The organism is Pseudoalteromonas sp. H103, assembly GCF_001469205.1.
In the GTDB taxonomy this organism is placed as follows: domain Bacteria; phylum Pseudomonadota; class Gammaproteobacteria; order Enterobacterales; family Alteromonadaceae; genus Pseudoalteromonas; species Pseudoalteromonas carrageenovora.
Genome location: NZ_LOFG01000016.1, coordinates 1 through 57,671, shown reverse-complemented (window position 1 = coordinate 57,671; position 57,671 = coordinate 1). Strand labels below are relative to the sequence as shown.

At 40.4% G+C, this 57,671-nt stretch carries 55 protein-coding genes, 3 tRNA genes, 1 rRNA gene and 1 pseudogene (1 of these 60 running past the window's edge); 22 read left to right on the top strand and 38 right to left on the bottom strand.

Annotated features, from left to right (window positions below; genetic code table 11):
* Positions 1-551: the 3' portion of a CBM9 family sugar-binding protein gene (locus ATS74_RS12495; RefSeq protein ID WP_058549220.1), read on the top strand. 178 nt of this gene lie to the left of the window's left edge; the window shows 551 of its 729 coding nt (coding positions 179-729); its start codon lies off the left edge, out of view; it ends in the stop codon at positions 549-551.
* A 696-nt stretch (positions 552-1,247) separates the two neighbouring features.
* Here ATS74_RS12495 and typA read toward each other — a convergent pair.
* Complete coding sequence (gene typA, locus ATS74_RS12485; protein ID WP_058549219.1) at positions 1,248-3,071, bottom strand: translational GTPase TypA; 1,824 nt, start codon at positions 3,069-3,071, stop codon at positions 1,248-1,250.
* Positions 3,072-3,577: 506 nt separating this feature from the next.
* On the opposite strand from typA, the gene glnA reads away from it, so the two are divergent.
* The 5 genes from glnA (at position 3,578) to ATS74_RS12460 (ending at position 8,656) form a co-directional block, all read left to right on the top strand.
* A complete protein-coding gene (gene glnA / locus ATS74_RS12480) occupies positions 3,578-4,984 on the top strand; it encodes a glutamate--ammonia ligase (protein WP_058549218.1) in 1,407 nt (468 codons plus the stop codon).
* Between the two features lie 112 nt (positions 4,985-5,096).
* A complete protein-coding gene (locus ATS74_RS12475; protein WP_152996119.1) occupies positions 5,097-5,618 on the top strand; it encodes a DUF4124 domain-containing protein in 522 nt (173 codons plus the stop codon).
* 83 nt (positions 5,619-5,701) lie between these two features.
* Complete coding sequence (glnL, locus tag ATS74_RS12470; protein WP_058549216.1) at positions 5,702-6,772, top strand: nitrogen regulation protein NR(II); 1,071 nt, start codon at positions 5,702-5,704, stop codon at positions 6,770-6,772.
* 14 nt (positions 6,773-6,786) lie between these two features.
* Positions 6,787-8,172 (top strand): nitrogen regulation protein NR(I), encoded by a 1,386-nt coding sequence (gene ntrC, locus ATS74_RS12465; RefSeq protein ID WP_058549215.1) that lies wholly within the window; start codon positions 6,787-6,789, stop codon positions 8,170-8,172.
* Between the two features lie 25 nt (positions 8,173-8,197).
* Positions 8,198-8,656, top strand: a complete 459-nt coding sequence (locus ATS74_RS12460; RefSeq protein ID WP_058549214.1) for a cyclic nucleotide-binding domain-containing protein — start codon at positions 8,198-8,200, stop codon at positions 8,654-8,656.
* A 1-nt stretch (position 8,657) separates the two neighbouring features.
* Here ATS74_RS12460 and ATS74_RS12455 read toward each other — a convergent pair.
* From ATS74_RS12455 to ATS74_RS12445, 3 genes and pseudogenes are all read right to left on the bottom strand, one after another.
* A pseudogene (locus tag ATS74_RS12455) lies at positions 8,658-9,068 on the bottom strand (hypothetical protein); the annotation flags it as partial.
* Positions 9,069-9,259: 191 nt separating this feature from the next.
* Positions 9,260-9,589 carry a hypothetical protein gene (locus ATS74_RS12450; protein ID WP_442960108.1) on the bottom strand — a complete coding sequence of 110 codons (330 nt, stop codon included), beginning with the start codon at positions 9,587-9,589 and terminating at the stop codon, positions 9,260-9,262.
* Between the two features lie 85 nt (positions 9,590-9,674).
* Positions 9,675-9,974 carry a hypothetical protein gene (locus tag ATS74_RS12445; RefSeq protein ID WP_058549213.1) on the bottom strand — a complete coding sequence of 100 codons (300 nt, stop codon included), beginning with the start codon at positions 9,972-9,974 and terminating at the stop codon, positions 9,675-9,677.
* A gap of 256 nt (positions 9,975-10,230) precedes the next feature.
* Between ATS74_RS12445 and ATS74_RS12440 the strand changes: the two genes are divergently transcribed.
* The 3 genes from ATS74_RS12440 (at position 10,231) to acnA (ending at position 14,076) form a co-directional block, all read left to right on the top strand.
* Positions 10,231-10,614 carry an RNA-binding S4 domain-containing protein gene (locus tag ATS74_RS12440; RefSeq protein WP_058549212.1) on the top strand — a complete coding sequence of 128 codons (384 nt, stop codon included), beginning with the start codon at positions 10,231-10,233 and terminating at the stop codon, positions 10,612-10,614.
* 104 nt (positions 10,615-10,718) lie between these two features.
* Positions 10,719-11,138, top strand: a complete 420-nt coding sequence (locus tag ATS74_RS12435; RefSeq protein ID WP_058549211.1) for a hypothetical protein — start codon at positions 10,719-10,721, stop codon at positions 11,136-11,138.
* A gap of 196 nt (positions 11,139-11,334) precedes the next feature.
* Entirely contained in the window at positions 11,335-14,076 is a 2,742-nt protein-coding gene (acnA, locus tag ATS74_RS12430) for an aconitate hydratase AcnA (protein WP_058549210.1), read from the top strand.
* Positions 14,077-14,182: 106 nt separating this feature from the next.
* Here acnA and ATS74_RS12425 read toward each other — a convergent pair whose 3' ends face one another.
* The 4 genes from ATS74_RS12425 to ATS74_RS12410 all read right to left on the bottom strand — a co-directional run bounded on the left by ATS74_RS12425 (position 14,183) and on the right by ATS74_RS12410 (position 19,212).
* Positions 14,183-14,728, bottom strand: coding sequence for a DUF4124 domain-containing protein (locus tag ATS74_RS12425; RefSeq protein WP_058549209.1), 546 nt, complete (start codon positions 14,726-14,728; stop codon positions 14,183-14,185).
* A 127-nt stretch (positions 14,729-14,855) separates the two neighbouring features.
* Complete coding sequence (locus ATS74_RS12420; RefSeq protein WP_058549208.1) at positions 14,856-15,596, bottom strand: phosphoadenylyl-sulfate reductase; 741 nt, start codon at positions 15,594-15,596, stop codon at positions 14,856-14,858.
* 43 nt (positions 15,597-15,639) lie between these two features.
* On the bottom strand, positions 15,640-17,337 hold the full coding sequence (gene cysI / locus ATS74_RS12415) for an assimilatory sulfite reductase (NADPH) hemoprotein subunit (RefSeq protein ID WP_058549207.1): 1,698 nt from the start codon (positions 17,335-17,337) through the stop codon (positions 15,640-15,642).
* 60 nt (positions 17,338-17,397) lie between these two features.
* Complete coding sequence (locus ATS74_RS12410; RefSeq protein WP_058549206.1) at positions 17,398-19,212, bottom strand: assimilatory sulfite reductase (NADPH) flavoprotein subunit; 1,815 nt, start codon at positions 19,210-19,212, stop codon at positions 17,398-17,400.
* A 305-nt stretch (positions 19,213-19,517) separates the two neighbouring features.
* On the opposite strand from ATS74_RS12410, the gene ATS74_RS12405 reads away from it, so the two are divergent.
* Positions 19,518-21,131 (top strand): endonuclease, encoded by a 1,614-nt coding sequence (locus tag ATS74_RS12405; protein ID WP_058549205.1) that lies wholly within the window; start codon positions 19,518-19,520, stop codon positions 21,129-21,131.
* Positions 21,132-21,155: 24 nt separating this feature from the next.
* Here the strand turns inward: ATS74_RS12405 and ATS74_RS12400 are convergent, their stop codons facing one another.
* Positions 21,156-21,758, bottom strand: a complete 603-nt coding sequence (locus ATS74_RS12400) for a hypothetical protein (RefSeq protein WP_058549204.1) — start codon at positions 21,756-21,758, stop codon at positions 21,156-21,158.
* Between the two features lie 119 nt (positions 21,759-21,877).
* Positions 21,878-22,357 carry a hypothetical protein gene (locus tag ATS74_RS12395; protein ID WP_058549203.1) on the bottom strand — a complete coding sequence of 160 codons (480 nt, stop codon included), beginning with the start codon at positions 22,355-22,357 and terminating at the stop codon, positions 21,878-21,880.
* A gap of 180 nt (positions 22,358-22,537) precedes the next feature.
* Here ATS74_RS12395 and ATS74_RS12390 point away from each other — a divergent pair, with 180 nt between their 5' ends.
* Complete coding sequence (locus ATS74_RS12390; RefSeq protein WP_058549202.1) at positions 22,538-23,071, top strand: helix-turn-helix domain-containing protein; 534 nt, start codon at positions 22,538-22,540, stop codon at positions 23,069-23,071.
* Positions 23,072-23,564: 493 nt separating this feature from the next.
* Here ATS74_RS12390 and rpsQ read toward each other — a convergent pair whose 3' ends face one another.
* Genes rpsQ through rpsJ form a run of 11 tightly spaced genes read right to left on the bottom strand, consistent with a single transcriptional unit; the run spans position 23,565 to position 28,528 of the window.
* Positions 23,565-23,822: a 30S ribosomal protein S17 gene (rpsQ, locus tag ATS74_RS12385; RefSeq protein ID WP_006791355.1), complete on the bottom strand. Its 258-nt coding sequence runs from the start codon at positions 23,820-23,822 to the stop codon at positions 23,565-23,567.
* A complete protein-coding gene (rpmC, locus tag ATS74_RS12380) occupies positions 23,822-24,013 on the bottom strand; it encodes a 50S ribosomal protein L29 (RefSeq protein WP_054206130.1) in 192 nt (63 codons plus the stop codon). The genes rpsQ and rpmC overlap by 1 nt, the downstream gene beginning before the upstream one ends.
* Positions 24,013-24,426: a 50S ribosomal protein L16 gene (gene rplP / locus ATS74_RS12375; RefSeq protein ID WP_002957890.1), complete on the bottom strand. Its 414-nt coding sequence runs from the start codon at positions 24,424-24,426 to the stop codon at positions 24,013-24,015. Before rplP ends, rpmC begins: the two co-directional genes overlap by 1 nt.
* A 12-nt stretch (positions 24,427-24,438) precedes the next feature.
* Positions 24,439-25,140, bottom strand: a complete 702-nt coding sequence (rpsC, locus tag ATS74_RS12370; protein WP_058549201.1) for a 30S ribosomal protein S3 — start codon at positions 25,138-25,140, stop codon at positions 24,439-24,441.
* A gap of 11 nt (positions 25,141-25,151) precedes the next feature.
* On the bottom strand, positions 25,152-25,484 hold the full coding sequence (rplV, locus tag ATS74_RS12365) for a 50S ribosomal protein L22 (protein WP_004588690.1): 333 nt from the start codon (positions 25,482-25,484) through the stop codon (positions 25,152-25,154).
* 13 nt (positions 25,485-25,497) lie between these two features.
* The gene (gene rpsS / locus ATS74_RS12360; RefSeq protein ID WP_004588689.1) at positions 25,498-25,776 is read right to left on the bottom strand and encodes a 30S ribosomal protein S19; all 279 of its coding nucleotides are present in this window, start codon (positions 25,774-25,776) and stop codon (positions 25,498-25,500) included.
* Positions 25,777-25,791: 15 nt separating this feature from the next.
* Positions 25,792-26,616: a 50S ribosomal protein L2 gene (gene rplB, locus ATS74_RS12355; RefSeq protein ID WP_007376192.1), complete on the bottom strand. Its 825-nt coding sequence runs from the start codon at positions 26,614-26,616 to the stop codon at positions 25,792-25,794.
* Positions 26,617-26,631: 15 nt separating this feature from the next.
* Positions 26,632-26,934 (bottom strand): 50S ribosomal protein L23, encoded by a 303-nt coding sequence (gene rplW, locus ATS74_RS12350; protein WP_054206127.1) that lies wholly within the window; start codon positions 26,932-26,934, stop codon positions 26,632-26,634.
* Entirely contained in the window at positions 26,931-27,536 is a 606-nt protein-coding gene (gene rplD / locus ATS74_RS12345; RefSeq protein ID WP_004588686.1) for a 50S ribosomal protein L4, read from the bottom strand. The genes rplW and rplD overlap by 4 nt, the downstream gene beginning before the upstream one ends.
* Before the next feature lie 17 nt (positions 27,537-27,553).
* Positions 27,554-28,189 (bottom strand): 50S ribosomal protein L3, encoded by a 636-nt coding sequence (gene rplC, locus ATS74_RS12340; protein ID WP_016709048.1) that lies wholly within the window; start codon positions 28,187-28,189, stop codon positions 27,554-27,556.
* Positions 28,190-28,216: 27 nt separating this feature from the next.
* Positions 28,217-28,528 (bottom strand): 30S ribosomal protein S10, encoded by a 312-nt coding sequence (gene rpsJ, locus ATS74_RS12335; protein WP_002957900.1) that lies wholly within the window; start codon positions 28,526-28,528, stop codon positions 28,217-28,219.
* 426 nt (positions 28,529-28,954) lie between these two features.
* Here rpsJ and plsB point away from each other — a divergent pair, with 426 nt between their 5' ends.
* Positions 28,955-31,393, top strand: coding sequence for a glycerol-3-phosphate 1-O-acyltransferase PlsB (gene plsB / locus ATS74_RS12330; protein ID WP_058549200.1), 2,439 nt, complete (start codon positions 28,955-28,957; stop codon positions 31,391-31,393).
* 21 nt (positions 31,394-31,414) lie between these two features.
* Here plsB and tesB read toward each other — a convergent pair whose 3' ends face one another.
* Positions 31,415-32,272: an acyl-CoA thioesterase II gene (gene tesB / locus ATS74_RS12325; RefSeq protein WP_058549199.1), complete on the bottom strand. Its 858-nt coding sequence runs from the start codon at positions 32,270-32,272 to the stop codon at positions 31,415-31,417.
* Positions 32,273-32,349: 77 nt separating this feature from the next.
* Between tesB and ATS74_RS12320 the strand changes: the two genes are divergently transcribed.
* On the top strand, positions 32,350-32,808 hold the full coding sequence (locus tag ATS74_RS12320; protein ID WP_058549198.1) for an EVE domain-containing protein: 459 nt from the start codon (positions 32,350-32,352) through the stop codon (positions 32,806-32,808).
* Between the two features lie 89 nt (positions 32,809-32,897).
* Positions 32,898-33,929 carry a hypothetical protein gene (locus tag ATS74_RS12315; RefSeq protein WP_058549197.1) on the top strand — a complete coding sequence of 344 codons (1,032 nt, stop codon included), beginning with the start codon at positions 32,898-32,900 and terminating at the stop codon, positions 33,927-33,929.
* Positions 33,930-33,931: 2 nt separating this feature from the next.
* Here the strand turns inward: ATS74_RS12315 and ATS74_RS12310 are convergent, their stop codons facing one another.
* Together ATS74_RS12310 and ATS74_RS12305 are read right to left on the bottom strand one after the other, a co-directional pair.
* Complete coding sequence (locus ATS74_RS12310; protein WP_058549196.1) at positions 33,932-34,138, bottom strand: PLDc N-terminal domain-containing protein; 207 nt, start codon at positions 34,136-34,138, stop codon at positions 33,932-33,934.
* Positions 34,138-35,205 (bottom strand): potassium channel family protein, encoded by a 1,068-nt coding sequence (locus ATS74_RS12305; RefSeq protein WP_058549195.1) that lies wholly within the window; start codon positions 35,203-35,205, stop codon positions 34,138-34,140. Before ATS74_RS12305 ends, ATS74_RS12310 begins: the two co-directional genes overlap by 1 nt.
* Before the next feature lie 227 nt (positions 35,206-35,432).
* On the opposite strand from ATS74_RS12305, the gene ATS74_RS12300 reads away from it, so the two are divergent.
* Complete coding sequence (locus ATS74_RS12300; protein ID WP_058549194.1) at positions 35,433-36,743, top strand: short-chain fatty acid transporter; 1,311 nt, start codon at positions 35,433-35,435, stop codon at positions 36,741-36,743.
* Between the two features lie 43 nt (positions 36,744-36,786).
* Here ATS74_RS12300 and ATS74_RS12295 read toward each other — a convergent pair whose 3' ends face one another.
* The gene (locus ATS74_RS12295) at positions 36,787-37,803 is read right to left on the bottom strand and encodes a metalloprotease (protein WP_058549193.1); all 1,017 of its coding nucleotides are present in this window, start codon (positions 37,801-37,803) and stop codon (positions 36,787-36,789) included.
* A 449-nt stretch (positions 37,804-38,252) separates the two neighbouring features.
* Between ATS74_RS12295 and ATS74_RS12290 the strand changes: the two genes are divergently transcribed.
* A complete protein-coding gene (locus ATS74_RS12290) occupies positions 38,253-39,458 on the top strand; it encodes an EAL domain-containing response regulator (protein WP_058549192.1) in 1,206 nt (401 codons plus the stop codon).
* A gap of 26 nt (positions 39,459-39,484) precedes the next feature.
* On the opposite strand, the gene ATS74_RS12285 is transcribed toward ATS74_RS12290, so the two are convergent.
* Positions 39,485-40,561 (bottom strand): hemolysin family protein, encoded by a 1,077-nt coding sequence (locus ATS74_RS12285; protein WP_058549191.1) that lies wholly within the window; start codon positions 40,559-40,561, stop codon positions 39,485-39,487.
* Between the two features lie 85 nt (positions 40,562-40,646).
* On the opposite strand from ATS74_RS12285, the gene ATS74_RS12280 reads away from it, so the two are divergent.
* On the top strand, positions 40,647-43,142 hold the full coding sequence (locus ATS74_RS12280; RefSeq protein WP_058549190.1) for an alpha/beta hydrolase family protein: 2,496 nt from the start codon (positions 40,647-40,649) through the stop codon (positions 43,140-43,142).
* Positions 43,143-43,322: 180 nt separating this feature from the next.
* Positions 43,323-44,027, top strand: a complete 705-nt coding sequence (locus ATS74_RS12275) for a response regulator transcription factor (protein ID WP_058549189.1) — start codon at positions 43,323-43,325, stop codon at positions 44,025-44,027.
* 55 nt (positions 44,028-44,082) lie between these two features.
* Here the strand turns inward: ATS74_RS12275 and ATS74_RS12270 are convergent, their stop codons facing one another.
* From ATS74_RS12270 to nudE, 7 genes are all read right to left on the bottom strand, one after another.
* Positions 44,083-45,591 carry a YifB family Mg chelatase-like AAA ATPase gene (locus tag ATS74_RS12270; RefSeq protein WP_058549188.1) on the bottom strand — a complete coding sequence of 503 codons (1,509 nt, stop codon included), beginning with the start codon at positions 45,589-45,591 and terminating at the stop codon, positions 44,083-44,085.
* 34 nt (positions 45,592-45,625) lie between these two features.
* A complete protein-coding gene (locus tag ATS74_RS12265) occupies positions 45,626-46,240 on the bottom strand; it encodes a trimeric intracellular cation channel family protein (RefSeq protein WP_058549187.1) in 615 nt (204 codons plus the stop codon).
* Between the two features lie 653 nt (positions 46,241-46,893).
* A tRNA-Met gene (locus ATS74_RS12260) sits at positions 46,894-46,970 on the bottom strand.
* Between the two features lie 67 nt (positions 46,971-47,037).
* Positions 47,038-47,114: transfer RNA gene (locus ATS74_RS12255), tRNA-Met, on the bottom strand.
* An 83-nt stretch (positions 47,115-47,197) separates the two neighbouring features.
* Positions 47,198-47,274, bottom strand: a tRNA-Met gene (locus tag ATS74_RS12250).
* 136 nt (positions 47,275-47,410) lie between these two features.
* Positions 47,411-48,214: a 3'(2'),5'-bisphosphate nucleotidase CysQ gene (gene cysQ, locus ATS74_RS12245; protein ID WP_058549186.1), complete on the bottom strand. Its 804-nt coding sequence runs from the start codon at positions 48,212-48,214 to the stop codon at positions 47,411-47,413.
* Positions 48,207-48,779, bottom strand: a complete 573-nt coding sequence (gene nudE, locus ATS74_RS12240) for an ADP compounds hydrolase NudE (protein WP_058549551.1) — start codon at positions 48,777-48,779, stop codon at positions 48,207-48,209. Before nudE ends, cysQ begins: the two co-directional genes overlap by 8 nt.
* 62 nt (positions 48,780-48,841) lie before the next feature.
* On the opposite strand from nudE, the gene yrfG reads away from it, so the two are divergent.
* A complete protein-coding gene (gene yrfG / locus ATS74_RS12235; RefSeq protein WP_058549185.1) occupies positions 48,842-49,489 on the top strand; it encodes a GMP/IMP nucleotidase in 648 nt (215 codons plus the stop codon).
* 20 nt (positions 49,490-49,509) lie between these two features.
* Here the strand turns inward: yrfG and ATS74_RS12230 are convergent, their stop codons facing one another.
* The 3 genes from ATS74_RS12230 to ATS74_RS12220 all read right to left on the bottom strand — a co-directional run bounded on the left by ATS74_RS12230 (position 49,510) and on the right by ATS74_RS12220 (position 50,924).
* Positions 49,510-50,133 carry a dUTP diphosphatase gene (locus ATS74_RS12230; RefSeq protein WP_058549184.1) on the bottom strand — a complete coding sequence of 208 codons (624 nt, stop codon included), beginning with the start codon at positions 50,131-50,133 and terminating at the stop codon, positions 49,510-49,512.
* Positions 50,134-50,216: 83 nt separating this feature from the next.
* Positions 50,217-50,585: a YacL family protein gene (locus tag ATS74_RS12225; protein WP_058549183.1), complete on the bottom strand. Its 369-nt coding sequence runs from the start codon at positions 50,583-50,585 to the stop codon at positions 50,217-50,219.
* Between the two features lie 114 nt (positions 50,586-50,699).
* Positions 50,700-50,924, bottom strand: a complete 225-nt coding sequence (locus tag ATS74_RS12220; RefSeq protein WP_058549182.1) for a hypothetical protein — start codon at positions 50,922-50,924, stop codon at positions 50,700-50,702.
* Between the two features lie 312 nt (positions 50,925-51,236).
* On the opposite strand from ATS74_RS12220, the gene uvrD reads away from it, so the two are divergent.
* The 3 genes from uvrD to ATS74_RS12205 all read left to right on the top strand — a co-directional run bounded on the left by uvrD (position 51,237) and on the right by ATS74_RS12205 (position 56,385).
* A complete protein-coding gene (gene uvrD / locus ATS74_RS12215) occupies positions 51,237-53,402 on the top strand; it encodes a DNA helicase II (RefSeq protein ID WP_058549181.1) in 2,166 nt (721 codons plus the stop codon).
* The gene (locus ATS74_RS12210) at positions 53,380-55,449 is read left to right on the top strand and encodes a GNAT family N-acetyltransferase (RefSeq protein ID WP_058549180.1); all 2,070 of its coding nucleotides are present in this window, start codon (positions 53,380-53,382) and stop codon (positions 55,447-55,449) included. The genes uvrD and ATS74_RS12210 overlap by 23 nt, the downstream gene beginning before the upstream one ends.
* A gap of 87 nt (positions 55,450-55,536) precedes the next feature.
* Positions 55,537-56,385, top strand: coding sequence for a hypothetical protein (locus ATS74_RS12205; protein WP_058549179.1), 849 nt, complete (start codon positions 55,537-55,539; stop codon positions 56,383-56,385).
* Between the two features lie 48 nt (positions 56,386-56,433).
* Here the strand turns inward: ATS74_RS12205 and ATS74_RS12200 are convergent, their stop codons facing one another.
* On the bottom strand, positions 56,434-57,090 hold the full coding sequence (locus ATS74_RS12200) for a nitroreductase family protein (protein ID WP_058549178.1): 657 nt from the start codon (positions 57,088-57,090) through the stop codon (positions 56,434-56,436).
* 448 nt (positions 57,091-57,538) lie between these two features.
* Positions 57,539-57,653 (bottom strand): 5S ribosomal RNA (rrf, locus tag ATS74_RS12195).
* Positions 57,654-57,671 lie beyond the last annotated feature (18 nt).

The window sequence follows — 57,671 nt, the reverse complement described above, 5'->3', positions numbered from 1 at the left end:
ATTTTAAAGGCCGCTATCGTTTGCTGTGGGATCAAAATTACTTATATCTACAAGCCGATATTGTGGATGATGTATTAATTGATACACACGCAGATCCAACTGTAAAATACTGGGATGACGACGCGCTTGAAATATTTATAGACAGTGATGCATCAGGCGGTATTCACCAGTTTAACCACTCTGCTTTGGCGTACCACATTGGCCTTGATAACCAAGCCGCCGATTATGGACCTGATAAAAAAGCCCACTTGTATACCGACCACCTAGTTAGTAACTGGAAACGCAACACCAGCGCACCTTTTAACATCACGTGGGAAGTTGCCATAAAACTCTACCCTAATGATTATAAAGAAGGGGCTAATAACACTCCGCTCACCCTAACGCCAAAACAAGTAATAGGCTTTATGTTAGCGTATTGCGATAACGATGGCAGTGACGTGCGCGAGCATTTTATGGGTTCGCACGAAGTACAACCAGTAAATGGCGACAGAAATCGTGGCTTTATAGACGCAGACGTATTTGGCAAAATCACCTTACTCCCTAAAAAGTAAGTAATACCAATAAAATAATTGATAACGTAGGTTGGGTTGAGCCTAGCGAGACCCAACGAAAATACCCCACTAACAACAACAGGGACTTTGCAATATCGATTATTTAATTCTCAAGCACGTTTTTGCTTAGACAAAGAGCGCTGCGCCCTAATATAAAGCTAATTTCAGCCACCCTTTTGCTCATGTTTAATAATTTTAAGAAGCAAATCAATTCTGCGATTTGTTTTCTTTGTTTGCTCCCTAATCATGCTCTGCACCACAGCTGAAGTAAAAAATATAACACATATTATTTGTATTAACTCAGTGTCAATATCATAGAAGCTATTAGCGATTGACAACAAAGCAAATGGTAAAAAAATTGATATGAGATCTTACAAGCCCCAATCATTTTTGCCTAACGTTTCAAATGCATCTTTATATTTTTGCAGTTCAGCAATATGTTCTATCTCTGGGTTTGCCTTAATTTCATTTTCGGTATTCACAATAGCTCACGCACTTAGATTGAATATAGCTTCCACAATAGCTCAATACCTTTTTTCGGTTCAACGCTTAAAGCTGTTTAACAATATCGAACCAACCGCGCTGTGTTAATCTGACAGCTTAAAGCTCTTCTCTTGCTAACTAAAAAAGTCCACAAAAAAGCCGCTGTATTTTGCAATACAGCGGCTTTTAAAATCATTATTCTAAATTAATAGATTATGACTTAGGAGCACGACCCGCACGTTTACGCTCATTTTCAGTTAAATGACGTTTACGAATACGAATGTTCTCAGGTGTAACTTCTACTAACTCATCATCAGCAATAAACTCAAGCGCTTGCTCAAGTGAATAGTTAAGTGCTGGTGTAAGTGTTTGTGCTTCATCTGTACCAGATGCACGAACGTTAGTAAGTTGCTTACCTTTAAGCGCGTTAACTGTAAGGTCGTTATCACGGCTATGAATACCGATAACCATACCTTCATAAACCTCAACACCGTGACCGATGAATAAACGGCCGCGCTCTTGTAAGTTAAATAATGCGTTAGTAAGTGCCTTACCTGTAGCGTTTGCAATCATTACGCCGTTCTTACGAACACCTAGCTCGCCACCTTTGTGCGGACCGTAGTGATCGAACGTATGGTAAAGTAAGCCAGAACCTGAAGTTAGCGTCATGAACTCAGTTTGGAAACCGATTAAGCCACGGCTTGGGATCATAAAGTCCATACGCATACGGCCTTTACCATCTGGTGCCATGTCAGTAAGCTCACCCTTACGAAGACCAATTTGTTCCATGATAGAACCCTGGTGCTCTTCTTGACAGTCAATTGTTAGTGTTTCATACGGTTCTTCTAACACGCCATCAACAGTACGTAAGATAACTTCTGGACGAGATACAGCTAGCTCGTAACCTTCACGACGCATGTTCTCGATTAGGATACCAAGGTGTAATTCACCACGACCCGATACGCGGAAGCTATCTGGGTTGTCAGTATCTGCAACGCGAAGTGCTACGTTGTGTACTAATTCTTTGTCTAAACGCTCACGGATATTACGTGATGTTACAAACTTACCTTCTTTACCACAGAACGGAGAGTTATTTACAGAGAACGTCATCGTTACTGTAGGCTCATCAACGCTTAGTGGAGGTAGTGCTTCAACATTGTTAGGACAACAAACTGTGTCTGAAATCTTAAGTTCGCCAATACCTGTTACAGTTACGATGTTACCAGCGTAAGCTTTATCAGTTTCGATACGCTCAAGACCTAGGTAGCTTTGTACTGCACCAATTTTACCGTTACGTTTTGAACCATCTGCACCGATGATTGTAACTTGTTGGTTAGGAGCAACAGAACCACGTTTGATACGACCAATACCAACTACACCAACATAAGAGTTGTAATCTAGTTGAGAAATTTGCATTTGGAAGTCACCTTCAGGATCTGCATCCGGTGGTGATACTTCTTCAACGATCATCTTGAACATAGGTTCCATGTTTTCTGATGGCTCGTCTAAATCTAATGTTGCCCAGCCGTTGATAGCTGATGCGTAGATTACTTTAAAGTCTAACTGTTCGTCAGTTGCACCTAGGTTGTCGAATAAATCAAAGATTTGATCCATAACCCAATCAGGACGTGCACCTGGCTTATCAATTTTATTGATAACTACGATTGGCTTTAAGCCTTGCGCGAATGCCTTTTGCGTTACGAAACGCGTTTGTGGCATTGGACCTTCTTGAGCATCAACAAGTAATAATACTGAGTCAGCCATCGAAAGTACGCGTTCAACTTCACCACCGAAATCGGCGTGTCCCGGAGTATCTACGATATTGATATGGTAGTCGTTCCAAGAAATGGCTGTGTTTTTAGCCAAAATGGTAATACCACGTTCTTTCTCAATGTCGTTTGAGTCCATCACGCGCTCTTCGTTACCGCCGCGTGTTTCTAATGTACCTGATTGCTCAAGTAGTTTGTCAACCAGAGTTGTTTTACCGTGGTCAACGTGCGCGATAATCGCTATATTTCTTAACTGTTCGATGCTCATATATTTACTCAGAGAAATTAATTCTCATTGATCCTGCAAGATCTACGCACTCATCTGCGTTTTCACGAGATGTCCAAGCATAGGATTTAAAAGGGCGCATATTATCCCTCATTAATGACATGGATGAAAGTTTATCCAATACAATTTTCAAAACTTTCTCAATACTTTTACTAAGTATCTGTTTTATATATGACAATTATATGAATTAAATTTCAATTAATTTTTGAAAAACAGCCTTTTTTGCTATTTCGGTGATATTTTTGGCACTCTTTTGCATTTAGGTTATGCTAATTTGAAGCGATTAAATTAGCAGCAAATTACACCCTGTAAATTTTGCACCAAAAGGGATTTTTTACGCACCAAATGGGTGCGTTTGTTTATTCCATTTTGATGCAACTATAAAATTTCAAAGTATAAACAGCCAGTTACAATCATGGCACAAAATCAGCTTACTAAATATCAAAGCAATTATGCAGCAATAATAAAACCCAATAGTTGGAGGACACATGTCACAATCGGTTTTAGATTTTATTAAAGAAAATGACGTTAAGTTCATTGATTTACGCTTTACTGACACTAAGGGTAAAGAACAACATGTATCTATTCCTCATCACCAAGTTGATGAAGACTTTTTTGAAGACGGTAAAATGTTCGACGGTTCTTCAATTGCAGGCTGGAAAGGCATTAACGAATCAGACATGGTGCTAATGCCAGTACCTGAGTCTGTTAAATTAGACCCATTTACAGAAGAAACAACGCTAATTGTTCGTTGTGATGTTGTAGAGCCTTCTACACTACAAGGTTACGAGCGTGACCCTCGCTCTGTTGCAAAACGCGCTGAAGATTACATGCGCTCTACTGGTATCGCAGATACTGTATTATTTGGCCCTGAGCCAGAGTTTTTCCTTTTTGATGACGTTAAATACAAATCAGACATGTCTGGTTCAATGTACAAAGTTGACGCTGTAGAAGCAGCATGGAACTCAGATAAAGATTACGAAGGCGGCAATACTGGCCACCGTCCTGGTGTTAAAGGTGGTTACTTCCCTTGTTCACCGGTTGATTCTTCACAAGATTGGCGTTCAGCTACGTGTTTAGTTCTTGAAGAGCTTGGCCAAGTAGTAGAAGCGCATCACCATGAAGTAGCAACAGCAGGTCAAAACGAAATCGCTACTCGCTTTAATACAATGGTATTAAAAGCGGATGAAATTCAAGAAATGAAATATGTTATCCACAACATGGCTCACTTGTACGGTAAAACAGCCACGTTTATGCCTAAGCCAATTGTTGGTGATAACGGTTCTGGCATGCACTGTCACCAGTCTTTAGCTAAAGACGGTGTTAACCTTTTTGCTGGCGATAAGTACGGCGGTCTTTCTGAAGACGCACTGTACTACATTGGCGGTATTATTAAGCATGCTAAAGCAATTAATGCTTTTGCAAACGCATCTACTAACTCGTACAAACGTTTAGTACCAGGCTTTGAAGCACCAGTAATGCTTGCATACTCTGCACGTAACCGTTCTGCTTCAATCCGTATTCCAGTGGTTCCATCTGAAAAAGGACGTCGTATTGAAGTACGCTTCCCAGATCCAACAGCTAACCCATACCTTGCTTTCTCAGCAATGCTTATGGCTGGCCTTGACGGTATCAAAAACAAGATCCACCCTGGCGATGCAATGGATAAAGATTTATACGACCTTCCAGCTGAAGAAGCAGCAGAGATTCCAACTGTTGCAGCGTCACTTGACGAAGCACTATCTGCACTTAGCGCAGACCGTGAATTCTTAACTCAAGGTGGTGTATTCACTGATGACTTAATTGACGCTTACATTGGTCTTAAGTCTCAAGAAGTTGAAAAGCTTAACATGACAACTCACCCAGTTGAGTTTGAAATGTACTACAGCTGTTAATTTAGCTGTTAAAAAATGTGTGTTCTCAAGCCCGCTTTGCGGGCTTTTTTAATGGTAAAATTAATCAAACTCCACTAGAGTTAAGTTACCGATAAAAATGCAGGGCTGCAGAGTGAATTACAAGATTTTATTACTATTAATTGCTTTAGGATTAAGCAATTATGGTCATGCGGGTGAAAAAAAAATATACGCTTGGAAAGATAAAAATGGCGTATTAGTGTTCTCAGACACACCCCATAAAGGCGCTACCGAGGTAAAACTCACAAGCCAAAGTCTTAATATGCCTGCAACGAATACTGACGTTTTTAACGAGCCAACCCAACCTCAACAAGCGGCGTTTAAAATTGCCATTTCCTCGCCTGAGCATAACCAAACTATACGTGAAAATACCGGTAGTGTTTATGTTACTAGCCGAATAACTCCACGCTTTGAAAGTGGTTTTACTATTCAGCTTTTTATAGATGGTAAAGCTAATGGTCCCGCTAGTGATAGCTCAACCTTTGCAATCAGAGATGTAGAAAGAGGCGAGCACACACTTCAATTAAAACTGTTTAACAGTAAAAACCAAATTATTGCCGTTAGCCAACCTTGCATTTTTTTCATGCACCGAAAAGGGCTAAACTTAGGTAACTAAATAGTGGCTTTACTTATAGGTGCAGTAGGTATTTGATTCAAATAACTTGCTTGCAAATATCAACGCACTAAAGTGGTGCAATCATGATTGATAATAAAAATTTTAGCCCCGAGCTACTCGATGCCATTTGGCAAAACCAAACAACAGCTATCATGCTTCTTGATAAAAAATTTAAGGTTGTTTACGCCAACACAAGCACCAGCGAACTACTTGGACTTGGTAATAAGCGCTTACTAGAGCAACCTTTTGATAGCCTTTTTAATTACCATTCAATTGATTTAAAGCGTATAGAACAATATTCATTAGTTGAAGGTGTAGATTGCCAGCAGCACAGAGCTGACGTGGTTTTTAGCGACTCTCGCCATGCAAAAGTAGCCGTAAGTACAAGGCAAATTAAGTTTAATAATACACTGTATATTTTATTTGAGTGGCGCCAAACAGACGACGAAATTAAACACGACCAAGCATCTAATCAAATGCATCAATATCAAGCAGCCCGAAACTTAATTAGAGGGTTAGCGCATGAAATTAAAAATCCTTTAGGGGGAATTCGCGGAGCGGCGCAGTTATTGCAGTATGAGGTTGATCAACAAGAAAGAGATCAATGTGCCGAGCTCATTATTGAGCAAGCAGACAGATTGCGCGAATTAGTAGATAGGCTCTTAGGGCCAAACCAACTCCCGCAGAAGTCTTATGGCAACATACATCAATCACTTGAGTCGGTAGTAAGACTCAGTACGTTAGACAATTGCTCTAACATTAGTTTGGTAAAAGACTACGACCCAAGCATTCCTGATGTATTCATTGATCAAGGCAAAATACAGCAAGTTGTATTAAACATTGTTCGTAATGCTCAACAGGCACTTGTAGATGGCGGTGAAATAAAAATAAAAACCCGCATTAATCATCAACATCGTCGCCCAGGTAAAGCGCCTAAAAAAGCCTTGATGATCCAAATATCTGATAACGGACCAGGCATTGATCCTAGTGTACGTGAAACGCTCTTCTACCCTATGATCACCAACAAAGAAGGTGGCTCGGGTTTAGGGCTTTCAATAGCGCAAACACTCATAGATCAGCATGATGGCTACATAGAATGTGATAGCTGGCCTGGACATACTGAATTTAATATCTATCTGCCCTTTGCAGATTAATGTTTGGAGTTTTCATGAAAACAGTTTGGCTTGTAGATGATGATGCATCAATTCGATTTGTACTCGAAAAAGCACTTACCCGTTCAGGGTTTACCACGGAAAGCTTTGCTAATGCGCAAGATGTATTAAGCGCATTAAAGTTTAGCCAACCAACTGTTTTGGTATCTGACGTTAGAATGCCAGGCATGGATGGCATGGCATTGCTTGAACTTATTGCAGAGCAAAACCCTGGGTTGCCGGTTATTATAATGACCGCCCATTCAGACTTAGACTCAGCAGTTAATGCGTTTCAAAAAGGCGCATTTGAATACCTAGCAAAACCGTTTGATTTAAACGAAGCCGTAGCTTTGGTTGAAAGTGCATGCAGAGCAAACTCCACTAAAAAAACAAAACGTAAGCAAGCTCCACCTAAAAGCGCGCACATTATTGGTGAAGCACCTGCCATGCAAGAAGTGTTTAGAGCCATAGGTAAGCTTTCGGCCTCTAGTATGAGTGTGCTTATTAATGGTGAATCAGGTACTGGTAAAGAGCTGGTAGCCAGCGCATTGCATAATCACAGTCCGCGTAAAGAAAACCAATTTATTGCTCTTAACATGGCCGCAATTCCAAAAGAACTCGTTGAGTCTGAATTATTTGGCCACGAAAAAGGCGCGTTTACCGGTGCCGATAGCGTTCGTAAAGGCCGCTTTGAACAAGCAAACGGCGGCACACTGTTTTTAGATGAAATTGGCGATATGCCACTTGATGTACAAACTCGTTTATTGCGCGTACTGGCCGATGGGGAGTTTTATCGTGTTGGCGGTCATCAAAGCATAAAAGTAGATGTACGTATTATTGCAGCAACGCATCAAAATTTAGAAGACTTAGTAAAACAAGGTAAATTTAGGGATGATTTATTTCATCGCTTAAATGTAGTGCGCCTACGCTTACCTGCGCTTCGTGAACGTACTGAAGACATTGAGCGCCTTGCACAGCACTTTTTACATAAAAGCGCTAAAGACCTGCAAGTAGACAGCAAAATCTTAAGCCCAAAAGCCACTGATCAATTACGTTTATTTAGCTGGCCAGGTAATGTTCGCCAACTAGAAAACACATGCCGATGGCTTACTGTTATGGCACCGGGGGAGCTTGTAAGTGAGCAAGACTTACCACCTGAAATACTTGATGCTTCACCTACTCAACAAGAAGGTGATTGGCTTGATGCATTTCAACAATGGCTTAATCAAGAGCTTAAACAAGGCAAAGAAAACATATGGCCTGATATTCAAGCCCAGCTTGAAACTCGATTAATAAAAACAGCCCTCGCTAATTGCTCTGGCCATAAACAAGATGCAGCCATAAAAATAGGCTGGGGACGCAACACGTTGACCCGCAAATTAAAAGAGCGCAATATTAACTAACACTCCTTATTAATTTTGGTTATTGATGAAGTTAATTGAACATATTCCTTTGTTTAAACAAATGGAAATTATAAATAGGCTGCACTTTTTTAAAGACTTCACACTTGGTGAGCGCCAAGTGCTTTTAGAATCGTTTGGCCTTTTATATTTAGTTAATCAACATCAGTTTTTATTTAAACAGTTCGATAATGACAAGCGCTTATATATTGTATTAAGCGGCGCATTATTAGTATTTAAGCACAACCACTTATTAGAGCTAGGTACTATTGAGCCTGGTGAGTTTATAGGTGAAGGTGCATTTATTAATAACCGAGAGCGTAGCACCAGCGCTCGTGCTAAAACCGACACCATAGTACTTGCCATTACCCCAGAGGCACTTACTCGCTTGCCTAATGTAATACGCGAAAAAATTAAAGACCGAATTATTGAAGGTATGAGCCTGCGCATTGCTAAGCTTAGCGAGCATATAGAAACGCACGGTTAGCTCAGTCCATATAAACAGTTTGTAATGAGCAATCAAGCCAGCCGGGGTTACTAACGTGCGCAGTAAACGTGTAAGTATCTGAAGGCTTGGCACCAAAGGGGGTATTTACAAGTGGCTGTGAATGGCTATATGTTTGCGAATAGGTTTTATAATAAATAACAACATACCCATACAAATACTCCCAACTGAGCCTCACAACCGCACCACTTGGTAATGTAAATTCAACATGTTCATTTGCAAATTTGACCGCTAAATCATTGTACTTATCGTCACTGCAATGGGTTGTTCGTAACCGAGAGGGCATAGCGAACGCGTCTTCCCCATCTGTACTCTTTAAATAAAAACCAATATTCCCATCACAATAAAAGTGATTTGCTCGTGTGGTGTAGTTAATTTCGGGTTGATAATCTAGGGCGTGTTGACCTTTCGTGGTTGAATTTGCAGCAGGCTGTTTGGTATTTAAGCAAGGCAGAGCCTATGTAGTGTGGTTGTTCCCCATAAATAGGCGATAACGCAGCATAAAGACCAAACATGCGCTGCCCAAAGGGTTCTTTCTAGGGACGATTGACTCTTTGTTGCTCGGTTTTTACTTAGCCCACTAGGTTACAAACCTCGCGCCGCAATTAAATCGCCCCTAGATTGAACAAACTTCAATCCACAAAGGTCAACACGCCCTGGCTCTTGCATAATAATAGCTAACTGCTCAGTCTCTTTTTGGTAAATTTTATCGCTTGATAAAAGCAATGTGGCTTCACCAAAATCCGATGGAATTGCCAACGGTACGTATTCATAAGGGAGGTTTTGTGCGCTTAGTGCAGCATCTAGTTGATTGCGTTGCTCATCTTGCAAGTTTTCACTAAATACATACACGGTAGGTTGTTGGCACGCAGCTAATAATAATGCCAACACACATATCAAAATTCCATTTTTCATAGTTCCCCTCCAATGATTACACTTGTAGTCTATTAGAGAACACTATCAATAGCAATTTAATAACAATTCGCTTAATTAAATATTATTACTGATTGATATGACTGGTTTGGCTATCTAACCATGCATCAACACTTTGTCGAGTGTATAAAACTTCGTTAAACAAGCGGTGGCGTTCAAATTCAAGCTTTGATTTTCTAAGCGGATCGCCACTAATTAAACGGCTGTGCGTATCATTAAATTTTGAAATAACCGAAAAGCCACTGTCGCTAAGTTGTGTTTGCTCTTTTACCAAACTCGCTAGATGCGATCTTACGTCGTCAGCAGTTAACATATCAGAATTATCTAAACCCATTAGCTCTTTTTTCATTGCTAATCTTACGCCCATTTTCTACTCCGTTTTATATGTATACATTACACATCAGTTAATCCGCCAGAGTTTTAGCAATTAGCGAGCCATCAATGAAAATCATTTGCCGTGAAGCTTAACCTGCAATTGCTTCAGTTTTCTTAAAGACAGAGAAAAAGGCATAAAAGTTTCAATATAATTAGCCAACACCTTCTTAGTTTTATATTTGCTTTGGTGCAAAATGCTCTACAAGCCTTTATACTAGGGGACTATGCGTTACCCCACTGGAGCTAACATGAACGAAGAATACATAGAGATTGAATTAGAAGAAGAGCCAATAGAGCTTTGCAAATTATTAAAAGTACTTGATTTAGTTGAAGGTGGCGGCCAAGCAAAAAACCTAATCGCTGAAGGCTACGTGGGTGTTAACCATGAAATTTGTACAATAAAACGGAAAAAATTATACAGTGGCGACGTATTAGAATTTGATGGTGAGTTTTTTCAATTATCATTAAGTGAAGATGCAATCCCTGCAGAGCGAGTAGTAGTGCAAAGTACACCAGAGCCAAAAACAACGCCTGAAAGCACTTCTAATCAACCTGCTAAAAGTAAGCGTAAGCGCACTAAAAAGCCTAAAAGAGATGAAAATACAGGGCGACGCCCAATTTCATTTGGCTAAAATTTAGGCGTCATTGCAATTTTTAAATATAAAAGCCAGCTTGTAATGCTGGCTTTTTTACTCTTTAATTACCTTGTAAATAACAATAAAAACAAGGTAATAACATGTCTACACCCACTTGGTTGAAACCGCTTGCTTGGGCTGCACTTATTTGGAACTCTCTAGGTGTTATTGCATTTGTGATGCAAATGATGATGACCCCTGAACTGATAAGCAAACTGCCTATAGATCAACAAGCTGCCTACTCTGACATTCCCCTTTGGTCTACCATTGCTTTTGCTATAGCCGTATTTGGAGGCTTGCTAGGGTGTATTTTTTTACTGAAGAAAAAGGCGCTCGCCATACCGACATTTACAGTGTCTTTAGCGGCTATTTTACTGCAGCAATACTATAACTTTGTTGTTATAAATAGTATTGATCTGTTAGGAGCAAGTGCTGTGTTTATGCCTATTTTAGTTATTATTATTGCCATAGGCCTGCTTTATATAAGTATTAAAGGTAAGCAACAAAGCTGGTTAAACTAATTACGTTTAAGGGCTAATATTTTTTGGCCCTTTATCACCCTTGAAAAACCATTCTTCGCCATCACCTCTATACTTATTGCTGTACAAATTTCGCACTTTTAACCACGTAGTTTACGCTGGTATATACTTTGCACATAAGAAAATAAAAGAGGTCATCTTTTCAAGGATATTTACCTAATTACCAAAGGGGCAAAAAATGAATAGTTTCGAAACAGAACATCAACTAACTATTAATGGCGAGCAATATCATATTCACTCACTTAAAGGATTAGGCGATAAAGCTAAGCGACTGCCCTTTTCCCTCAAAGTATTACTCGAAAACCTGCTACGCAATGAAGATGGCGTAAATATAAAAGAACAAGACATTCAAGCCCTCCTAAATTGGGATTCTAAAGCTAAACCATCATCTGAGGTCGCTTTCACACCAGCACGTGTCGTTATGCAAGATTTTACAGGTGTTCCTGCAATTGTCGATTTAGCGGCCATGCGTGATGCTATGGAGAAGCTAGGTGGCGATCCTGCAAAAATAAATCCGCTATCTCCTGCTGAACTTGTTATTGACCATTCAGTACAAGTAGATGGTTACGGCGATGATGGCGCATTTGATTTAAATGCAAAGCTAGAATACGAACGTAATAAAGAACGCTATGAGTTTTTACGTTGGGGGCAAACAGCGTTCGATAACTTAAAAGTTGTGCCACCAGCAACCGGGATTGTTCATCAAGTAAATTTAGAATACCTAGCACGTGTTGTATTTAACGAAGACAGTAATGGTAAAAAGTTTGCTTACCCAGATACCTTAGTAGGCACCGACTCCCACACCACTATGATTAATGGCTTAGGTGTTCTTGGTTGGGGCGTAGGCGGCATTGAAGCCGAAGCTGCAATGCTTGGCCAGCCAATTAGCTTACTCATTCCACAGGTGGTTGGCATGAAGCTAAATGGTCGCCTTCCTGAGGGAACAACAGCAACCGATTTGGTATTAACAGTAACCGAAATGCTACGTAACCACGGTGTTGTAGGTAAGTTCGTAGAGTTTTATGGTGACGGCCTGGTTGATCTACCTCTGGCGGATAGAGCAACGATTGCTAATATGGCACCCGAGTACGGCGCTACGTGTGGTATTTTTCCTATTGATGATGAAACCATTAATTATTTACGCCTAACAAACCGCGATGAAAAACACCTTAAAGTAATTGAAGATTACGCCAAACACCAAGGTTTATGGCGCAACGATGGCGACGAAGCAAATTATACCGATACCCTTGAACTTAAACTTGATGATGTCGTGCCAAGCCTTGCTGGGCCTAAACGTCCGCAAGACAGAATCGCATTAGATAAAGCCGGCGAAGTTATTGGCCAGCACTTAAAAGGCTTTCAAGATGAGCGCATGGAGCGCCGTGATAAAAGTGATATAGAGCAAGCTCGCATTGAAAGCGAAGGCCCTACCACTAATCCAGATGAGCCAGTAGACGAAGCGCAGTTTATGGGGGCTGCAAAAGTTAAGTTTAAAGGACAAGAATTTGAACTTAACGATGGCGCCTGTGTTATTGCAGCCATAACTAGCTGTACAAACACCTCAAACCCAAGTGTAATTTTAGCCGCTGGTTTAGTAGCAAGAAAGGCTAAGCAACTCGGCATTGATGTAAAACCATGGGTTAAAACATCACTTGCGCCGGGCTCCCAAGTTGTAACTGACTACCTGGAAAAAGCAGATTTGATGGATGACCTAGAAGCACTAGGCTTTAACTTAGTAGGTTATGGCTGTACAACATGTATTGGTAATTCAGGCCCACTAGCAACAGAGATATCAGATGCCATTCAAAAGCATAAGCTGGTTGTAAGCTCAATTTTATCGGGTAACCGTAACTTTGAAGGGCGAATTCACCAAGATGTTAAAATGAACTTTTTAGCATCACCGCCACTGGTTGTTGCCTATGCAATTGCAGGTCGAACAGATATAGATGTATATAACGAACCCCTTGCGCAAGATAAAAACGGTAACGATATTTACCTTAAGAATATTTGGCCAAGTGTAAGTGAAGTGAATGAGTTAGTACAAAAAACGGTAACTAAAGAAATGTTTGAAAAAAGCTATGCCAATGTATACGAAGGCGATAGCCGCTGGCAAAAAATTCAAATTCCAAATGGTAAACTTTACGATTGGAATGATGAATCAACTTATATCAAAAAAGCCCCATTCTTTGATGGCATGAAGGTAGAACCGCCTGGCGTTCCTACAATTGAAGGCGCACGCTGTTTAGCTAAATTAGGCGACTCAGTAACTACTGATCATATTTCGCCTGCTGGTGCGATAAAAGCAGATGCTCCTGCTGGCCTATACTTGCAAGAAAAAGGCGTAGAAAAAGCGCAGTTTAACTCATATGGTTCACGCCGTGGTAATCACGAAGTAATGATGCGCGGTACATTTGCCAATGTAAGGCTTAAAAACTTGCTCGCACCGGGTACTGAGGGTGGTGTTACTCGCACGCAACCAGAAAACGACCTAGCTAGCATTTACGATGCGGCTATGGAGTATCAAAAAAATGAAACGCCATTAATTATTTTGGCAGGTAAAGAGTACGGTACAGGCTCATCGCGTGACTGGGCAGCTAAAGGCTCATTGTTGCTTGGTGTAAAAGCAGTAGTAGCGCAAAGCTATGAGCGTATACACCGCTCTAACTTAATTGGTATGGGGGTTTTACCTCTGCAATTTAAAGATGGCGAAAGCTATGAGTCGTTAGGATTAACGGGCCAAGAGCAATTTGATATTGAAGGCCTTTACGATAAAACTGACGAAGTAAGTGTAATAGCCACTAATGCTGAAGGTAAAAAGGTAAGCTTTAGTGCCGATGTACGTATTGATACCCCTAAAGAGTGGGATTACTACAAACACGGCGGTATTTTACAATATGTACTGCGTAATATGCTTGATTAATTTGCGCCGTAATTAATGCATTTAAAAGCCCAGCTTAGTAAATAAGCTGGGCTTTTATATTTGTTAATCAATATTGAGCTGCACTGGCTTCTCTAGAACGCAATAACTAAAGCGCGCTTAAGTTGTTTATTTCTTTATTACGCTTTTCTAGTTTTTCTTTTACGTTTTCCGCATCATCAAATAACTTTTTAACCGAGTCAGGATTAAATATTGATGGGGTTTCTGGGTTTGCTGTCATTTTGTTTGTATTAGGTGCAGCGTTTAAAATAGACGTGTCTTCAGCAGCAATAACAGTAATATCTTTAGGGTCTAACTTTACCTCAATACTTGTTACATCTGGATTTGGCGTATCTGAAAAATGCCACTGGCCGCTTTCATCTTGCCACTTATAAATTTTATTACTTGATGTAGTAGAAGGAATTGGCTCATCAGAAATGCTGCTCGCAATTTTATCGCCAGCTTGCTTTACACCCTGTACTGCTTGGTCGAGTGTATTTGTAGAAAGTGCGACCATTTTTTCTTTAATTTGCAGGGATTCGTTGCTAATTGAGGATGTAGAAAGCCATGTTTGGCCGTCGGGCTTTTTTAAATAAAACAATGAGATAACAGCAATAACCATGATTGATATTGCTAAATAGGTAAAGTATTTCATAGCGTTCCTGCTTTAGTTAATCCTTTATTGTAATGAGTCTAATAAAAAATTCTTAAACAGGCAATTTTTTTGTAATAAAAACGCAGCTTAAGCTGCGTTTAAAATATACATTTTTTAGTATAAACGATTAAATACCGTCACCATCAATGTGCAAGCCACATTCACGATTTAAACCAAAAAAGCGGGTTTCCTCTTCGCTCATTCCTGGCTCTAGTTTACGCGTAGTATGTACATCACCCATCGACACATAACCTTGCTCCCATAATGGGTGGTAAGGTAAATCGTGCTTAGTAAGGTATTGATATACATCGCGGTTTGACCATTCAATAATTGGGTACACTTTTACCGTACCACGGCTTATTTCTACAAACTGCTTATCAGCACGAGTAGATGATTGATCGCGTCGCAAACCACTAAACCAGGTGCCTGCTTCAATGTCTTTAAGTGCGCGGGTCATCGGCTCAACTTTATTAAGCTGGTTATATTGCTTAATACCCTCTTCGCCTTGTTCCCACAGCTTACCAAATTTAGCTTCTTGCCATGCGGGGCTTAGCTGCGCTTTGTACACTTTTAGATTAAGTGACAGCCGTTCACTCATTTGCTCAATAAACTGATAGGTTTCAGGAAACAAGTAGCCCGTATCGGTTAAGACTACAGGTATATCTGGGCGTTGTGAGGTCATTAAATGCAGCATTACCGCTGCTTGAATACCAAAGCTAGATGATAAAAATGCCGTCTCAGGCAAGTTATCAAGCGCCCATGCAACACGCTCCTCAGCGCTCATATTCGCTAGTAAACCATTAGCATCAGCTAACATAGCCGCTTGGCTTTGTTTATCCTGCTGTAAAATATTTTTAAATTCACTCATGGAAAATTCCAAGCCTCACCAGCGCTAAAACGCTGGTATTTAATTATGCGTGAAAATCGGTTACTGACACTTTAACTTCAGCAACAATGCCTTTGCGAATAACAAAGTCACCAAAACATTCACCGTCGTTGCGCTCACTTGCCCACTGCCCAATTAGCTTATCAAACTCGTCTAGGTAAACATCTTCGCCTACGTTTTCTAGGTACAATTTAGGAATGCGTGTACCTTCAAGGTTACCGCCTAGGTAAACGTTATATTTACCCGGGCCTTTACCTACTAAACCGGCTTCTGCGAGCATTGCGCGGCCACAACCATTAGGACAACCAACAACACGCATAATAATGCTGTCATCTGGAATGCCGTGTTTAGCTAGCAGTGCTTCGGTTTTTTCAATTAAGCTTGGTAAGTAACGCTCAGCCTCAGCCATAGCAAGCGGACATGTTGGTAATGCTACACATGCCATAGAGTTTTTGCGTTGCTCTGTATCTTTATCATCAATTAGGCCGTGATTACGGGCAATCTCTTCTATCACTGCTTTTTGATCTGCCGGTACACCCGCAATAATTAAGTTTTGGTTTGCCGTCATGCGCATGTCACCTTGGTGAACTTCTGCAATTTTACGACACCCTGTTTTAAGTGGCTTACCTGGGTAATCTAAAATACGGCCGCTTTGAATAAATAGTGTTAAATGGTGCTTACCATCAATGCCTTCAACCCAACCAATACGATCGCCACGATGAGTAAACTCAAACGGACGGCTTGGTGCAAATTTAACGCCTGAACGCGCTTCTACTTCTGCTTTAAATACATCAGTACCCACACGGTCTAGTGTGTATTTAGTTTTTGCATTTTTACGGTTTGAACGGTTACCCCAATCGCGTTGTACAGATACAACATGCTCAGCAATTTTTAAGGTATCTTCTAAGGCAATAAAACCAAAGTCATCTGCTTTACGCGGATACGTTGCGGTATCACCGTGAGTCATGGCAAGGCCACCACCAACAAGGACGTTAAAACCAACAAGCTTGCCGTTATCGGCAATTGCCACAAAGTTTAAATCGTTAGCGTGAACATCAACTTCGTTATTAGGCGGAATAGTTACCGTTGTCTTAAACTTACGAGGTAGATAGTTAGACCCTAAAATTGGCTCTTCTGTAGTTTCTGCTTTTTCGCCATTTAGCCAAATTTCAGCATACGCTTTGGTTTTTGGTAATAAATGCTCAGAAATTTTTGCAGCCCAGTCGTAAGCTTCTTGATGTAGCTCAGACTCAACAGGGTTAGTAGTACACAGTACGTTACGGTTAACATCGCCCGCAGTTGCAATAGAGTCTATGCCTACACTGTTGAGCATTTGGTGCATGCCTTTAATATTTGGCTTTAATACACCATGAAACTGAAACGTTTGACGCGTAGTTAAACGAATGCTGCCGTAGCTTGTTTTGTCATCAGCAAATTTATCGATTGCTAACCACTGCTCCGGCTTAATAATACCGCCAGGCATACGCGCACGTAGCATTACGTTATGAAGCGGTTCTAGCTTTTGCTTTGCACGTTCACCACGAATATCACGGTCATCTTGTTGATACATGCCGTGAAAGCGTATTAATTGAAAGTTATCGGCTGTAAAACCACCGGTAATTTCGTCTTTTAAATCTTGCTCTATGGTGCCACGTAAAAAGTTACTTTCTCTTTTCAAACGTTCATTATCAGAAAGTTTTACGTTTTTATCTTGTTCGCTCATTTTAAATCCTAAATTTGTTACAGTGACGGCTGCTAGCTGTTAATAAAATAAGAAACGTGATTAATACACGTCTTTCTGATAGCGGTTAGCGCTACGTAAGTCTTTTAAATATTGCTCTGCGTCTTCATTGCTCTTGCCTGTGTTTTCTTTAACAATATCAACAAGTGCATTGTGTACATCTTTTGCCATGCGGTTTGCATCGCCACAAATATATAAGTGCGCACCCGCTTCTAGCCATTCAAATACGCCTTTGCTGTTACTGCGTAATTTGTCTTGTACATATACTTTTTCTGCTTGGTCACGGCTAAATGCAACATCTACTTTATTAAGTAAACCTGACTTTAAATAACCTTGAATTTCTACTTGGTATAAAAAGTCTTGAGTAAAGTGTGGGTTACCAAAAAACAGCCAGTTTTTACCTTGTGCTTCACGCGAGTCACGCTCTTGTAAAAATGCGCGGAATGGCGCAATACCGGTGCCAGGGCCAACCATAATCACTGATGTATTGTCGTCTGTTGGTAAACGGAAGTTATCATTATGTTCGCTAAATACTTTAACTTTACAGCCTTCTTCAGCACGACGAGTTAAGTAACCAGAACAGCCGCCTAAGTGCTCGCTATCAAATGCATCAAACTGCACTAAACCTAGTGTTAAATGTACTTCGTCTTCAACCTCACTTTGACTAGAGGCAATCGAATATAAACGAGCTTGTAATTTACGTAAGCAATCTACTAGCGTTTGCGCATCAAGCTTTGCTGGGTTTTGACGAATAACATCATATATTTGGCGAGGCTCAATGTATGCTCGCATTGCAGCTTTATCTTCAACTAGCTTAAGTAACTCTGGCGTGCCCGTAGCAATTGCATATTTTTCTACAAATCCTGGGTATGACTGAGTTAGCTCTAGCTTCTCAATTAAGGCGTTACGTACGCTTAGCTCTTCTTCGCCTACTTTTACAATGCTTGTTGCATCTATTTGAGTAAGTGTAAGTACTTCATCAACTAATACATCGTCATTTAAAAAGTACACACCTAATGAATCACCTGGTGTGTAGGTAATATCAGAACCTTCAAGCGAAATTTCAACATGGCGTACGTCTTTAGTAGAATCGCGGCCAGTAATTTTTTGAACTGTTAAAAGCTCTGCTTCAAACGGATTCTGCTTGGTGTATTGGCTTGCTGCAGCCGTTGGCGCACCAAACGGCATTGACACAACTTGGCCGCCCGCCGCATCTTGCTGCGCTTTTAAATCTGGCTCAAAAGCGTCTATTGCGCCTGCAATCCACGCTGCAGCTTCATCATCGTAATCTACGTCTAAATCAGCACGTTGATAGATAGTTTGCGCACCTAGTTTATTTAAGCGTTCTTCAAAATCTTTGGCTGTTTGGCAGAAAAACTCATAGCTAGAATCACCCAAACCTATAACAGCTACTTTTACATCATCTAATTTAGGTGCTTTTTTAGTGGCTAAAAATTCATGTAATGTTTCTGCATCTTCTGGCGGCTCGCCCTCACCGTATGTAGATACAACGATGGTTAAAAACTTTTCTTTTTTCAGGGCTGTTGGTTTGTAATCCGACATACTTACTAACTTAACAGCAAGTCCACGCGACTCGGCTTGCTCTTTTAGCTTAGTTGCTACGCCTTTTGCGTTACCTGTTTGAGAACCATATAAAATAGTTAACGGTGCAGCATCGCCTGCAGCAGGTGTATTTGCAACTGGGCCACCTAATGCAGCCGAGTTTGCATTAGCGGCTAAGTAACCACTTACCCACGCTTGTTGAATTGGATTAAGTTCAGCCACTAAGCCTTGCAGCTTCTGTACTTGCTCTTGCGTTAGCGGGCTTGCCGCAGCGTTTAGTTGACCTAACAACATGAATCTATTCCCCATAACCCTGAAAAATTAAACACAATGCAATTTAAGCATTGTTGAAAATGAGTTTCCCTCTTGCAGAGCGTCTCTGTTGAGGTTTTCTAAGTGTGAAGGATAACGGGCTATGCGTTTATAAAAAAAGAATAGAATCTGCTTTGTTATTCCATTTAGTTATTAATTTATATAAAGACCTTCAAAAACAGCTTAAAGGCTTATTATTGCTATTTCATTAAGTTTAAATTTAACAATTTTGTAACCAAGCGCCATTAGTGTATGTTATTTATTCAACTATAAAAATAGGAACAACCATGTTACACGGGAAATATAAAACTAAATTATTAGGCAGCGCTATATTATTAGCAGCCCTACCCACTATGGCTAACGTAGCCAATGGTGACTTTGAACAATGGACTGGCAATACACCTAGCTCTTGGACCACCATTGATAGCGGAATCAGCTTAACGCACTCAACCAGTACAGTTAAAAGCGGTAGTAGCGCCGCAGCTATAAATGTAAAGACAGCTTCGCAAAGCAATACCGATCTACTACAACAAATAAGCGTTGAAGCAGGTAAAACATATGAATTTTCTGTGGATGTTTACCACACCGAAGGTAAAGTTAAAGCACGCTTGTATATAGATGGTTATCAAGGCTATTCAAACCAAGCACAAACTAATCAATGGCAAACTATAAGCCATAGCTATACGCCAAGCAGTAATAAAATAATTAATGTAGGGCTTCGCTTTTATGATGTAAGCGGCTTTGATGGTAGTGAAACCGTTTATATCGACAACTTTTTACCTAATACCGATGGCAGCTCCTCAACAAGTTGCAACGACAATAGCCTCACTTTGACGTTGAATACAGATAACTACGGTAGCGAAACCAGCTGGGCGGTTAATAATGACCAAGGTAGCAGCGTTGCTAATGGCAGTGGTTATGCATCAAACACCCAATACAATGAACAACTGTGCTTAACTGATGGCGCATATACACTTGTTGTAAGTGACAGCTACGGAGACGGCATGTGTTGTAATGTTGGCAACGGTAGCTATACGCTTACTCAAGGCTCTACAGAGCTTGCAAATGGTGCAAGCTTTAACAGTACCGACAGCACTTCATTTACTTTAGGTGATGGCGATGGAACAAACCCAACGCCTACGGGATACTATGTTACAACTCAAGGGCTATCCGGTTATGCTTTAAAAACTGAGCTTTACAACATTATCAACAACCACAGCTCGCAAGGTTACTCTGCTATTTGGAATTTTTACGATTCATCAGCACGCGATAAATACTTTGAAAACGATAACAGCATTTTAGATATGTACAGTGAAAAGCCTAACGGCAGCGATAGTTACACATACACTGCTGTAAGCGATCAGTGTGGTAATTATAGTGGAGAAGGTAATTGCTATAACCGTGAGCATTCGTTCCCTAAAAGCTGGTTTGGCGGCACAAATGAGCCAATGAATTCAGACGTGCACCACATTTACGCAACTGACGGTTATGTAAACTCAAAACGTAGTAACTATCCATTTGGTGAAGTAGCTAGTGCATCATTTACATCAACTAACGGTAGCAAGGTAGGCACAGCAACAAGTTCATTAAACTACTCTGGTACTGTATTTGAGCCAATAGATGAGTTTAAGGGTGACTTTGCGCGTGCTTATTTTTATATGGCTACGCGCTACGAGAACGTAATAGGTTCGTGGCAAAATAACACAACTGCAAGTAATGCAGTACTTAATGGTACAAGCAATCAAGTATTCGAGAGTTGGGTTGTAACCATGCTGCTTAATTGGCATAACGCAGACCCTGTTAGCCAAATGGAGCTTGACCGCAACCAAGCCGTTTATGAGTTTCAAGGGAATCGTAATCCGTATATCGACCACCCTGAATTTGTAGACATGATTTGGTAGTAAATAGTTTATAAGGTTTTAGCCTCAGCACTGACTGGGGCTTTTTAATACCTGTACTTTTTGCTCAGCAATAAGTGACTCCACATACAGCTTTTCTAGATTCCAGGGGTGGCGTTTCCACCCCTTAAAACCAAAGCCGGTAATATACACTTGTGCTTGTTGCTTTAAAAAGTACTCAATAGCTAACACCCCAGAGCTTGGCGCTTTTGGTTTAAAAGCGGGTTTGCCAAAAATATGCAAATGTTTTAAAAAAGCATTTTTTTCGCGCAGAGGAATTCGGTCTACATTTGCATATTCACTATATTTGAGCGTTATTTTATTACCATGATCAATACAGCCCTTACGCTGAATTAGCTTGTAAAAGGTTTGAGTAAATAAATTAGGTTTAGGGTCGGTGATCATGACATTTTGCAGCCGCTTTATATCTATAGCTGGAAATGCCGTGGTAAATTTTAAACCTTGCTTACCCCTACCGACTAACCATAAATCAGTACATTTAAGACCTAAGTGTTCTGGCATGTTTGCACACATATTGAAACGCACCACTCTATCAAAGCTGTTTATCGATTTACTGATATCGTCTTCTACAGGGCCATTACCTATAATTAAAACTAACTGCTTGGTCATGCTACTTTCCATGTATATTTATTGGAACATACTAGCGCGCATATTTGTATTTTCCAAATAAGTAATATGAAACTTTTATTGTAGCAAACAAGCCTCCAACTCAACGTAAGTATGCTTATCTACCAATTATTATTACTTAGTGCCTGCTGTCCTAACTCTAACGACTCGTAGCGTTTACCTGTAATTTTAATAAGCCAAACCTTATCTGTAAAAGTTCGGCTTAAATAGACTGTTTGACCGTTTGGGATCTGCGGCATAAAAGAAGAGATAGATTGCCACTTCCCATCAACTTGCTCTTTAAGTTTCATACTGGCATTAAAGTAGCTGCCATCTTTATTTGGTTTTACCTCTAGCGCTGTTAGCTTCTTCTCATCACCAATTTCTATCAGCGCACTTTTGTCTAACAAAGTAAGTAACTGGGGTTGATGGATAGGACTCAAGCTTTTTAGGGTTTCTTCAATTTTACTATCAACGGTAACTTGGTTTTTAAGTTTATAAATACTGGCTTTAATTGCAAAAACAGGCTCAGCATAACTAGCATTCGTATAAAAAAATGCTCCTATAAGCACTAAAATAGCGCAAGTATATTTGTTTAACATTTTATAGCTCCTTAGTAGCGTTAGGGTTGAGCATAACTGAAATTGCGCTATTTAATATATAAGCTACTAATATTCATAATATTCTTTGTATTAATAGGTATGAATATTACTTATTAGGGTATTTATAAATACAATTTTTAGCGATAATAAAATTGTTTACTAATAATAAGAGCAAGGTTTATGCAAGCGTTGGGAATGGAGTTAAAGCGCCTAAGATCAGATAAAAAATGGACTCAAGCTTTTGCTGCACGCGAAATTGGACTTCAACAATCATATCTATCAAAACTTGAAAATGGGCAGTTCATACCATCTCCCGAAGTACTTGAAAAATTAAGTAGCTGTTATGGCATTAGCTTTAATGAATATTTACCGGCTTCTCCCATAAAGGCAGCACAAACTCCTAAGTTAGCGATAGTGTGTACTTTGATGTTAATTTTGGCTATTACCATTTGGCTTTGTACCCACTACGAGATTTTTTATCCAGAAACCTACTTTACCTATCAGGCAAAACTAGATGATTTTTTAGCGTTTAATGTAAGTCAGCAATATCAAGGTGAGCGGTTTATTGAAGGAGATGTTACCTACCAAATTGTAGGCGAAAGGCAAGTAAGTCGAATCGAGAACCGCATCCTAGTTGTAGCCTCTGTAGTGTGCATATTAATATCTATTGTTACCGCCCTATTTACACAAAGGCATAGGTTTATTAATTTATAAACCCCTTATTTTTATTTAATTGTTCTCAGCAATTGATCCTGCATTGCTCTACCTTCAGCATCCACGCAGTCGTATATCAGAAATTTTTAGCGCAGTTAGCGTCAAATTTAATCCCTCAAATAGATTTAGTACTATTGCGGGTTGGTATTACCTACTCTTACATATTCGTGGCGCTCTTTCTCCTCGGGACTTCTAGACTCACCAAGTTACGGCGCTTTATACCAATCTGCTTATATATGAGGTCTATTTAACGTTAAGAAAATCACGCTAGAACTAGGCAAAAATTTTTGTATCTAGTTGTTCTAAATAAAAATTTTTAACGACGTTATAGTGCAATTTAATTCGTTAAATTGATCAAAGATTTATGCAGGTTGGTATTACTTCACTTAGAACAGCTGACAACTGAAAGCTTCACACCTACAGCTTTTTTAAACGCAAACAAAAAGCCCCAGCTAATGCCGGGGCTTTTTTACAAAACTAACTTAATTAAAAATTAAGCTTGTTTTGGACTAGAAACAACGTCTACTAAAGTCCAAGATTTATTCTTAGAAATTGGTGCACATTCACGGATAGTAACTACGTCACCCGCTTTTGCTGTGTTGTTTTCGTCATGTACGTGTAGCTTAGTTGTACGTTTAATGAATTTCCCATAGATTGGGTGCTTCACGTAACGTGCGATAGCGATAGTGAAAGATTTTTCCATCTTGTCGCTTACTACACGGCCTTGAAGAGTACGAATTTTATCGCTCATTATTGACCTGCCTTCTGGTTAATAATTGTTTTTACACGCGCGATATCGCGACGTACTGTTCTTAGCGTGTGTGTCTGAGCTAACTGACCAGTGCTTGCTTGCATGCGCATATTAAATTGCTCACGAAGAAGTCCTAGAAGTTCAGCATTAAGCTCTTCTACGCTTTTATCTTTTAGTTCGCTTGCTTTCATCACATTACCGTCCGAGTTACGAAAGTTGTTTTGAATGGCAGTTTACGAGCTGCAAGGTCAAACGCTTCACGAGCAAGCTCTTCTGAAACACCTTCCATTTCGTAAAGTACTTTACCAGGCTGAATTTCAGCAACCCAATATTCAACAGAACCTTTACCTTTACCCATACGAACTTCAAGAGGTTTTTCTGTGATCGGCTTGTCAGGGAAGACACGGATCCAGATTTTACCTTGACGTTTCACGTGACGCGTCATAGCACGACGAGCTGCTTCGATTTGACGAGCAGTCATGCGGCCACGACCAGTAGCTTTCAAACCGAAAGTACCGAAGCTTACTTTGTTACCGTTTTGCGCTAAACCGCGGTTGCGGCCTTTGTGCATTTTACGGAATTTTGTACGTTTTGGCTGTAACATTACTCGCTACCTCTACTTAGCACTTTTCTTGGCTTTCTTTGGTGCGCGTTTAGCTGGCTTCTCTTGCTCTTGTACTAGTGGTAAACCACCAATAACTTCGCCTTTGAAGATCCAAACTTTAACACCAATGATACCATAAGTGGTTAAGGCTTCAGAAGTTGCGTAGTCGATATCAGCACGAAGAGTATGTAGAGGTACACGACCTTCACGATACCATTCTGAACGTGCGATTTCTGCGCCGCCAAGACGACCGCTAACTTCAACTTTGATCCCTTTAGAACCGATGCGCATTGCATTTTGTACCGAACGCTTCATAGCGCGACGGAACATAACACGACGCTCTAGTTGAGAGGCAATGCCGTCTGCTACTAGTTGTGCATCAAGTTCTGGTTTACGTACTTCAGAAATATTAATCTGAGCAGGTACACCAGCAATCTTAGTTACCGCTTGACGTAATTTTTCTACGTCTTCGCCTTTTTTACCGATAACAACACCCGGACGAGCCGTATGAATTGTTACACGGATAGATTTAGCTGGGCGCTCAATAACGATTTTAGACACAGAAGCCGCTTTTAATTCCTTAGTAAGGAATTTACGTACTTTGTGATCGCCAAAAAGCTGATCAGAGAAATCTTTTGAACTCGCGTACCAGGTAGAAACCCAAGGTTTAGATATACCTAGGCGAATACCAGTAGGATGAACTTTTTGTCCCATTACTTATACTCCTAGCTATCTGAAACCACAACAGTGATGTGGCTTGTACGCTTAAGGATGCGGTCTGCGCGTCCTTTAGCACGTGGCATAATACGTTTCATTGTTGGACCATCGTCCACAAAAATCGTAGTTACACGAAGCTCATCAATGTCAGCACCTTCGTTATGCTCTGCGTTAGCAATAGCAGACTCAAGTACTTTCTTAACTAATACAGCCGCTTTTTTAGGGCTGTACGCCAGGATTTCTAATGCGCGGTCTACAGGTAGTCCGCGAATTTGGTCTGCAACTAGACGAGCTTTTTGCGCCGAACCAGAGGCGAATTTATGTTTAGCTAATGCTTGCATTTATCTTCCCCTCTTATCGTTTCTTCGCTTTCTTATCCGCAGCATGGCCACGGTAAGTGCGAGTTGGTGCAAATTCACCTAGTTTGTGACCAATCATTTCGTCAGAAACGAAAACTGGCACGTGCTGGCGACCATTATGGACAGCAATGGTCAATCCGATCATGTTAGGTATGATCATTGAACGACGGCTCCAAGTTTTAATTGGCTTCTTTTCACCGCTTTCCAAAGCTTTCTCTACCTTCTTCAGCAAGTGTAGGTCTATAAAAGGACCCTTCTTGAGAGAGCGTGGCATGGCTATTCCTCAATATTACTTAGTACGACGACGTACTATAAATTTATCCGTACGCTTGTTCTTACGCGTCTTCGCACCCTTAGTCGGTTTACCCCATGGAGACACAGGATGACGACCACCAGATGTACGACCTTCACCACCACCGTGTGGGTGATCAACCGGGTTCATGGCAACACCACGAACTGTCGGACGAATACCACGCCAGCGATTTGCACCTGCTTTACCAAGTGAACGAAGCATATGCTCAGCATTGCCTACTTCACCTAGAGTCGCACGACAATCAGATTCAACTTTACGAACTTCGCCTGAACGAAGACGTAATGTTACATATTGACCATCACGAGCAAGGATTTGAACGTATGCACCAGCAGAACGTGCGATTTGAGCACCTTTACCTGGTTTTAATTCTACGTTGTGAACAGTCGAACCTACAGGCATATTGCGCATAGGTAATGCATTACCAGGTTTGATTGGTGCATCAACACCAGACTGGATTGCATCACCAGCTTTTAAGCCTTTAGGTGCGATAATGTAACGACGCTCACCGTCTGCATATAATACAAGAGCGATGTTTGCGCTACGATTTGGATCATATTCTAAACGCTCAACAGTGGCTGGAATGCCATCTTTAGTACGTTTAAAATCGATTAAACGGTAATGCTGCTTATGACCACCACCGATATGACGAACCGTAATACGACCATTGTTATTACGACCACCTGATTTAGAGTTTTTCTCTAAAAGTGGTGCGTATGGCTTACCCTTATGTAAATCTGGGTTAACCACTTTAACTAGGTGACGACGGCCCGCAGAAGTAGGCTTACACTTTTGAAGTGCCATAATTCTATCCCCTTATTACTCGGCGCCGCCGACAAAGTCTAGCTCGCTGCCTTCTTTAAGAGTAACGTAAGCTTTTTTCCAGTCGCTACGACGACCGAAACGTGCGCCAGTACGTTTTGTTTTACCCTTAACGTTAAGTGTGCGAACACCCGTTACTTCTACTTCAAAAAGCTTCTCAACTGCTGCTTTAACTTCAGCTTTAGTTGCGTCATTTACTACTTTAAAAACAATCGTGTTGTTTTCTTCAGCAGCAATTGTGCTTTTTTCAGAGATATGTGGAGCAAGGATCACTTTTAAAAGACGTTCTTCACGGATCATGCTAGCGCCTCCTCAAGTTGCTTAACAGCAGCGGCTGTAATAAGTACCTTGTCGAAAGCAATTAAGCTTACAGGGTCGATACCAGCTACATCACGCGTGTCAACCTTATAAAGGTTACGTGCCGATAAGAAAAGATTTTCATCTACTTCTTCAGTCACGATAAGAACATCTTTAAGCTCAAGTTCTTTAAGCTTAGAAACTAATTCTTTTGTCTTTGGTGCTTCTAAACCAAAGCTTTCAACAACGATTAAACGCTCTTGACGAACTAATTCAGATAAGATGCTTTTGATCGCACCGCGGTACATTTTACGGTTTACTTTTTGGCTGTGGTCTTGTGGTTTAGCTGCGAAGCTAACGCCACCTGAACGCCAAATTGGACTACGGATTGTACCAGCACGTGCACGGCCAGTACCTTTTTGAGCCCATGGTTTTTTACCACCACCGCTTACTTCAGAACGTGTCTTCTGAGCACGAGTACCTTGACGAGCACCTGCTGCGTATGCAACAACTACTTGATGTACTAATGCTTCGTTAAACTCACGTCCAAAAGTAGCTTCAGAAACTTCAAGAGCGCCAGAAGCGTCTTTAATTGCTAATTCCATCACTAAATCTCCAGGACTTATGCTTTAACAGCTGGTTTAACGATAACGTCACCGCCGATAGCTCCAGGTACAGCACCTTTAACTAATAGCAAGTTACGCTCAGCGTCAACGCGAACTAGTTCTAAGTTTTGAGTCGTTACACGCTCAGCACCCATATGACCGGCCATTTTCTTACCTTTAAACACCTTACCAGGTGATTGGTTTTGACCGATTGAACCAGGAGCACGGTGAGATAGAGAGTTACCATGTGTAGCGTCTTGCATGCTGAAATTCCAGCGCTTAACACCACCTTGGAAACCTTTACCTTTAGAAGTACCGGTTACGTCAACTTTGTTGATTTCGTTGAATAATTCAACAGTAAGCTCTGCGCCTACTTCAAAATCGCCTTCACCACCATTTAGGCGGAATTCCCACAGACCGCGACCCGCTTCAACACCAGCTTTAGCGAAATGACCCGCTGAAGCTTTGTTTACACGGCTTGCTTTTTTAGTGCCTGCGGTTACTTGAAGCGCGTTATAACCGTCTGTTGCGTCAGATTTGATCTGAGCAATGCGGTTAGGAGTCGCTTCAATAACTGTCACAGGGATAGATACACCATCTTCAGTGAAGATACGTGTCATACCCACTTTACGACCGACTAGACCTAATGCCATTTTCCTATAACCTCTCTAATCTTTCGATTAACCCAGGCTGATTTGAACATCAACACCAGCAGCAAGGTCTAAACGCATTAGAGCGTCTACAGTCTTGTCAGTTGGTTCTACGATGTCGATCAGACGTTTATGGGTGCGGATCTCGTACTGATCACGCGCGTCTTTATTAACGTGCGGTGATGTAAGTACAGTAAAACGTTCAAAGCGTGTAGGTAGTGGAATTGGACCACGTACTTGTGCGCCAGTGCGTTTCGCAGTTTCCACGATTTCCGCCGTTGATTGGTCAATCAAACGGTGGTCAAAAGCTTTTAGGCGAATACGAATGCGTTGATTTGACATTCTTAAACCTCAATATAAAGAGCATTTAAAGAGCATAAAAAAACGACCGAAACAATCTTAATAATTAAGATGCCGGTTGTTAATCTATATCTACGTTGAGTTCCAAATCGGAACTCCTGTTTATTAGCTTGAAATCCAAGCTTAACTTATCCTTTCAAGTTCCCGGGGGAATTTTGAAAGCCTGCGTATTATATTGATATTGGTGATAAATGCAACAACTAATTAGAAAAGAATTAAAACCGAGTATCCGATTAAATAAGCTACAGCCCGTTATGTACTAGATAATAAATAACTATACTTGAACCTATACTGTCACTTGCGGTCAATTATTAGCTCATAACCAATTACGCAAAATAACGGATTGAGCAGATATTATGGTATCCTATGGGCTTATTTTGCTTTTAATACTCTCAATATGGTGAGGCGATGCGTATTTTTAATTATTGTTTAAATGTTCTTTCTGCTGGAGTAAGCCGCTTACTAGTTAAAAGCAAAGTGCTTCCTGAGAATCCGATTGAGCAGTATGAGCTAAACCCTCAATATCCTACATTTTATATAGTGCGACTAAATTCACGCTTTGACTTAGCGGCACTTGCTCGTGTGTGTAAAAAGCATGGCTTACCTAGTCCAACTGAAGAACAAGTATTAGGTAATAAACAACTCGATCGTTTTATTGGCATTAAAAATCCACCGCCACTATTTGGTGACGAAGCTAAACCAACCAATGCGCTTGCACAAGGCAAAGAGATTGTTGAGCACTTATTAAATAGTGGGCAAAAGAATGTGCAGGTAGTGCCTGTTACTATTTTGTGGGGGCGCGATCCTGGTAAAGAAAAGCCAGGGCTACGTACTTTAATAACACACTCTCTTACGCCAAGCTGGTTTAGGAAGTTTTTTGTTGTGTTGTTTTCTGGACGAGATAACTTTATTAGATTTAGCCAACCGCTCGATTTATCATTATTAGTTAATGAAAAAGCTGACGTAAGTGAGCTGCCACATAAACTACTGCGTGTTGCACGCGTACATTTTAAGCGCCAAAAACTTGCGGCAACTGGCCCTAAAATGCCTTCTCGTGAGCAATTGTTTAACTCTCTTCTTGCTTCACCAACAATAAAAAAAGCCATTCAAGATGAAGCTAAATCTAAAAATATAAGCCAAACAGAAGCGCGCCAAAATGCACTTAAGTTACTTGATGAAATAGCCGCAAATTACTCTGAAGCAATGATACGTGTGGCTGAGCGCTTTTTAACATGGTTATGGAACAAGCTATATAACGGTATTGACGTAAAGTACACAGAGCAAATCCACGAGCTAACTAATAAAGGCCACGAAATTATTTATATGCCGTGCCACCGAAGCCACATGGATTATCTGCTTCTTACCTACGCGATTTATCATCAAGGTTTAGTGCCACCTCACATTGCAGCGGGCATTAATCTTAACTTTTTCCCTGCCGGGGGGATTTTTCGTCGCTCGGGAGCATTTTTTATTCGCCGTTCGTTTGCTGGTAATAAACTATATTCGGCCGTATTTAAAGAATATTTAAGTCAGCTATTTATTAAAGGCTACTCAGTTAAGTTTTACACTGAAGGCGGACGCAGCCGAACTGGGCGACTACTACCGCCAAAAACAGGCATGCTCGCTATGACTCTACAAGCTATGTTACGTGGCATAGACCGCCCTGTTTCTATTGTACCGGTATACATTGGCTACGAGCACGTAATGGAAATAAATACATACCTTAAAGAGCTGGCCGGTAAAGACAAAAAAGGTGAGTCTATTTTTGGCATATTTAAAGCCATTAAAAACCTTAAAAACTATGGGCGTGGTTATTTAAACTTTGGCGATCCAATTTCTGTAAACCAATATTTAAATGAGAACCAACCAGATTGGCGCGATGCAATCCATCCAACTGATGTACAAAAACCACAATGGCTAGGCCCACAAGTAGCCGCCCTTGCCGATCAGGTAATGGTTAAAATAAACAATGCAGCTGCACTTAATGCCGTTAACTTACTAGCAATGATATTACTAGTTAACGATAAGCACGCACTGAGTAAACCAAAGCTGTTAGCACAACTAGATTTTTATTTACGCCTGCAACGCGATGCCAGCTATAGCGAAAAAGTAACCGCACCAGATGAATCACCTGAGCAGCTATTAACGCATGCTTTAAAGCTTAATAAATTTGAAGTGATTAGCGATGAATTTGGTGAAATTATTGCGATTAGCGAAAAAGAAAAAATCTTGTTCAACTACTATCGTAATAACATTTTGCACTTGTTTGCAGTGCCTAGCTTACTTGCGCTGCACTTATTTAAGCAGCACAGCACAACCATTGGACAATGTGAGCAATTAGTAAAAGCGTTTTACCCTTTATTTGCTAAAGAGTGGTACTTGCAAGAGCTGGATGAAAACTACATTACACGCATTTTGGCTAACTTTGCAGATCAAAACTTAATAGAAATTGATGGTGATAATATTCACATCACCAACACAAATGACTGTTTAGCTAAACTAGAAATGCTAGGCAGAGCACTTAGCTTTACACTGCAACGTTACGCTATTGTTATTGGCTTTATTCAAACCAGTAATGGCATTGAAAAAGCTGAGCTTGAACGTGAAAGCCAAGTACTTGCAGAGCGCTTAGGGACTCTTCATGGTATTAAAACGCCTGAGTTTTTTGACAAAAAAGTACTGGTTAGCTTTATTGATAACTTACGCGGTGAGTTTTTAATAACAGAAGGTGAAAACGGTTTAGTGGGTAGCACACAACTTTGTGAAACTTACATGCACCTTAAAACGTTATTGCCAGCTCGAATTTGGCAATCAATTAGCGATATAGTGCAAGGTCAGTGCAACTAGCACTTTATCGCTGTGTAAGGGTTAGCGCTGGCGCATAACCCCTTCTTGTATTGTTGAAGCGACTAAATTGCCCTGGCGATCAAAAAACTGTCCTCTAACTAATCCTCGGCCTGAGCTAGCGCTTGGGCTGTCGATTGTATATAAAATCCAATCATCTAATCTAAACGAGCGGTGAAACCACATAGCATGGTCAATTGTCGCCACTTGCATATTTGGCTGCATAAACGATACACCGTGCGGCTGAAGCGCAGTTGGCAAAAACTCAAAATCTGAAGCATAAGCAAGTAAGTAATTATGAATGCGCTGATCGTCTGGCATTTCACCATTAGCTTTAAACCAAATGTGCTTTACCGGCTCTATTGCTTCAGGCTTAAATGGGTTATGAAAAGTCACCGGGCGCATTTCAATTGGCATTTCGCGAATAAACTTATTACGAATTACCTCTGGAATATGTGCAGCATTTTCTTGGTAAAACTCAAGTGATGAACGCAGCTCTTCTGGTGGCGGCACATTTGGCATAGTTGCCTGATGCGATAAACCCTCTTCTTCACCTTGAAAAGACGCAGTCATGTAAAAAATAGGCTTACCGTACTGAATAGCTTTTACACGGCGCGTACTAAAGCTTTTTCCATCACGTATGGTTTCTACATCGTAGACAATGGGTTTAGCTGCATCGCCTGGGCGTAAAAAGTAAGAATGTAATGAGTGAACTATTCGCCCTTCAGGTAATGTTTCTTTTGCAGCAGAAAGCGCCTGCCCCATAACCTGACCGCCAAATACAGCACCAAAACCTAAATCTTGGCTTTGTCCGCGATATAAACCTTGCTCAATTTCTTCAAGCGTTAACAACGACAATAAATCATCTAATACTTGGCTCATTATTTCTTCCTCAATCCCCTGATAAGTTAATGATACTATAGACTACAACTATGTAAATCTTTGTTAGGAATGACGCTATGTCTTATTGGTTGTTTAAAACAGAACCCGATGCATTTTCAATTGATGATTTAAAAAACGCACCAAACCAAACGACACTTTGGGAAGGTGTACGTAATTATCAAGCGCGTAATTTTATACGTGATGATATAAAGCTGGGCGACCAAGTAATGATTTACCATTCAAGCTGCAAACTTGTAGGGGTTGTAGGTATAGCCACAGTGACATGTGAGGCCTATCCAGATCCAACACAGTTTGATTTAAGTAGCGATTATTACGATGCAAAGGCCGCTAATGATAAACCGCGCTGGTTTGTTGTTGAAGTTACATATAAAAACCATTTAAATAAACGAGCTAGCTTAAAAGATATAAAAGCTAACAATGCTATAACCGAGCTTGCGCTTAAAAAAGCTGGTCGCCTTTCAGTTATGCCAGTTACCAAAAACGATTGGAACGAAATAATTGCCATGAGCAATTAAAAACACTTATCTAGCTTACAACCTGGCTATGTTTGACCTCTTTTAGCCGGGTTTGATACGATCCCCGCCAAGATATAATTGGGGGATTAATGAAATTACTGTATTGGTTAGATGAATGGTTAACGCTTTGTCGTGATGAACAACAAACTAAGCTGCCTATAAACGGCGGTGACTTACTCGGTGATGTGTACGTAAAATATGACTTTGTTGATATAAATAAGCCCCTGCTTTTTACATTCTCCCCCGCAGGTACCAACGTACAAGAGCAAGATCTGACCGATAACTTTGCCCCTTGGGGTTTTCATTTAGCACAAAAACAAAACGTTAATGTAATTTCATTTCAGCACTTAGGTACAAGTAATTGGTTTAGAAGCCGTAATTTGATTTTCTTTTTAGAACAACTATCAACCTTACTTAGCCCATTTAAGTGCCGTTTAGGCTATGGCTTAAGCCGTGGTGGTTTTGCTGTGGGCGCATTTGCAAAATTATTAAAACTCGATCACGTGCTATTCTTTCACCCTGTCAGTACCAAAAATACCGAAATAGTCCCTTGGGATAACCGTTCAAGCACTGCGCTTGCACAACAGTTTGATTGGCAAAGTGAGTATAACGACCTCGATTTAGGCCAGGCTAAAGGGTATATAATTTATGACCCTACCAATAAAATAGACCGCTTACATGCTAAGCGTTACCCGCAGCTGACTCATTTGCGTGTATTTGGTATGGGGCACGGCACTCATGCTACTTATTTGAGTAAATTTGGTTTTTATAAACAAGTTGCTGTCGATTTTATTCGCCACCAGCAAATTGATATTGCGCAGTTTCGCCTGCAAACCAAAACACTGCGTTTAAAAGAAGAGTATTATCAGAGCCTGAATAAGGCTAATGCAAGCTCTCTTCACCGCTTAGCATTGTTAAGTACCGCACATAAAATTTTAGCCGATGAAAAAGAAGTGCACGTGCAGGAGCATCAGGCCAAAATTGATATTCAACCATTAATTGATGTGGCGCTTAAGCATCAAGATGATCACCCCAACGATGCAATTCAGCTATTGGAGGTCGCACAGCAAATTGTGCCTGACGACCCGCTAATAGAGCATAAACTTAAGCAATTAGAATAATATTATGACGATTTTTTCTTCTTTCTTTTTTTGCGACCATGCTTTGGCACAATAGCAAAGTACATTACAAGACCAAGCCACGAAAATATAATAACGCCTATTAGCCAGCCGTTTTTTTCGTGGCCTTGGGTGCGCTTACTATTTACTACTATAACGACAGGTAAAATATAAGCGCTTAAAATAATAATTAAAAATACAACTTCATTCATTATTTTGCCAAGCTCTGCCAATCCACTTCGCTAGTTAAAACGCGCTCCAGCGCGATATAGTGTAATATATCGCCTTCACTTACTTTGTAATCAAGTGGTGGGTTTAAATCCATATTTTGTGCACTTAGGTTATGCGCAATGCCTAATAAAATTGCATCGTAGTCATGCTTAAAATGATGAAATAAAGTGCCAAATTCCATATCACTACAACCTTCGGGGATCGCTAAACTAAATTGAGTATCGCCATGCAAAGTAGAAAGCAGTTCTTCTTGTACCCGGCTTGAGCCAGGATCTTGCATTGAACGCACTAATATCTCTGCCGATTTAGCACTGCTGCACTCAACATTTTGGCAATGCTCAAGCAGCATATCTACTTTGGTTTCATCTAAAAAATGAGCGCTTATATGGCACTCTTTTTTAACTAAACGACTAATACGCAGCGCCGTTGTAAATGTTTGGTCGTCGTCTTGGCCATCAATAATCACTTTATCGGCACGGTTTATTGCAACACGCTCTAACTCTTCTAAATCAGTAAAGCTAGTAAGACGGGCAAAGTCGACGTTTTCGTTGGTTAAAAATGGGTGATCCATTTGCTCAGTAACCGCCAATAAAATACGGCGGTCAGTGCGCTTGGTATCGGCAAGAATATAATCAATCATCTTTTTTGTACGAGTATCGTGCCAACCAAAAATAATGATGTGGTTGTTACTGTGAGCAAAGTTTTTATCACCAGTCATAGCGCGCCTAATTAAGTAAGTTACTGTTTGCCCTGTTTTTCCTAACAGAACGCCAAATAAAGCTAAACCAAACGGAATTTGTATTAATGCTACAACCCAGCGGCCGAGCTCGCTAGTTGGGCTAAAATCACCATAACCCACCGTTGAGGTTGTAACTGTGTAGTAGTAAAAAAAGGTAGTAAACGATGTAAGCGCATGCTCATTAGCTACGTACAATAGCCCCCACGTTAGTAACATGTGAGTTAATATTGCAAGTGCTACTGCCTGCCAACTCAACTGATCAATATGAGCACGAACAAGTAGCGCTAGCCTCTTAAATATTACCGGCATAATACAAAATCTTTGTTAGTAAATTATCTATAAACAGTACGTTACTGTAAGCCATGCTTTTAAGCAATGTTTAAGCTTTTAAGTAGGAGCTGTTGGCCTTCTAGGATTAAAATTCGCTCAACTTTTATAGGTAAACCACCCCGACCAATATAAGACTAAATGCGGGTTTGCTAATCAGCTAAGAGCATGATTAATTATATTAAGAATAAAAAACACACAGACACACTATGCTAAATAAAATTGCCACACCATTTACTAAATTAGTAGAGCGCTACTTACCCGATCCCTTTATATTTGTAATATTGCTAAGCATTATTACCTTACTAGGCGCTAGCCTATTTACCCCCTCAACCAGTATTGAAGTTATTAACGCATGGGGGAGTGGTTTTTGGAACCTACTGAGCTTTGCCATGCAAATGCTGTTAGTGCTTATTACCGGCTATATGCTCGCAAGTACACCGCCTATAAATAAACTATTAGAAAAACTAGCTACGCTTGCCAGTACGGCGCCAAAAGCCATTATTTTAGTCACACTTATCTCGCTCTTAGCAAGCTGGTTAAATTGGGGGTTTGGCTTAGTGGTTGGCGCTTTATTTGCTAAAGCCATTGCTAAAAAAACAAAAGTTGATTACAGGTTGTTAGTAGCCAGTGCCTACTCGGGCTTTGTAGTATGGCATGGCGGTTTAGCAGGCTCTATCCCGCTCACCATTGCTACCGAGGGGCACTTTTCACAAAGTAGCATTGGTATAATTAGTACTGAACAAACACTGTTTGCTGGTTTTAACATAGCAATATTAATTGGCTTATTTATTATTATGCCGCTGGTTAACCGCTACATGCTACCCAGTGATAAAAACAGCGTATATGTAGACCCAGCGCTAATAAAAGAATCCCCCGCTCATAATGAAAACATAACCCGCCCGGCTCAACATTTAGAACACAGTAAACTGCTTGGCATAGCAATTGGCTTGCTCGGCCTGTGTTATTTGGCGTATTACTTTATATTTGTAGGCGGTAGCTTAAATCTTAATAGCGTTATTGCGGTGTTCTTGTTTTTAGCCATTACATTACACCAAATACCGCATAACTTACTTAATAGCTTACAACAAGCAATTCCTAGCGGCGCAGGCATTGTTATTCAATTTCCGTTTTATGCAGGGATTATGGCCGTTATGGTCGATAGCGGTTTAGCGCAGCAAATATCACGTGGTTTTATTGCCGTAGCAGATGCCGATAGCTTGCCATTTTTTAGCTTTATAAGTGCAGGACTCGTTAATATGTTTGTACCTTCTGGCGGCGGCCAATGGGCAGTACAAGCACCTATTGTTATACCCGCAGCGCAAGAGCTGGGCGCCGATATATCACGCGTTGCTATGGCTGTTGCGTGGGGCGATGCGTGGACCAATTTAATTCAACCCTTTTGGGCATTACCCGTATTGGCAATAGCAGGCTTAAAAGCAAAAGATATCATGGGTTTTTGTGTGGTGCAGCTATTTGTAACGGGGGTATTTATATCGCTGGTATTGAGCTTTTATTAATGAAGCTTTGCGCGCAGTTAAAAGTTAACTGCGCGCACAATCGTTAGCTCGATAAAATCGTCATCGGTAGGCTAAGTATTGGGTTTTCAGAGTCTGCAAAATGCATCATCACTGCCACATGGCCTGCAACTACAATAGCGTACATAGCGGCTGAAAAGCCTTGGCCGTATTTATCAAGCGGCAATAAATGCGAGTAATGACGGCCTCGCCATTCAAATACAATTTCCAGTGCGCCTACAAACAAAAAGAATACCAGTAACATTAAACCAAATGTATAACTAAGCCATAAGCCAAATAACACACCGAGTAAACACACACTTAAACCAACCCAAGAGCGCATTGAAAAGCTGATACTTTTTAATACATGCCCGCCATCAAGGGGTAAAATGGGTAGTAGGTTAAATAAGTTAAGCAGTGCGCTTAATACCGCAACACCTGCAAATATATCCATTTCAGTGGCGTAATACAAAACCACACCCAGTACAGAGGTGAATAAGCCAAATGCAGGACCCATTAGTGATATAACCACATCTTGCCAGCGAGTTGTTATTTTATCGTCGCTTACAGCAAGCCCGCCTACAAAGGGAATAAGGTAAATACCTTTGGTTTTTATGCCAAAGTATTTCATGGCTCTTACGTGCCCATATTCATGTACTACTAAACACGCAATAAGCATCAGCGCAAATTCAATGCTAAATAGCCACGCATAGCCAGCAACTGATGCCCCCGCTAGCGCCACCTTAATTACTTTTGCACTTTTAAATAACTTAAAGCCCAGTGCCGCCAGTCCTAAAAAGCCTTTTTTAGGTGTGTTATTTACCGGTGCAGGTAATGCAAGTTGAGTAGCAAATACATCATCAACAAATAACGAAATTGATTGATTATTTACCTCTGTACTGTCGATCCCAATAAGCTTGTTATCTAAATTAAATTGATAATAATTCTCTCGAGGGTTGTCAAAAGAGATTGCTTGTTGATTATGAAATATTTGTACTATTTGTTGCCCCGAAAACATTATTGTAAAAGGCTGTTCGGCTAGCATTAAGTCTATTTTTATCATCTTTATGACCGTTTAAAACAATGCAGCTAGTATACCTGTTCAACTTAAAAACACGAGAGGGCTAGGTTATAGGTTATTTAATTACTCTAGGGCGTGTTGAACTTTGCGGATTGAAATTTGTTCAATCTAGGGGCGATTAAATCGCGGCGCGAGGTTTGTAACCTAGTGGGCTAAGTAAAAACCGAGTAACAAAGAGTTTATCGCCCCTAGGCAGAACCCGAAGGGCAGCGCATGTTTGGCATTTATGCTGCGTTATCGCCTATTTATGGGGAGTAACCACACTTCATAGGCTCCGCCTTGCCTAAAAACCAAACACACTGCTGCAAATTCAACCATCAAAGATCAACACGCCCTAAATAAAAATAAGATTATAAATACTGACAAATGCAGCTCTCAGTACTACTTTTATAGTAACCAAATTTTTAGATTCACTATTGGAAAGGATAACAATGAAAAAAATAGTGCCGAATATTTTAGTAGTTGATGATTCAATGGCTATTTTAATTGTTATGGAAGCCATTCTTAAAGAATTAGGGCTATCTGAAACTATCACTACTTGCCTAAGTGCTAAAGACGCTTTAGCAAAAGTACAGGCTGAACCAAGCTATTATGACGCCATTTTTACTGATCTAAATATGCCTGAGATGGACGGCATGGAATTAATACGCCACTTAGGAGAGTTAAATTACCAAGGCGGAATTATTATTGTTTCAGAGATGGATCATAAAGTAATTAGCTTAGCTGCAAACCTTGCTAAACAGCACAACGCCCACCTAATCGGTAATATTCCTAAACCGGTGCAACTAAGCCAAGTAGGTAATTTGCTGCATAAAATTGCACACCTTAATAGCCACACTTTAACTAAAGAACCTGCTATTACAAAAATTGAGCTAATTAAAGCATTAGAAAACGATGAAATCACACCTTACTATCAACCCAAGGTAAACGCTGAAACCAATATTATAGAAAGTATTGAAGTACTAGCCCGTATTGTTTCAAAAGAAGATGGCAGTGTAATAATGCCTAACCGATTCATTAGCCTTGCTGAGGAGCAGGATTTAATAAATCAAATTACATTCTCATTATTTGAAAAAGCCACCAGCGACTTTGAAAATATAAAAAATCAGCTTGGACACAGCTTAAAACTAGCATTTAACTTATCTCCAACTCAGCTTGACGACTTAAATTGCCCTAATAAGTTGCTTCTTATTTTGCAGTTAAACCAGCTCACACCTAGCAATGTCATTATTGAAATAACAGAGCAACATGCCCTATCAAGCCTTGCCCAATTAGAAACATTAAACAGATTGCGTATGCATGGCTTTGGTATTTCACTTGATGATTTTGGTGTAGGTTTTACCAATATGAATCAGTTAAGAAGCTTACCATTTACAGAAATAAAAATAGACCGCTCACTTATTAGTAATATAGAAACTGACCTTTTTTCTCAGGTAGTCGTTAGCTCTTTAATTAATATAACAAGCGGTGAGCATTTAGATTTAGTTGCCGAAGGTGTTGAGCGCCCTGAAGAGCTAGCCTATTTGAAGCACTACCGCAGAAACTTAGCTATTCAAGGCTTTTTATTTAGCCGCCCCAAACCTAAAGAAGAGTTTGTATCGTGGGCTAAAGAATGGACTGAAACGCCCCACTCATAACATTAAAGTTAAACACGCTCGAGCAGTTAATTATCGCCTCGGGTGTGTTTATCTTCATCACTGACTATATGGCCGCTGTTTGCCAAGCGTTGTCGCCAACGCTGCTTTGCAACCATACGCATATTAGTAGATTGGTCTCGCTCATCAACAATTTCGAGCCCCATTAATGCTTCTATCATATCCTCTAGTGTAACAATGCCTTGTACATCACCATACTCATCCACAATTAAGCAAATATGTGTGCGCTGTGTAAGTAATGTTTGCAATAAAGACGATACATTATGCCCCTCAGGCACGGTGTGAATTGGCTTAATTAATTTACTTATTTTGCAATCGGTACCTAATCGATGATGCGCCAGCATAATATCGTTTTTATGCACAAAGCCTACAATGTCATCGGCGTCTTTATCAAATACCAATACACGAGAAAAGGATGATGAGCCATGCTCATTTAAATACTGATTTACGGTTAAATCTTTATGGATTTTAAAAAGTACGGTTCGCGGCGTCATTAAATCACACAATTTAGCATGCCTAAAGTGCAGCAAATTACGAATAATTTCAGATTCATCCTCATGAAGCGCCCCCGACTCTGTACCAATATCTGCCATGGCTTCTATTTCTTGGCGAATGTAATAAGCTTCATCGTGCTTAGAGCCCATTAAATTAGTTAATTTTTGGGCACACCATACAAAAGGTTTTAGTAAAATAACTAAAAAGCGCAAAGAGTAAGTAACGCTGGGTGTTAATGCTCGCCAATAATTAGCACCCAATGTTTTAGGTATAATTTCAGAAAGCACTAACACTAATAGGGTCATAATAGCTGAGGCAATGCCCACTGCAGCATCTGAGAAAACAACGGCAGCTTGTGCCCCCACACCAGCAGCACCAGCAGTATGCGCTACTGTATTAAGCGTTAAAATTGCAGCTAATGGCTGATCTATATTGTTTTTAAGTTTTTCAAGCTGCTTAGCAAGCGCAGGCTGATTTTTACGAAGTAAAGCAACATAACTTGGCGAAATACTTAGCAGTACAGCTTCCATAACCGAGCACAAAAATGAAATAACTATGGCAACCACCATATAAATAATCAGTAAGGTCACTTTTTCTCCGATGCGTTGAACGTATGAGCATGGTAACAATACATGCTATATTTGGCCAAATTACCAAATAATAATAGGCACAAACATGAAATTTAGCTCACCTTGGTACAAACAAAATAAATTATTAAAACAAGCTGCTAGCATTTTTACGTTAAGTAGTTTGAGTTTCACGGTCATGGCTGCCCCGCTCGATAAATCAAAAATACAATTTATAGGCCCACTTGCCGAAGATATGCAATTAAAGCCTTTTCAAACGCCACACGGCAACGCTATAGTTAATAATTTACTGCCACAGTTGCAAGCTAATTCAACTAGTTTGTCGGTATTTGGTAAAAAGCAGAGTTGGCAGCCATTTAATAAAATAAATGCACTCACTTTAGGTGGCTTACAAGCGCTTAAATTTAATATTGAAACCACCCGCTTTAGCCAAGGTACCCTTACCTTAAAAGGGTTAGAGCAAGGCCAACTATTTATTAATGGTGAACTACAAAAAGGCGATAAAAACAGCTATAAACTTGCGCTCACCAACGGCTCTCATACTGCTATTTTAGTAGCGCAACAAGTCGCTAATTGGAACGAAGTTAGTCTCGACTTTGTACCAAAAACTGACATCGACAAAATTACGCTTAGTACATCACAGCAAAAGCGCTTATCAGCCAAACAGTTATTCGATGCACCTACTATCAGCAGCCTAACTATTGCGCCCAATGCTAAGCAATATATTACAGTAACACGCACTTACAGTGATAAAACCGCAAATCAAGCAACTACAATTACCGAACTTAAAAACGACAATAACGAAACACTTTATCGATTTGAATCGGGCCAACCCAGTAACATTATTTGGAGCCCAGATAACCAATATTTAGTGTACTTATTAAATGGTGAGCTTAAGCAATTAAACCGTAACAACTTCTCTATAAAAACCCTTGCTGAAGGTTTAGAAGGAGCTAGCAATTTTACCTTTTATAACACTAACAGCATTGTTTTTAGCTGGTCTAAATCTGCCGACGAAAACCACAGCTTAACTAAGCATTATAAAGGTCTGCAAGATCGTTGGTCGTACGCACGCACAAAAAGCCATGTTTATATGCTCGATACTAAAAGCAGCTTAATTAAAGCACTAAGCCAAGGGCCTATTTCGTATAGCCTTGAAGATATAAACAGCAACCGCGGCAAAGTTTTAATGAGTCATTCTGTTATGGCCATGCAAGCATCAACACACCCAGAAACAGAGCTTGTGGAGCTTGATATAAAATCAAACAAGTTAAGTTCTCTCGGTAAGTTTAAAACATTTAACCAAGCTAAATATGCAAATAAAGATGTATATGTAGTCGCTGGCCCAGATTTTAAAAATGGCGCTGGCCGTACTTTACCTAAAAATATGCTTGCCAATAATTACGATGGCCAACTTTATTTACTTACCGATAATGGTAAAAATGTAAAAGCACTCAGCAAACAATTTAATCCTGCCATTGGCCAGCTACATGTACTTGATAACGGCGATGCACTAATAAAAGTCACCGAGCAAGACACTCAGCCTCTTTATTTATTTGATTTAAGCAAACAACGTTTTAAAAAGCTAAATACAGGGCTAGATATAGTTGAGCAATTTAGTTACTCACACGATAGAAATACAGAAGTACTTTTAAGCGGCACAACAGCTTCATCACCACAGCAACTTAAACGTTTAAATATAAGCAAAAACAAATCGGAACTAGTCTGGGATTCAAAGCCGCTTGCATATACAAATACACAAATACCAAGCCTTGAAGAGTTTAACTTTACCAATAAAGATGGCGTAGAAATAACTGGCCGTGTTTATATACCTAGTAATTTAGATAAATCAAAAAAACACCCTGCACTCGTTTATTATTACGGTGGCACATCACCTGTTACTCGTGGTTTTACAGGGCGCTACCCATTTAACTTGTGGGCTGCAAATGGTTACGTTGTGTATGTAATACAACCTACGGGCGCAACTGGCTTTGGACAAAAGTTTTCAGCCCAACATGTAAATGCATGGGGTGACTATACAGCTAACGATATTATTGAAGGCACGCATGCATTTTTAAATAAATACCCATATGTAGATAGCAATAAAGTTGGTAATTTAGGCGCGTCTTACGGTGGCTTTATGACTATGCTGCTGGCAACTAAAACTGATATATTTAGCGCATCAATTGCTCATGCAGGTATTTCAAACTTAACCTCATATTGGGGCGAAGGTTGGTGGGGATACTTATACTCAGGCGAAGCCTCTAAAAATAGCTTCCCGTGGAATAATACTAAGTTATATAGCGACCACAGCCCAGTATTTCATGCAGATAAAGTAACCACCCCTATGTTACTCCTTCACGGCGACAGCGACACTAACGTACCGGTTGGCGAAAGCTTAACAATGTACACCGCCTTAAAACTTTTAAACAAAGATGTAGAGCTTATTGAGTACAAAGGCGCCAACCATCAAATTTTTGCTCGCGATAAGCGATTTGATTGGTGGAATACTATGCTAGCCTATTTTGATAAAAAGCTAAAAGACGAACCCCAATGGTGGGATTCAATGTATTCAAAAGACTAATTTATAAGTTATTTTAAATATTTAGCACCTTTTAATTAGTTTAAAGGTGCTAATTTAATCCTTACGTAACACCCTACATGCCTTTGACATATTAAGTTACCTAAAACTTACAAACCCCCTTCTCAGCATTTAGTTAATGGTGCTACCATACAGAGCTATAAACACTCAAAATAAAGTACTATGGCTATTAATGTTTTATTGGTTGAAGATGACGAGCTACTCGTTAAACGCATCCAAAATCACTTCGCAGAAACTGAGTTTACAATTGAGGTTGATCCCACTGGTGCCGATGCACTTAGCATTGTTAGGCAACGAGTAAACCTGCGCAGCGCTTTTTCGTTAGCCATAATTGATATTGTTTTACCAAAGCGCGATGGCCTTCAACTTGCTAAAGAGCTGAATACACTCACTGATATAGGCGTTATTGTACTATCAAGTAGAGACTCGCAGGCTGATCGTATTGCTGGTCTTGCCCAAGGTGCCGATGACTACATATGCAAACCCGTCGATTTATTAGAGCTTGAGCTACGTATGCGCGCTTTATACAAACGTGTTGCAGTAACGCAAGAAGACGATGAAAGCGAAGAGTTTATAGAATACGCCGACTTTAAATTACATCCAGATAACCGCACCCTTATTACTGCCGCAGGTGTGGAGTCACGATTAACCGAAGCCGAACACAAAGTGCTTATTTGTTTAATTAGTAATGCAGGTAAAGCCACCTCGCGTGAAAAAATATCTGAAGAAATTGGCCAGCCCGACTGGAGTCCAAACGATCGTACCGTTGATGTTTTAATTGGCCGTTTACGCAAAAAGCTTAACGATGAAAAAGATCAAAAGCGCATTGTTACTGTACGCGGTAAAGGCTACATGCTGTCGCTATAAAGCATTCAATATATAACCTGATTTTGGAATAAATTTATCTTAAACGTAGCTCAGGTTATTTAGCTAACTGCGCTAGAAGTCGTTCAAAAGCGCGATAATTTAATGCTTCTTTTAGCTCATCTAAACTAATGTTTTCAGCCCCTTTTAAGTCACTAATAGTACGCGCCACTTTTATTACTCTATGATAAGAACGTGGCGATAACGACAGCTTCTCACTCGCTCTGGCTAAAAATTGCAGCTCTGGGGAGGCAAGCTCACAATGCACATTCATTTCTTTATTATTAAGCCGCGCATTTACTTTGCCTTGTCGCTTTAACTGAATGTAATAAGCCGCCTCAACTCTTGCTCTAACTTGTGCACTGCTTTCTTCTGGTTTGGTGCTTTGCAACTCTACACTTGTTAAGCGCGGCAGCTCAATTTGTAAATCTATACGGTCAATAAAAGGGCCTGATACTCGGGATAAATAACGCATTACCTGATCGGGCGTAGCACGTTTATCTGTATGGCTACCTGTAGGGCTAGGGTTTAATGCGGTAATGAGCTGAAACTGCGCCGGAAACTCCATTTGCCTAGCTGCTCGTGAAATAGTAACCGTACCGGTTTCCATTGGTTCTCGCAGTGAATCCAGAACTTTTCTTTCAAACTCAGGTAACTCATCTAGAAACAAAACGCCGTTATGTGCCAACGAAATTTCACCCGGCTTAGGGTTTGAAGATCCCCCCACTAAAGCAACGGCCGAGCACGTATGATGTGGATTACGAAAAGGCCTTTGCCGCCAATTAGTTAAGTCTATGGATTGACCAATAATCGAATAAAGTGCCGCCGTTGATATTGCTTCATCATCCGACATGGTTGGCATAATTGTAGCCATTCTCTGAGCAAGCATCGACTTACCCGTTCCAGGTGGGCCTAAAAAAAGTAAATTATGCCCGCCAGCAGCTGCAATTTCTAATACCCGCTTAGCGCCGGGCTGACCTTTAACATCACTTAAATCGAGTAAAAAGTCGGGAGCTTGTGTGCAATCGGGATATTCTATATTTAGTGGTAAAGGCTGCTGATTAAGTAAATCTCCCCATACCTCCTGTAAAGAGCTAACAGCTTTGCGTTTAACACCATTAACCAAACTAGCTAAGCTGTCGTTTGCAAAAGGTAAAAAACAGCAGCGGTCTTGCTCTTTTGCAGCAAGTACCGAGGGCAAAATAGCGTTAACCCCACGCACTTCACCATTAAGGGCAAGCTCGCCATAAAATTCATATTTATGAATATCAGGACAAACAATCTGGCCAGAGGCCACTAAAATACCTACTGCAATAGCTAAATCAAACCGGCCGCCATCTTTAGGTAAATCGGCAGGCGCTAAATTTACAGTAATTCGCTGATCAGGAAAGCCAAATTGAGAGTTCTCAAGTGCACTGCGTACTCTATCTTTCGACTCTTTAACGGATGCTTCTGGGAGGCCAACAATATGAAAAGCCGGTAAGCCATTTCCTAGGTGAACTTCTACAATAACTTCAGGAGCATTAATGCCCACTTGGGCACGAGAATAGATGCGAGCTAACGACATTCCTTATCCTAGTAAATGGTGTGATTACACCAGTTTAGTCAGGATAATTAAAAACGTGTACTGTGATTTGCCATTTAATCGCGGCAATACGTAGCGATAAAGTGGTTAGCATCGCTAACACCATAGCCGATTCAGTTGCTAATCCAAAATAAATCCCAAGTGTATAAACAATACCGCCCGCTATACAGGTAATAGCGTATAGCTCACCTTTTAACAGCATAGGAATTTCGCGCGCCAGTACATCGCGGATCATACCGCCAAAACAGCCCGTAATAACCCCCATAATAATAGCAGTCATATGCGGCATACCTGCCAGTAATGCTTTTTGAGTGCCCATTACTGCAAAAAAAGCTAAGCCAAACGCGTCAGCAATTTGTAACGTGTAATGTGGAATCGATTTTTGCTTATTAATCAGCCTAGAAGTAATGAATACCGCAGCCAAAATAGCATAAAAAAAACTTTGATCGTGTAGCCAAAAAACGGGGACATTTAAAATTACGTCACGCACTGTACCACCACCAATGGCAGCCACGGTCGCTAATACCACTACCCCAAAGCCATCCATTTTCTTTTCGTGCGCTACCAACGTGCCAGTAACAGCAAACACGGCAATGCCAATTAAATCAAACCAGTGGTAAAGTTCAGTCATGCTAGTAACAACTCAAAAATATTTGTGCCGTTTTAACACAAACCAAACAAAGTTTTAAGTAATAACGATTTATTTTAAGAAGTTTATAACATTTTTGAAGGGTATATCTGGAGGTATGGGCTCATTAAAGTTAAGTGCCTCACGCAATGAAGACGAACTTAGAGTTATGAGACAAACATAAACGTACTAAATTTTAGGCATAAAAAAACACGCTTTAAGCGTGTCGTTTCATTTTTATTTCAGTGGTTGCGGGAGCCGGATTTGAACCGACGACCTTTGCTGGCTAATGGAGAGCTGAGACTGACGAGCTATTCATTCCACTGAATTTCAGGCATAAAAAAACACTCATATAGAGTGTCGATTCATTCTAACTTTTTATTTCAGTTGGTTGCGGGAGCCGGATTTGAACAGACGACCTTTACTGGGTTATGGAGAGCTGAGACCGACGAGCTATCCGTTTCACTGAATTTCAGGCATAAAAAAACACGCTTTAAGCGTGTCGTTTCATTTTTATTTCAGTGGTAGCGGGAGCCGGATTTGAACCGACGACCTTTGCTGGCTTATGGAGAGCTGAGACCGACGAGCTATCCATTTCACTGAATTTCAGACATAAAAAAACACGCTTTAAGCGTGTCGTTTCATTTTTATTTCAGTGGTTGCGGGAGCCGGATTTGAACCGACGACCTTCGGGTTATGAGCCCGACGAGCTACCAGGCTGCTCCATCCCGCGCCTGAAATATGCATACTTATTTAGCGTTGCTTACATTACAACGTGGCTGCCAATCTTTATAAAAAATTGGTTGCGGGAGCCGGATTTGAACCGACGACCTTCGGGTTATGAGCCCGACGAGCTACCAGGCTGCTCCATCCCGCGCCTGTATATTTTAAGTCTATCGACTACTTAGTTTCATCTCTTAAGTTAGAGCTTTACAGTAACCTCAATCCTATACAGGAAATTGGTTGCGGGAGCCGGATTTGAACCGACGACCTTCGGGTTATGAGCCCGACGAGCTACCAGGCTGCTCCATCCCGCGCCTGTAATTTCTTTTAAGCAGTATCGTGTTAATCACGAGCCAGCTTTGAAGAGAGCGCTACTATATAGGAATAAACTTATAATGCAAGGCTTTAACTACTTAAAACCGTTCAACTGAACAAAAAGCAATCAAAGCGCTATTCTGCGCTCAATCTTTGGTGTGGACTTATCATTTTTTGAAACTCCCAATCGGGGTGTCCCATAACAATAAAATCTGGATTTTCTGTGCTCTCGCGCTGGTTATAAGTAAGTGGATTAAACTCCGCGTCGGTAATACAACCGCCCGCCTCTTCTACAATAACCTGCGATGCACCGGTATCCCACTCACCAGTTGGACCAATTCTTAAAAAGCAATCGGCTTTACCCTCTGCAACAATGCACGCCTTTAACGAACACGAGCCAACGGCGATAGTGGCAAACTGAGTATTTAAGTACTGACTTACTGCCTCAATTTTTTGCCTACGACTAACTGCAAGCGTTAAGTTGTCAGGCGTTGCCACCGACATTTTAGTGTCGTTGCCATTTTCACGCTTAAATGCCCCATTGCTTGCTGAAGCAAAATAAGTAATACCTTTTGCTGGCCAATGAATCACACCTAAAACAGGATGATTATTTTCAATAAGCGCAATATTTACGGCAAAGTCACCACTTTCTAAAATAAATTCACCAGTACCATCCATAGGATCTAGTAACCAATAACGCTGCCAATGCTGTCTGTCTGCTAATGCAGGAATAGGTGTTTCTTCCGACATAATAGGAATATCAGGCGCTAGGGCTTTTAAACCAGCAACAAGTACATCGTTAGCAGCAAGATCTGCCTTGGTTACTGGTGTGTTATCAGACTTTTCTTGTTTGCCAATATCGTCTTTTTTATAAATAGACATAATGGCATCACCAGCACATTGGGCTAATTCAATACATGGCTCTAATAATTTATTCATTGGCAGCTCCAGACGCTAAATACTTATTTAATAATAGCAAAGCTGCAACACTGCGTGCTTCGGTAAAATCTTCTTGCTCTAATAATGACTGCCAATCTGTTAATGGCCACTTAACAACCACCAGTGGCTCTGGTTCATCACCAGGCAAAGTTTGCGGATATAGCTGCTTGGCAAACAAAATATGCATAGTGGCGTTAAAATAACTTGGCGCCATAGACACCACTTTAAGCGGCTCAAAAAACTCAGCGCCAAAGCCAACTTCTTCTTTAAGCTCTCTGTTCGCTGCTTGCTGGGGTGTTTCGCCCGGGTCTATTAACCCTTTAGGAAACCCTAACTGATAGTCGTTTGTACCAGCGCAATACTCACGTACCAGCAGCATTTCGTTATCGGCAGTAATAGGCACAATCATCACTGCCCCTCGGCCACCGCCGCGAATACGCTCGTACTGGCGCTCTTCGTTATTAGAAAATTTAAGCTCTAAAGACTCAACAGTGAATAGACGGCTTTTAGCGACGACATCATTGCTGATAATTTGGGGTGGAGTTGGGTGCTTTTTCTGTGTCATTGGCGTTATTTTGCTATCATGGCAGTTGTGCTTAATCATAAACTTTTCACAAGGAAAAGCCCATGCTAAATTGGTCAAAAATCGATACCGTTTTACTCGATATGGACGGAACATTACTCGATTTACATTTCGATAGTCATTTTTGGCTTAATGTTGTTCCTGAGCAGCTTGCGCTTACTCGTAATATAACCGTTGATGAAGCAAAAGCCGATATGCACAAACGCTATCAGGCGGTAAGCGGCCAAATACAATGGTATTGCTTAGACTACTGGGAAGAGCAACTTAATTTGCCTATTATGGAGTTAAAGCGCCAAACACAGCATCTAATACAAGTGCGTGAAGATGTGCCTCATTTTTTAACAGAGCTAAAAAAAGCAGGTAAAGAGTTAATACTATTAACTAACGCCCACCCAGAAAACGTCATGCTTAAATTTGAGCATACCGCCATAGATAATTATTTAGATGGTGTGGTATCGACTCACCAATACGGAGTGAGTAAAGAGCAGCAAAGTTTATGGCATGAGGTACAAAAAGACTTAGGGTTTAATAAACACCGTACCCTGTTTGTAGATGACAGCGTGCAGGTGTTAAATGCCGCAAGAGAATACGGCATTGAGCATTTACTTGCGGTTGCTAACCCAGATAGCCAGCAACCACATAATGAAATAGCCGATTACTTAAACGTTACCGACTACCGCACTATTATATAATTAACCTGAACTTTGGATAATTAGCTTTTTGGGTAACGCGCTTCTAGGCCTTGGTATACTAACTTTGCAAAATCAGCATGTTCGGTATCAAGGCTTTTAACTACTTCAACTAAATGTTCGTTATCTTCTTGGCCGTTCCACACTTTAATATAGCTACCATCTTTATAACCATGATCTTGGCGGAAGAAGTTTAAGGTATTTTTACCTACGTAGCCACGGTATAAATCGTCTATATTCATACCGATTTGCACCATACAGCCTGCAAATGCAGCGGCGTTAAAGGTTTTATCAGCAACTGCTGATGCTGCTAACATTTCAAGTGTTTGTTTAAAGTCATCAGCTTGCTCAGGCGCATTAAGTTGCTGCTCTAATTGCTTAGCTAACTCTTCATAACTTGTAGTGCCGTCTATTCTTAGCGACAAACCAAAGTGAAAAATATCAACCAATTCTAAAATTACTTGCTCTGTATCGGGCGTTTGTTTTTTCCACCACTTCCAGCCGTAATGATCTAACATTTCTGCACATTCGACCCAAATGGCTCTGTACCATTCAAATCCTTGGCTAAACCATTGATCATGAACCTTAGTATTCATGGCATTTTGCATTTCTAGCATGACTACTAGCTTTTTTAAATTGGCAGACATATTCATTCCTGACGTTTTTGATTAGTGTAATAGTACAGATAAAAAAAGCGTAATGCATCTGCACTATTTTAATAAATTTGGTTTTACTTTGATCCGCTAAATTCAGCCCACGACTCAATTAAATCAATAAAATCCTCAAAGCCACAGCCGCTGCTTAAGCCGTTTTCTTCAAGCATTAAATCATCATCTTGGTAGGCTACCAGATCTTCGCTGTCTTGATGCAGGGCATGCGCTTCGAATAAGGCTTCGTCTTTAGAGAGTATTAAATCGATCTCCTGGCCTTTTAGGGTAACTGGCTCGTAGCTTGTTTTTACCGAGGTAATAAGCGCTTGCACCATGGCTACTTTGTCTTTGCCAATCTCTTCATTTAACCAACGGCCAATTATTGCGTGCTCGCTGCTTATTTTAATGCGTAAGCCACTAATAGGGTCACGTATAAATTGATATTCCATAACTGTTACTTTTTAAACGCTAATAACGCGATTATACCCGTAAATTAGCTTAAACGCCGACTCTAAAAAGCAAAATAGCGCACTAGGGCGCTATTTTTATAAAACGTTAAATACCTAACTTCGTGAGCGGTAGCGTGCTGCGTCTATAATCGACCATAAGTAAATAATTGGCACAAGTACAAAGCCTACTAATACATATATAAGCGCATAACTAATTATAATCGCTAGCGCAAAAAATATAGCGGATAAAATACGCCCTTGAACTAGTTGCCCTAAACCAGGAAAAAAGATATTACACAACGCTGCAATTACATTACCGCCAGAACCTTGATCAGCCATACTCACCTCTGTAGTTAATTAATTTTAAATTTTAGTTATTTACTTACTATCACACTTTATGCCAATTTATTAAATCTTAAAAATCAAATAGTTAAATTAATACTAAATAAATACTTTAGTATTTTTTACTAAATATAGGTCAATTTGATTATTTTTATTCTTAAATTTAGTTATTTATACATGCTAAAAACTAGCCAGCTAATTGGTTTTAGACACTATTTTTAGAATAGCTGTTCATAAAAACAGTATTTTATTTAGCCTAACAAAAACACCTGTTATACTGCCTTCATTATTGATTGAAAAGGCGTAACGATGGACGTTTCTGAATTACTCGATGGCTTAAATGACAAACAACGCGATGCCGTTGCAGCCCCACTACAAAACATGCTGGTATTAGCAGGTGCTGGGTCTGGTAAAACACGAGTGCTGGTTCATCGTATTGCGTGGTTAATGCAGGTAGAGCAAGCCTCTGCTTATAGTATTTTTGCGGTTACTTTTACCAATAAAGCCGCTAAAGAAATGCGCTCTCGAGTAGAAGAAACCTTAAAAGCACCTGTCGGTGGCATGTGGATTGGTACTTTCCATGGCTTATCACACCGTATTTTGCGCGCTCATCACCGAGAAGCAAACCTGCCAGAAGCCTTTCAAATATTAGACTCTGACGATCAGCTAAGAATGATCAAGCGCTTATTAAAATCAATGAATATTGATGATAAAAAATGGCCAGCTAAACAATTTGGCTGGTACATAAGCGCTAAAAAAGACGAAGCTCTTCGCCCTAAAGATATTCAAGCTTACGATATAAATGAGCAAATGATGCTGCGTGTATATGCCGCGTATCAAGAAGCGTGTGACCGCGCTGGTTTAGTCGATTTTGCTGAAATACTGCTACGTAGCTATGAGGTGCTTAAAAATAACCCTACACTACTTCGCCATTACCAACAGCGCTTTGCGCACATGCTGGTAGACGAGTTTCAAGATACCAATACCATTCAGTACGCATGGTTAAAGCTACTCGCAGGCGATACACAAAGCATTATGATTGTGGGCGACGACGACCAAAGTATCTATGGTTGGCGCGGCGCTAAAATAGAAAATATAAAACGTTTTTTAACTGACTTTGACGCCGAGACTATTCGCCTTGAGCAAAACTACCGCTCAACTGCAACCATCCTAAAAGCATCTAATGCGCTTATAAAAAATAACTCAGAACGCATGGGTAAAAGCTTATGGACCGATGGTAATGAAGGCGAGCCTATATCAATTTATGCAGCGTTTAACGAATTAGACGAAGCCCGCTTTGTAAGCAGCAAATTACGTAGCTGGTTAAATGCCGGTAATGCATTGCAAGACGCCGCCATTTTATACCGTAGCAACGCGCAATCTCGTGTACTCGAGGAAGCCATGCTACAAGAAGGCTTAAAGTACCGTATTTACGGTGGTATGCGATTCTTCGAGCGTCAAGAAATTAAAGATGCGCTATCGTACTTACGCTTAGTAGGTAATCGCCAAGACGACGCCGCATTTGAGCGCGTTATTAACACCCCTGCGCGTGGTATTGGCGATAAAACATTAAGTCATATACGTGATTGTGCACGGGCTGAATCACTCCCGCTTTGGTACGCAGCTAAAGCTATTGTTGAGCAACAGCATTTATCTGGCCGCGCGGCAGGTGCAGTATCTAAATTTGTAGAGCTGGTTGAGCACATAGAGGACAAAATTAGTGACCTTACACTGCACGAACAAGCTAAATACGCTATTCAAACCTCTGGTCTTATGGCTATGTACCAAGCTGAAAAAGGCGAAAAAGGCCGTGCCCGCGTAGAGAACTTAGAAGAGCTTATTAGTGCCTGCGATCAGTACGAACTCCCTGAAGAAGAAGAGTTTAGTTCGCCACTTCAAGGGTTTTTAGCTTATACATCGCTTGAATCTGGTGAAGGCCAAGCTGATGAGCACGAAGACGCGGTACAAATGATGACCCTTCACTCAGCTAAAGGCTTAGAGTTTCCGCTTGTGTTTATGGTGGGTGTTGAAGAAGGCATGTTCCCTTCACAGCAAAGTAATGAAGAAACAGGACGCTTAGAAGAAGAGCGACGTCTTTGTTACGTAGGTATGACCCGCGCAATGGAAAAACTATACATAAGCCACGCCGAAAGTCGCCGTTTATACGGTCAAGAAAAATACCACAGTCCTTCACGCTTTTTACGTGAAATACCAGAAGACTGCGTAGAAGAAATTCGTATTAAAACGCAAGTGTCGCGCCCGCCAGCTGCGGGGCGTTTTAGTGCCTCAGTAAGCCATGCTGTATTTGAAGAAAGCGGGTTTAACTTAGGTCAGCGCGTACTACACGCTAAGTTTGGTATAGGGACTGTGCTTAATTACGAAGGTAGCGGCGCGCAATCGCGTGTGCAAGTAAACTTTGACGACCTTGGCAGTAAATGGCTAGTAACCGCATATGCACGACTTCAAGCTGTATAAAGAGTTAGTTACAAAACTAACTCAGCAACTAGCTGGTGCAAACCATCGCCAGCTAGTGCTTATTACAGGCAACTCTGCTTGGTGCTATAACTTAGTTAACTCTTTTATAAATAACGACAATACAGCTGCGTTATCTAAATCAGAGACTTTAAAAAATGCCATTTGGCCCTCTCATAATCATCAAATATTGGGTAAAGAGTTTAACGATGCTGTTTACGATGGTTTTAGTGGCCTACATCCAGATAAATTAGCAGCGCTCGCAGGTACTGTTAAAGCTGGCGGAATTTTATTTTTAATGCTGCCAACGCTTAATTCGCTCGATACTTGGCCCGACCCTGCTTTAGCTAGCATTGAGTCTTTCGGGCATAACACTTCACAAAGCTTATTTAATAAACGTTTTAGCTCTATTATTCATTCTCTGCCCGCTTTACATTTTAGTGAGCTAAACGGAGTAACAAGTAATATTAAGCCTTCACCGAGCAATACTATTAATTATCAGCCACAGCAAAACTGTGTTGAGCAAATAGTAAAAGTAGCGAATGGAAGAGCAAATAGACCTCTCTTGATAAATGCAGATCGCGGGCGAGGTAAATCAGCAGCGCTTGGGCTTAGTGCAGCACAACTTAGCGATAAAAAAATAATTCTTTGCGCCACTCAATTCAGTGCAACACATTCAAGTTTTAAACATTTAGCAAATGCACTAAATGTAAATTACGACCCCACACAAAAGCAGTTGGCTAACTTATCTTATATGCCGCCAGATGCCTTACTCAATAGTTTACCCGAATGTGATTTATTACTTGTTGACGAAGCTGCAGCAATACCAGTGCCTCTATTATTAAAAATATTAACGCATTATCCAAAAGTTGTATTTGCAAGCACACTTGTAGGCTACGAGGGCAATGGACGAGGTTATACAATTCGCTTTAGCAAGTACGTTAAAGCACATTATAAAGCAGCAAAAGTAGTTACGCTTGACGAGCCACTGCGATTTGCCAAACACGATCCTCTTGAGCAGCATATACGTACACTATTGGCATTAGACGCTCAATTTAGCGAAACCAATTGTGCCGATATATCTGCTTTAACACACCGTGAAATTAGCCAGCAATCATTAATTAATGATGAGCTGCTACTTAGGCAGGTTATTGCATTACTTGCCCAAGCACACTATCAAAGTAGCGTTAACGATTTACGACACCTGCTTGATGCGCCTGCACAACGAATATTTATTAGTGAAGAGCACAACCGCTTAGTAGCAGTTTGCTTAATAGCTATTGAAGGTAATATCGATACTGATTTAGCAGAGCTAGTTATTTCAGGAGAGCGTCGACCACAAGGTCATTTAATGGCGCAAACGCTTGCACAACTTAGCTTCAGCGCTGACTTTTTAACCCAGCTAAGTGCCCGCGTAGTGCGTATAGCCGTAGATCCTAGCGCTCACAATTTAGGGCTCGGGAAAGCACTAATTGGCTATTGCGAATTAAAGCTAAAGCCACAGTGCAAATTTTTTGGCGCAAGTTTTGGAGCTACGGCTCCCTTACTCAATTTTTGGCAAAGCGAGGGGTTTGTACCTGTAAAACTAGGATTTAAAAAAGATAAAAGCACTGCTGAGCATTCAGTATTAGTGATCAAACCATTACATGATGGCTGTAATAAATTAGACGGTCTAAGCAAACAATTTCAAAATGAATTTATGTACGGACTTTTAACTCACTTTAAAACCATTCATTGGCAGCTTGTCAGTATATTACTCAATAGTTTTTCAGATGAGCCACTTACACCACATGCGCTTTTTCAACTAACGCAATTTAGAGATAAAAGCTTAAATAGGTTTTCGGTATCAGCCGTAGTTTGGCATACCATAAATAAAGCGCCTTCAAATGTAAGAAAGTTAAACACTCCTCATAAACAGCTTATTATTCAAAGTGTGCTGCAAAATTACAGCGATGAGCAATTATTAAAGCAGTTTTCTTTAACGGGTAAAAAACAGTTAGATAATAGCCTCTCTAGTGCTTTTAAATCACTGATTGCACAATTTAAGTAATCCTACTTTTAAAAATCGTAACTCTATAAGCTATTTATTTATTTTGTTCTATCCTTTAAGCATTAATAGGTAAATAAAGTTAAAGGCATGGAATTAATAAACTTTAAAGTTGGCTGCAAAACAATTTCACTTAAAATTCTCGATATATTACTCACAGAGCGTTTTAACAACGACCTCACTACTCTGCCAAATAATAATAAAAGCTTTATTGGCGTTAAAGACTATATGGAAACGCCTACTCCGGTATTTGATTTAGGGATTATTCTAAACGGTAATTCTACAGAGCAAAGTAATAAGCACGCCTTAGAGCAACTTCGCAAGTGGCAAGAGTCACTTGAGGTTTGGTTTACTCATCTTGAAAAAAGCCTGACAAAAAACAATACAGCCATCTCAACAAACAGTACTCAATTACATAACTTTGAAGTGTTTTATCAAGAGTTCCAAACAGATAATGAAGACTTGCAAGCCATAATGGAAAAATTTGACCAGCCATTCAAGTCACTGCTACAGACCATGGATAAAGCAGCTGAAGCTAGTAGCGATGACAATAAAAAACAGGTCAGTAAATATATAATCAATATTAAGCAAAATATCTTAATGCAACTAAATCGATTATTTGAGGCTGCAAAAGAGCAAATTACACTCGACTATAAACCTATCATAGTCTTTACCACTAAAGATGGCTCAACTCCACATGTAGGGCTGTTAGTAGATAAAGTAGAGGATAACGTAGATTACAAAAAAGAAGATATTAAGCCTTTGGATAAGCTAACAGAGGTTGGTTTTGATATAGACCCGCAAACTAAAAATATGATGCGCGGTTTAATAAAGCTAGCCGAAAAGCACAGTGTTTTAATTGATCCAAGCGCCATTTTTAGCCCTGTACGCGCAGCACAAGAAGGCGTTCAAGAAAATGCAGCATATGGCTTATTTTAAAAACAAAGAAGCCGAGAATATTCCCGGCTAATTATTTATAACAGTAAGTTATACCGTAGTAATAATATCTCCTACAGCTAAACGAGCCTTAGGTAAGCCATGGTTCCAGTCTTCCTCTTCAAGCGGGTAACCCATAGCAAGCGCAACTTCACAAATGTGTCCATCAAGCTCAGCGCTAAACTTTTCACCAATTAAGTCTGGGTCTACACCCTCCATAGGTGTAGAAGCTATGTTTAAACGCGCTAGAGTATGCATTATATTACCTAGCGCTAAATAAACTTGCGCTTTAGTCCAACTACCGTTGTAACCATTTTCATCTGTGTTCATTTCAGCAAATGCATATGCACCCATAAAGTTATCACGCATATCTGCTGGTAGGTGGCCTGAGCTTACCTCTACGTCAACACGCTTCGAAAACTTCTCTTTAGTGAACTCAGGGTCATAAGCAAGTAAAAGCGTGTGAGATGCCTCTTTAGCATGGTGTTGATTAAACTGGTGCTTATTAGCAAATGTATCGTGTAAACGGTTCTTACCTTCTTCACTTTCTACTAGAACAAATTTCCAAGGTTGAGAGTTAATTGAAGAAGCAGACAGACGAATAGCTTCTTTTATTACTTCCAAATCATCTGCTGAAATACGCTTAGCAGAATCATATTTCTTCGCAGTATAGCGATTATGTAAGTCTTTAATGATTTGATGAGACATGCTCTTCCCCGTCGTGATGTAAGTATGTAAATACAAGATGGAGCTAGTGTAATTGCAAAAAGAAGGTTTGATAATTAGCAATAAAGTTAAAAGACTTTATAAAATAAATTGATAATAGATGAACCATATCTCTCGACTAATTGACCTGACTTTAGCTTTTAGCGTTGGGAGTCGCTGCGCTTGCCCAACACTGGTTGAATGTGTATTAATTATGCATATTTTACTTTTCTTCAGACGTAAAAAAGCCCGACTATTGCTAGTCGGGCTCTCTACAATTTGAAGCCTGGTGATGTCGTAGTGCCCACAGCGCTCGAGAGCCACATAGCCAATGCTACACTATCATCGGTCGAAGCTTTGGTTTCACTACTGAATTAAGCATGGGCTATTTACTAAACCCCAGATAGCAAAAAACCCGTTACATTGCTGTAACGGGTTTCTCTTATTTGAAGCCTGGTAATGTCCTACTTTCACATAGCAAATGCTACACTATCATCGGCGCTGTTTCGTTTCACTACTGAGTTCGGCATGGAGTCAGGTGGGTCCAAAACGCTATTGTCACCAAGCAAATTTGGTGCAAAGGA

What these genes read in the sequence shown, in the direction of transcription:
- typA (WP_058549219.1), bottom strand. Translation starts at nt 3,071, where the DNA reads ATGAGCATCGAACAGTTAAGAAATATAGCGATTATCGCGCACGTTGAC.
- glnA (WP_058549218.1), top strand. Translation starts at nt 3,578, where the DNA reads ATGTCACAATCGGTTTTAGATTTTATTAAAGAAAATGACGTTAAGTTC.
- glnL (WP_058549216.1), top strand. Translation starts at nt 5,702, where the DNA reads ATGATTGATAATAAAAATTTTAGCCCCGAGCTACTCGATGCCATTTGG.
- ntrC (WP_058549215.1), top strand. Translation starts at nt 6,787, where the DNA reads ATGAAAACAGTTTGGCTTGTAGATGATGATGCATCAATTCGATTTGTA.
- ATS74_RS12460 (WP_058549214.1), top strand. Translation starts at nt 8,198, where the DNA reads ATGAAGTTAATTGAACATATTCCTTTGTTTAAACAAATGGAAATTATA.
- ATS74_RS12450 (WP_442960108.1), bottom strand. Translation starts at nt 9,589, where the DNA reads ATGAAAAATGGAATTTTGATATGTGTGTTGGCATTATTATTAGCTGCG.
- ATS74_RS12445 (WP_058549213.1), bottom strand. Translation starts at nt 9,974, where the DNA reads ATGGGCGTAAGATTAGCAATGAAAAAAGAGCTAATGGGTTTAGATAAT.
- ATS74_RS12440 (WP_058549212.1), top strand. Translation starts at nt 10,231, where the DNA reads ATGAACGAAGAATACATAGAGATTGAATTAGAAGAAGAGCCAATAGAG.
- ATS74_RS12435 (WP_058549211.1), top strand. Translation starts at nt 10,719, where the DNA reads ATGTCTACACCCACTTGGTTGAAACCGCTTGCTTGGGCTGCACTTATT.
- acnA (WP_058549210.1), top strand. Translation starts at nt 11,335, where the DNA reads ATGAATAGTTTCGAAACAGAACATCAACTAACTATTAATGGCGAGCAA.
- ATS74_RS12425 (WP_058549209.1), bottom strand. Translation starts at nt 14,728, where the DNA reads ATGAAATACTTTACCTATTTAGCAATATCAATCATGGTTATTGCTGTT.
- ATS74_RS12420 (WP_058549208.1), bottom strand. Translation starts at nt 15,596, where the DNA reads ATGAGTGAATTTAAAAATATTTTACAGCAGGATAAACAAAGCCAAGCG.
- cysI (WP_058549207.1), bottom strand. Translation starts at nt 17,337, where the DNA reads ATGAGCGAACAAGATAAAAACGTAAAACTTTCTGATAATGAACGTTTG.
- ATS74_RS12410 (WP_058549206.1), bottom strand. Translation starts at nt 19,212, where the DNA reads ATGTTGTTAGGTCAACTAAACGCTGCGGCAAGCCCGCTAACGCAAGAG.
- ATS74_RS12405 (WP_058549205.1), top strand. Translation starts at nt 19,518, where the DNA reads ATGTTACACGGGAAATATAAAACTAAATTATTAGGCAGCGCTATATTA.
- ATS74_RS12400 (WP_058549204.1), bottom strand. Translation starts at nt 21,758, where the DNA reads ATGACCAAGCAGTTAGTTTTAATTATAGGTAATGGCCCTGTAGAAGAC.
- ATS74_RS12395 (WP_058549203.1), bottom strand. Translation starts at nt 22,357, where the DNA reads ATGTTAAACAAATATACTTGCGCTATTTTAGTGCTTATAGGAGCATTT.
- ATS74_RS12390 (WP_058549202.1), top strand. Translation starts at nt 22,538, where the DNA reads ATGCAAGCGTTGGGAATGGAGTTAAAGCGCCTAAGATCAGATAAAAAA.
- rpsQ (WP_006791355.1), bottom strand. Translation starts at nt 23,822, where the DNA reads ATGAGCGATAAAATTCGTACTCTTCAAGGCCGTGTAGTAAGCGACAAG.
- rpmC (WP_054206130.1), bottom strand. Translation starts at nt 24,013, where the DNA reads ATGAAAGCAAGCGAACTAAAAGATAAAAGCGTAGAAGAGCTTAATGCT.
- rplP (WP_002957890.1), bottom strand. Translation starts at nt 24,426, where the DNA reads ATGTTACAGCCAAAACGTACAAAATTCCGTAAAATGCACAAAGGCCGC.
- rpsC (WP_058549201.1), bottom strand. Translation starts at nt 25,140, where the DNA reads ATGGGACAAAAAGTTCATCCTACTGGTATTCGCCTAGGTATATCTAAA.
- rplV (WP_004588690.1), bottom strand. Translation starts at nt 25,484, where the DNA reads ATGCAAGCATTAGCTAAACATAAATTCGCCTCTGGTTCGGCGCAAAAA.
- rpsS (WP_004588689.1), bottom strand. Translation starts at nt 25,776, where the DNA reads ATGCCACGCTCTCTCAAGAAGGGTCCTTTTATAGACCTACACTTGCTG.
- rplB (WP_007376192.1), bottom strand. Translation starts at nt 26,616, where the DNA reads ATGGCACTTCAAAAGTGTAAGCCTACTTCTGCGGGCCGTCGTCACCTA.
- rplW (WP_054206127.1), bottom strand. Translation starts at nt 26,934, where the DNA reads ATGATCCGTGAAGAACGTCTTTTAAAAGTGATCCTTGCTCCACATATC.
- rplD (WP_004588686.1), bottom strand. Translation starts at nt 27,536, where the DNA reads ATGGAATTAGCAATTAAAGACGCTTCTGGCGCTCTTGAAGTTTCTGAA.
- rplC (WP_016709048.1), bottom strand. Translation starts at nt 28,189, where the DNA reads ATGGCATTAGGTCTAGTCGGTCGTAAAGTGGGTATGACACGTATCTTC.
- rpsJ (WP_002957900.1), bottom strand. Translation starts at nt 28,528, where the DNA reads ATGTCAAATCAACGCATTCGTATTCGCCTAAAAGCTTTTGACCACCGT.
- plsB (WP_058549200.1), top strand. Translation starts at nt 28,955, where the DNA reads ATGCGTATTTTTAATTATTGTTTAAATGTTCTTTCTGCTGGAGTAAGC.
- tesB (WP_058549199.1), bottom strand. Translation starts at nt 32,272, where the DNA reads ATGAGCCAAGTATTAGATGATTTATTGTCGTTGTTAACGCTTGAAGAA.
- ATS74_RS12320 (WP_058549198.1), top strand. Translation starts at nt 32,350, where the DNA reads ATGTCTTATTGGTTGTTTAAAACAGAACCCGATGCATTTTCAATTGAT.
- ATS74_RS12315 (WP_058549197.1), top strand. Translation starts at nt 32,898, where the DNA reads ATGAAATTACTGTATTGGTTAGATGAATGGTTAACGCTTTGTCGTGAT.
- ATS74_RS12310 (WP_058549196.1), bottom strand. Translation starts at nt 34,138, where the DNA reads ATGAATGAAGTTGTATTTTTAATTATTATTTTAAGCGCTTATATTTTA.
- ATS74_RS12305 (WP_058549195.1), bottom strand. Translation starts at nt 35,205, where the DNA reads ATGCCGGTAATATTTAAGAGGCTAGCGCTACTTGTTCGTGCTCATATT.
- ATS74_RS12300 (WP_058549194.1), top strand. Translation starts at nt 35,433, where the DNA reads ATGCTAAATAAAATTGCCACACCATTTACTAAATTAGTAGAGCGCTAC.
- ATS74_RS12295 (WP_058549193.1), bottom strand. Translation starts at nt 37,803, where the DNA reads ATGATAAAAATAGACTTAATGCTAGCCGAACAGCCTTTTACAATAATG.
- ATS74_RS12290 (WP_058549192.1), top strand. Translation starts at nt 38,253, where the DNA reads ATGAAAAAAATAGTGCCGAATATTTTAGTAGTTGATGATTCAATGGCT.
- ATS74_RS12280 (WP_058549190.1), top strand. Translation starts at nt 40,647, where the DNA reads ATGAAATTTAGCTCACCTTGGTACAAACAAAATAAATTATTAAAACAA.
- ATS74_RS12275 (WP_058549189.1), top strand. Translation starts at nt 43,323, where the DNA reads ATGGCTATTAATGTTTTATTGGTTGAAGATGACGAGCTACTCGTTAAA.
- ATS74_RS12270 (WP_058549188.1), bottom strand. Translation starts at nt 45,591, where the DNA reads ATGTCGTTAGCTCGCATCTATTCTCGTGCCCAAGTGGGCATTAATGCT.
- ATS74_RS12265 (WP_058549187.1), bottom strand. Translation starts at nt 46,240, where the DNA reads ATGACTGAACTTTACCACTGGTTTGATTTAATTGGCATTGCCGTGTTT.
- cysQ (WP_058549186.1), bottom strand. Translation starts at nt 48,214, where the DNA reads ATGAATAAATTATTAGAGCCATGTATTGAATTAGCCCAATGTGCTGGT.
- nudE (WP_058549551.1), bottom strand. Translation starts at nt 48,779, where the DNA reads ATGACACAGAAAAAGCACCCAACTCCACCCCAAATTATCAGCAATGAT.
- yrfG (WP_058549185.1), top strand. Translation starts at nt 48,842, where the DNA reads ATGCTAAATTGGTCAAAAATCGATACCGTTTTACTCGATATGGACGGA.
- ATS74_RS12230 (WP_058549184.1), bottom strand. Translation starts at nt 50,133, where the DNA reads ATGTCTGCCAATTTAAAAAAGCTAGTAGTCATGCTAGAAATGCAAAAT.
- ATS74_RS12225 (WP_058549183.1), bottom strand. Translation starts at nt 50,585, where the DNA reads ATGGAATATCAATTTATACGTGACCCTATTAGTGGCTTACGCATTAAA.
- ATS74_RS12220 (WP_058549182.1), bottom strand. Translation starts at nt 50,924, where the DNA reads ATGGCTGATCAAGGTTCTGGCGGTAATGTAATTGCAGCGTTGTGTAAT.
- uvrD (WP_058549181.1), top strand. Translation starts at nt 51,237, where the DNA reads ATGGACGTTTCTGAATTACTCGATGGCTTAAATGACAAACAACGCGAT.
- ATS74_RS12210 (WP_058549180.1), top strand. Translation starts at nt 53,380, where the DNA reads ATGCACGACTTCAAGCTGTATAAAGAGTTAGTTACAAAACTAACTCAG.
- ATS74_RS12205 (WP_058549179.1), top strand. Translation starts at nt 55,537, where the DNA reads ATGGAATTAATAAACTTTAAAGTTGGCTGCAAAACAATTTCACTTAAA.
- ATS74_RS12200 (WP_058549178.1), bottom strand. Translation starts at nt 57,090, where the DNA reads ATGTCTCATCAAATCATTAAAGACTTACATAATCGCTATACTGCGAAG.